46 protein-coding genes, 2 rRNA genes and 2 pseudogenes (2 of these 50 cut by a window edge) are annotated in these 57,227 nt (G+C 67.5%); 34 read left to right on the plus strand and 16 right to left on the minus strand.

The features are described from left to right. The 12 genes from U6958_RS05085 to U6958_RS05140 all read left to right on the plus strand — a co-directional run. Positions 1–1,368 (plus strand): 23S ribosomal RNA (locus tag U6958_RS05085) (it extends 1,508 nt beyond the left edge of the window). Positions 1,369–1,493: 125 nt separating this feature from the next. Continuing rightward, positions 1,494–1,606: ribosomal RNA gene (gene rrf, locus U6958_RS05090) — 5S ribosomal RNA — on the plus strand. A 297-nt stretch (positions 1,607–1,903) separates the two neighbouring features. After that, the gene (locus U6958_RS05095) at positions 1,904–2,305 is read left to right on the plus strand and encodes a MerR family DNA-binding transcriptional regulator (RefSeq protein ID WP_013800379.1); all 402 of its coding nucleotides are present in this window, start codon (positions 1,904–1,906) and stop codon (positions 2,303–2,305) included. 36 nt (positions 2,306–2,341) lie between these two features. Next, positions 2,342–2,800 carry a PaaI family thioesterase gene (locus U6958_RS05100; RefSeq protein WP_047475060.1) on the plus strand — a complete coding sequence of 153 codons (459 nt, stop codon included), beginning with the start codon at positions 2,342–2,344 and terminating at the stop codon, positions 2,798–2,800. Between the two features lie 43 nt (positions 2,801–2,843). Then, positions 2,844–4,031 carry an isovaleryl-CoA dehydrogenase gene (locus U6958_RS05105; protein WP_013800381.1) on the plus strand — a complete coding sequence of 396 codons (1,188 nt, stop codon included), beginning with the start codon at positions 2,844–2,846 and terminating at the stop codon, positions 4,029–4,031. A gap of 56 nt (positions 4,032–4,087) precedes the next feature. Beyond that, positions 4,088–4,750 (plus strand): carbonate dehydratase, encoded by a 663-nt coding sequence (gene can / locus U6958_RS05110; protein ID WP_016450015.1) that lies wholly within the window; start codon positions 4,088–4,090, stop codon positions 4,748–4,750. 33 nt (positions 4,751–4,783) lie between these two features. Then, positions 4,784–6,571, plus strand: coding sequence for a bifunctional isocitrate dehydrogenase kinase/phosphatase (gene aceK, locus U6958_RS05115; RefSeq protein WP_046240056.1), 1,788 nt, complete (start codon positions 4,784–4,786; stop codon positions 6,569–6,571). Positions 6,572–6,615: 44 nt separating this feature from the next. Next, a complete protein-coding gene (locus U6958_RS05120) occupies positions 6,616–7,803 on the plus strand; it encodes an acetyl-CoA C-acyltransferase (RefSeq protein ID WP_074922538.1) in 1,188 nt (395 codons plus the stop codon). Between the two features lie 181 nt (positions 7,804–7,984). Beyond that, positions 7,985–8,608 carry a pyridoxamine 5'-phosphate oxidase family protein gene (locus U6958_RS05125; RefSeq protein ID WP_016450018.1) on the plus strand — a complete coding sequence of 208 codons (624 nt, stop codon included), beginning with the start codon at positions 7,985–7,987 and terminating at the stop codon, positions 8,606–8,608. 28 nt (positions 8,609–8,636) lie between these two features. Beyond that, complete coding sequence (locus U6958_RS05130; protein WP_074922536.1) at positions 8,637–9,299, plus strand: SDR family oxidoreductase; 663 nt, start codon at positions 8,637–8,639, stop codon at positions 9,297–9,299. Between the two features lie 48 nt (positions 9,300–9,347). Continuing rightward, on the plus strand, positions 9,348–10,478 hold the full coding sequence (locus U6958_RS05135) for an acyl-CoA dehydrogenase family protein (RefSeq protein ID WP_074922535.1): 1,131 nt from the start codon (positions 9,348–9,350) through the stop codon (positions 10,476–10,478). A gap of 141 nt (positions 10,479–10,619) precedes the next feature. Beyond that, positions 10,620–11,411 carry an alpha/beta fold hydrolase gene (locus tag U6958_RS05140; RefSeq protein ID WP_016452796.1) on the plus strand — a complete coding sequence of 264 codons (792 nt, stop codon included), beginning with the start codon at positions 10,620–10,622 and terminating at the stop codon, positions 11,409–11,411. A gap of 2 nt (positions 11,412–11,413) precedes the next feature. On the opposite strand, the gene U6958_RS05145 is transcribed toward U6958_RS05140, so the two are convergent. Continuing rightward, on the minus strand, positions 11,414–11,911 hold the full coding sequence (locus U6958_RS05145) for a DUF421 domain-containing protein (protein WP_016450022.1): 498 nt from the start codon (positions 11,909–11,911) through the stop codon (positions 11,414–11,416). A 166-nt stretch (positions 11,912–12,077) separates the two neighbouring features. On the opposite strand from U6958_RS05145, the gene U6958_RS05150 reads away from it, so the two are divergent. Both U6958_RS05150 and U6958_RS05155 read left to right on the plus strand, forming a co-directional pair. After that, complete coding sequence (locus tag U6958_RS05150) at positions 12,078–12,491, plus strand: YchJ family protein (protein ID WP_016450023.1); 414 nt, start codon at positions 12,078–12,080, stop codon at positions 12,489–12,491. Continuing rightward, entirely contained in the window at positions 12,475–14,346 is a 1,872-nt protein-coding gene (locus tag U6958_RS05155; RefSeq protein ID WP_074922534.1) for a hybrid sensor histidine kinase/response regulator, read from the plus strand. The genes U6958_RS05150 and U6958_RS05155 overlap by 17 nt, the downstream gene beginning before the upstream one ends. Here the strand turns inward: U6958_RS05155 and U6958_RS05160 are convergent. Next, positions 14,316–15,053 carry a response regulator transcription factor gene (locus U6958_RS05160; RefSeq protein WP_016450025.1) on the minus strand — a complete coding sequence of 246 codons (738 nt, stop codon included), beginning with the start codon at positions 15,051–15,053 and terminating at the stop codon, positions 14,316–14,318. The two genes, U6958_RS05155 and U6958_RS05160, sit on opposite strands and share 31 nt — an antisense overlap. Before the next feature lie 187 nt (positions 15,054–15,240). Between U6958_RS05160 and U6958_RS05165 the strand changes: the two genes are divergently transcribed. Both U6958_RS05165 and U6958_RS05170 read left to right on the plus strand, forming a co-directional pair. After that, entirely contained in the window at positions 15,241–16,290 is a 1,050-nt protein-coding gene (locus tag U6958_RS05165; protein ID WP_074922533.1) for a hypothetical protein, read from the plus strand. A 99-nt stretch (positions 16,291–16,389) separates the two neighbouring features. Continuing rightward, positions 16,390–17,088: an HAD family phosphatase gene (locus U6958_RS05170; RefSeq protein WP_074922532.1), complete on the plus strand. Its 699-nt coding sequence runs from the start codon at positions 16,390–16,392 to the stop codon at positions 17,086–17,088. Positions 17,089–17,101: 13 nt separating this feature from the next. On the opposite strand, the gene U6958_RS05175 is transcribed toward U6958_RS05170, so the two are convergent. Beyond that, positions 17,102–17,767 carry a glutathione S-transferase family protein gene (locus U6958_RS05175; protein WP_017405399.1) on the minus strand — a complete coding sequence of 222 codons (666 nt, stop codon included), beginning with the start codon at positions 17,765–17,767 and terminating at the stop codon, positions 17,102–17,104. A gap of 75 nt (positions 17,768–17,842) precedes the next feature. Then, positions 17,843–18,919 (minus strand): AraC family transcriptional regulator, encoded by a 1,077-nt coding sequence (locus U6958_RS05180; protein ID WP_074922530.1) that lies wholly within the window; start codon positions 18,917–18,919, stop codon positions 17,843–17,845. Between the two features lie 136 nt (positions 18,920–19,055). Between U6958_RS05180 and U6958_RS05185 the strand changes: the two genes are divergently transcribed. After that, entirely contained in the window at positions 19,056–20,774 is a 1,719-nt protein-coding gene (locus U6958_RS05185) for an AMP-binding protein (protein ID WP_074922528.1), read from the plus strand. 44 nt (positions 20,775–20,818) lie between these two features. Here U6958_RS05185 and U6958_RS05190 read toward each other — a convergent pair whose 3' ends face one another. Next, complete coding sequence (locus U6958_RS05190; protein WP_016450031.1) at positions 20,819–22,552, minus strand: Na+/H+ antiporter; 1,734 nt, start codon at positions 22,550–22,552, stop codon at positions 20,819–20,821. A gap of 92 nt (positions 22,553–22,644) precedes the next feature. On the opposite strand from U6958_RS05190, the gene U6958_RS05195 reads away from it, so the two are divergent. From U6958_RS05195 to U6958_RS05215, 5 genes are all read left to right on the plus strand, one after another. Further along, positions 22,645–24,252, plus strand: coding sequence for a carboxyl transferase domain-containing protein (locus U6958_RS05195; RefSeq protein ID WP_047327945.1), 1,608 nt, complete (start codon positions 22,645–22,647; stop codon positions 24,250–24,252). A 34-nt stretch (positions 24,253–24,286) separates the two neighbouring features. Next, entirely contained in the window at positions 24,287–25,072 is a 786-nt protein-coding gene (locus U6958_RS05200) for an enoyl-CoA hydratase/isomerase family protein (RefSeq protein ID WP_034363212.1), read from the plus strand. A gap of 66 nt (positions 25,073–25,138) precedes the next feature. Continuing rightward, on the plus strand, positions 25,139–25,888 hold the full coding sequence (locus U6958_RS05205) for a DUF4126 domain-containing protein (RefSeq protein WP_043790440.1): 750 nt from the start codon (positions 25,139–25,141) through the stop codon (positions 25,886–25,888). A 51-nt stretch (positions 25,889–25,939) separates the two neighbouring features. Beyond that, positions 25,940–27,958, plus strand: a complete 2,019-nt coding sequence (locus U6958_RS05210; RefSeq protein ID WP_074922526.1) for an acetyl/propionyl/methylcrotonyl-CoA carboxylase subunit alpha — start codon at positions 25,940–25,942, stop codon at positions 27,956–27,958. 70 nt (positions 27,959–28,028) lie between these two features. After that, positions 28,029–28,949, plus strand: coding sequence for a glyoxylate/hydroxypyruvate reductase A (locus tag U6958_RS05215; protein ID WP_074922524.1), 921 nt, complete (start codon positions 28,029–28,031; stop codon positions 28,947–28,949). Between the two features lie 9 nt (positions 28,950–28,958). On the opposite strand, the gene U6958_RS05220 is transcribed toward U6958_RS05215, so the two are convergent. From U6958_RS05220 to U6958_RS05230, 3 genes and pseudogenes are all read right to left on the minus strand, one after another. Next, entirely contained in the window at positions 28,959–29,327 is a 369-nt protein-coding gene (locus U6958_RS05220; protein ID WP_074922559.1) for a tripartite tricarboxylate transporter substrate binding protein, read from the minus strand. Positions 29,328–29,338: 11 nt separating this feature from the next. Next, positions 29,339–29,473 (minus strand): annotated as a pseudogene (locus U6958_RS05225) (3-keto-5-aminohexanoate cleavage protein); the annotation flags it as partial. After that, entirely contained in the window at positions 29,470–30,432 is a 963-nt protein-coding gene (locus U6958_RS05230) for a 3-hydroxyacyl-CoA dehydrogenase family protein (protein WP_074922522.1), read from the minus strand. The pseudogene U6958_RS05225 and the gene U6958_RS05230, both read right to left, overlap by 4 nt. Before the next feature lie 91 nt (positions 30,433–30,523). On the opposite strand from U6958_RS05230, the gene U6958_RS05235 reads away from it, so the two are divergent. From U6958_RS05235 to U6958_RS05265, 7 genes are all read left to right on the plus strand, one after another. After that, positions 30,524–31,432, plus strand: coding sequence for a LysR family transcriptional regulator (locus tag U6958_RS05235; protein ID WP_074922520.1), 909 nt, complete (start codon positions 30,524–30,526; stop codon positions 31,430–31,432). Between the two features lie 109 nt (positions 31,433–31,541). Beyond that, positions 31,542–32,483: a hydroxymethylglutaryl-CoA lyase gene (locus U6958_RS05240; protein WP_016452781.1), complete on the plus strand. Its 942-nt coding sequence runs from the start codon at positions 31,542–31,544 to the stop codon at positions 32,481–32,483. Positions 32,484–32,485: 2 nt separating this feature from the next. Next, the gene (locus U6958_RS05245; protein ID WP_012207760.1) at positions 32,486–32,989 is read left to right on the plus strand and encodes a YbaK/EbsC family protein; all 504 of its coding nucleotides are present in this window, start codon (positions 32,486–32,488) and stop codon (positions 32,987–32,989) included. Further along, positions 32,986–33,231: a DUF1289 domain-containing protein gene (locus U6958_RS05250; RefSeq protein ID WP_016450040.1), complete on the plus strand. Its 246-nt coding sequence runs from the start codon at positions 32,986–32,988 to the stop codon at positions 33,229–33,231. The genes U6958_RS05245 and U6958_RS05250 overlap by 4 nt, the downstream gene beginning before the upstream one ends. A 34-nt stretch (positions 33,232–33,265) precedes the next feature. Then, complete coding sequence (locus U6958_RS05255; protein WP_074922517.1) at positions 33,266–33,901, plus strand: DsbA family protein; 636 nt, start codon at positions 33,266–33,268, stop codon at positions 33,899–33,901. Next, on the plus strand, positions 33,902–35,755 hold the full coding sequence (locus tag U6958_RS05260) for a putative nucleotidyltransferase substrate binding domain-containing protein (RefSeq protein WP_074922515.1): 1,854 nt from the start codon (positions 33,902–33,904) through the stop codon (positions 35,753–35,755). After that, on the plus strand, positions 35,752–36,441 hold the full coding sequence (locus U6958_RS05265) for a 3'-5' exonuclease (protein WP_074922513.1): 690 nt from the start codon (positions 35,752–35,754) through the stop codon (positions 36,439–36,441). Before U6958_RS05260 ends, U6958_RS05265 begins: the two co-directional genes overlap by 4 nt. On the opposite strand, the gene U6958_RS05270 is transcribed toward U6958_RS05265, so the two are convergent. The 4 genes from U6958_RS05270 to U6958_RS05285 form a co-directional block, all read right to left on the minus strand. Then, complete coding sequence (locus U6958_RS05270; RefSeq protein WP_017407741.1) at positions 36,417–37,265, minus strand: AraC family transcriptional regulator; 849 nt, start codon at positions 37,263–37,265, stop codon at positions 36,417–36,419. The two genes, U6958_RS05265 and U6958_RS05270, sit on opposite strands and share 25 nt — an antisense overlap. Continuing rightward, the gene (locus tag U6958_RS05275; RefSeq protein ID WP_016450045.1) at positions 37,262–37,897 is read right to left on the minus strand and encodes a YbhB/YbcL family Raf kinase inhibitor-like protein; all 636 of its coding nucleotides are present in this window, start codon (positions 37,895–37,897) and stop codon (positions 37,262–37,264) included. The genes U6958_RS05270 and U6958_RS05275 overlap by 4 nt, the downstream gene beginning before the upstream one ends. A gap of 210 nt (positions 37,898–38,107) precedes the next feature. Further along, positions 38,108–39,841: a cation acetate symporter gene (locus U6958_RS05280; RefSeq protein WP_074922511.1), complete on the minus strand. Its 1,734-nt coding sequence runs from the start codon at positions 39,839–39,841 to the stop codon at positions 38,108–38,110. After that, entirely contained in the window at positions 39,838–40,146 is a 309-nt protein-coding gene (locus tag U6958_RS05285) for a DUF485 domain-containing protein (RefSeq protein ID WP_012207753.1), read from the minus strand. The genes U6958_RS05280 and U6958_RS05285 overlap by 4 nt, the downstream gene beginning before the upstream one ends. A 303-nt stretch (positions 40,147–40,449) precedes the next feature. Between U6958_RS05285 and U6958_RS05290 the strand changes: the two genes are divergently transcribed. The 3 genes from U6958_RS05290 (at position 40,450) to uvrA (ending at position 49,923) form a co-directional block, all read left to right on the plus strand. Next, positions 40,450–42,132 carry an MFS transporter gene (locus U6958_RS05290; RefSeq protein ID WP_047218436.1) on the plus strand — a complete coding sequence of 561 codons (1,683 nt, stop codon included), beginning with the start codon at positions 40,450–40,452 and terminating at the stop codon, positions 42,130–42,132. Between the two features lie 412 nt (positions 42,133–42,544). After that, the gene (locus U6958_RS05295; protein ID WP_016450048.1) at positions 42,545–43,534 is read left to right on the plus strand and encodes a porin; all 990 of its coding nucleotides are present in this window, start codon (positions 42,545–42,547) and stop codon (positions 43,532–43,534) included. A 431-nt stretch (positions 43,535–43,965) separates the two neighbouring features. Then, positions 43,966–49,923 (plus strand): excinuclease ABC subunit UvrA, encoded by a 5,958-nt coding sequence (gene uvrA, locus U6958_RS05300; protein WP_074922507.1) that lies wholly within the window; start codon positions 43,966–43,968, stop codon positions 49,921–49,923. A gap of 3 nt (positions 49,924–49,926) precedes the next feature. On the opposite strand, the pseudogene U6958_RS05305 reads toward uvrA, so the two are convergent. After that, positions 49,927–51,104 (minus strand): annotated as a pseudogene (locus U6958_RS05305) (MFS transporter). Between the two features lie 129 nt (positions 51,105–51,233). Between U6958_RS05305 and U6958_RS05310 the strand changes: the two are divergent. Next, positions 51,234–52,199, plus strand: a complete 966-nt coding sequence (locus U6958_RS05310; RefSeq protein WP_074922505.1) for a LysR family transcriptional regulator — start codon at positions 51,234–51,236, stop codon at positions 52,197–52,199. A gap of 21 nt (positions 52,200–52,220) precedes the next feature. Here U6958_RS05310 and U6958_RS05315 read toward each other — a convergent pair whose 3' ends face one another. The 3 genes from U6958_RS05315 to U6958_RS05325 all read right to left on the minus strand — a co-directional run bounded on the left by U6958_RS05315 (position 52,221) and on the right by U6958_RS05325 (position 56,291). Continuing rightward, positions 52,221–53,081 carry a hypothetical protein gene (locus U6958_RS05315; protein ID WP_074922503.1) on the minus strand — a complete coding sequence of 287 codons (861 nt, stop codon included), beginning with the start codon at positions 53,079–53,081 and terminating at the stop codon, positions 52,221–52,223. Between the two features lie 180 nt (positions 53,082–53,261). Further along, positions 53,262–54,590 carry an MFS transporter gene (locus U6958_RS05320; protein WP_016450054.1) on the minus strand — a complete coding sequence of 443 codons (1,329 nt, stop codon included), beginning with the start codon at positions 54,588–54,590 and terminating at the stop codon, positions 53,262–53,264. A gap of 48 nt (positions 54,591–54,638) precedes the next feature. Then, positions 54,639–56,291, minus strand: a complete 1,653-nt coding sequence (locus tag U6958_RS05325) for a GMC family oxidoreductase (RefSeq protein ID WP_074922502.1) — start codon at positions 56,289–56,291, stop codon at positions 54,639–54,641. A gap of 165 nt (positions 56,292–56,456) precedes the next feature. On the opposite strand from U6958_RS05325, the gene U6958_RS05330 reads away from it, so the two are divergent. Further along, positions 56,457–57,227 carry the 5' portion of an IclR family transcriptional regulator gene (locus tag U6958_RS05330; protein ID WP_012207743.1) on the plus strand. 30 nt of this gene lie beyond the right edge of the window, so only the first 771 of its 801 coding nucleotides appear in the window; its start codon is at positions 56,457–56,459; the stop codon falls past the right edge of the window.

The raw sequence follows: 57,227 nt of genomic DNA on the forward strand, positions 1-57,227 counted from the left end.
TAACGAGTCTGCTTGCAGACGAAGTGAGTGATACCCTGCTTCCAGGAAAAGCCACTAAGCTTCAGCTACACACGACCGTACCGCAAACCGACACTGGTGCGCGAGATGAGTATTCTAAGGCGCTTGAGAGAACTCTGGAGAAGGAACTCGGCAAATTGATACCGTAACTTCGGGAGAAGGTATGCCGCAAGTAGGTGAACTTGAACAAAGGGAGCCCAAAGCGGTTGCAAAAAATCGGTGGCTGCGACTGTTTAATAAAAACACAGCACTCTGCAAACACGAAAGTGGACGTATAGGGTGTGACGCCTGCCCGGTGCTGGAAGATTAAATGATGGGGTGCAAGCTCTTGATTGAAGTCCCAGTAAACGGCGGCCGTAACTATAACGGTCCTAAGGTAGCGAAATTCCTTGTCGGGTAAGTTCCGACCTGCACGAATGGCGTAACGATGGCCACACTGTCTCCTCCAGAGACTCAGCGAAGTTGAAATGTTTGTGATGATGCAATCTCCCCGCGGAAAGACGGAAAGACCCCATGAACCTTTACTGTAGCTTTGTATTGGATTTTGAACGGATCTGTGTAGGATAGGTGGGAGGCTTTGAAGTGAGGACGCTAGTTCTCATGGAGCCGACGTTGAAATACCACCCTGGTGCGTTTGAGGTTCTAACCCAGGTCCCTTATCGGGATCGGGGACAGTGCATGGTAGGCAGTTTGACTGGGGCGGTCTCCTCCCAAAGCGTAACGGAGGAGTTCGAAGGTACGCTAGTTACGGTCGGACATCGTGACGATAGTGCAATGGCATAAGCGTGCTTAACTGCGAGACTGACAAGTCGAGCAGATGCGAAAGCAGGACATAGTGATCCGGTGGTTCTGTATGGAAGGGCCATCGCTCAACGGATAAAAGGTACTCTGGGGATAACAGGCTGATACCGCCCAAGAGTTCATATCGACGGCGGTGTTTGGCACCTCGATGTCGGCTCATCTCATCCTGGGGCTGTAGTCGGTCCCAAGGGTATGGCTGTTCGCCATTTAAAGAGGTACGTGAGCTGGGTTTAAAACGTCGTGAGACAGTTTGGTCCCTATCTTCCGTGGGCGCTGCAGATTTGAGGAAGCCTGCTCCTAGTACGAGAGGACCGGAGTGGACACACCTCTGGTGTATCGGTTGTCACGCCAGTGGCATTGCCGAGTAGCTAAGTGTGGAAGAGATAACCGCTGAAAGCATCTAAGCGGGAAACTCGTTTCAAGATGAGATCTGCCGGGGCCTTGAGCCCCCTGAAGAGTCGTTCAAGACCAGGACGTTGATAGGCTGGGTGTGGAAGCGCAGTAATGCGTTAAGCTAACCAGTACTAATTGCTCGTGAGGCTTGACCCTATAACTTTGATGACGTGATCATCAAGGTGGTTATGCCAAGTAAGGCGCAGTCAAAATACAAAGCTGATTACAGACTCTATGAATTCGTTGTGTTGCTCGCAAGAGCAGCATGACAACAAGTTATGCCTGATGACCATAGCAAGTTGGTACCACTCCTTCCCATCCCGAACAGGACAGTGAAACGACTTTGCGCCGATGATAGTGCGGGTTCCCGTGTGAAAGTAGGTCATCGTCAGGCTCTTACAGCCCAAGAAACCCCGTAGCCCAAAGCTACGGGGTTTTTTGCATTGGGGTGCAGGAAACGGGGAAACAGGCTGAACCGCCAAAACGGACGGCTCAACGGAACATCCGAAAATGGACAACCCAAAAAAGAGAGCGCTGACGCGCTCTCTTTTTATTCCTGCCAGGCTTCTTCGTCGCACCCGGATGCAACATCCGGCGCAGTTTCCTGCGGACAATTCCGCTAGCATTGACGTTAACGTCAACGTCGCATTCCCATGGCCGCCGGCTGTGGATGCCGGCGGACTCTCCAGCCATGTCGACCACCTACACCATCAGCGATCTTGCCAAGGAGTTCGATCTCACGACCCGGGCCATCCGCTTCTATGAGGACATGGGCCTGCTTGAGCCCGAGCGTGCCGGGCCTGGCGGACGCAATCGCGTCTACAGCGCGCGTGATCGCACACGTCTTCGCCTGACCTTGCGGGCCAAGCGGCTGGGACTGTCTCTGAACGAAGCCAAGGAGATCATCGATCTCTACGACAGCCCCCGTGACACGGGCGTGCAACTGCGCAAATTCCTGGAGGTGCTGGCTGTGCACCGCCGCCAGCTCGAAGACCGCCTGGCCGATCTGCAGGCCAACCTGGCCGAGGTGCGAGAGCAGGAATCCGAGGCCCGCACTTTGTTGAAACACCTGGATGGGAAAAATGCTTCATAATTGACGTTTACGTAAACGTAATTTGTGAGGCTTGCCTTGACCGTGCCCCGCCTGGAACCTGCCAACAGCGACTTTGCCCGCCGTGTGCAAGACAGTTTTGCACGCCAGGGCGCGATGCACACCCTGGGCGCCGAGCTGTCCTTGCTGGAGCCCGGTGCCGTCGATGTCTGCCTGGACTGGGCGCCCGGGCTGACGCAGCAGCATGGCTTTTTGCATGCCGGCATGGTTTCCGCGGCGCTGGATTCCGCCTGCGGCTACGCAGGGCTGACCCTGATGCCGGCCGATGCTGCCGTGCTCACCATTGAATTCAAGATCAACTTGCTGGCCCCTGCCAAGGGCCAGCGCTTTCGCATGGAAGGCCGTGTGCTCAAGCCGGGCCGCACCATCACCGTGACCGAAGGGCGCGCCTACGCCATCGACGAAGGCCGCGAGAAACTGATTGCCACCATGGGCTGCACGCTGATGTGCGTGCAGGGCCGCGATCTGGCCGATTGAGCCGGGCGGCGTTCTTTCCCCCAATTTCCACAGGAGACATGAGATGAGCCTTTCCAACCTGCCGGGCCTGAACTTCCAACTGGGCGAGGACATCGACGCGCTGCGCGATGCCGTGCGCGAGTTCGCACAGGCCGAGATTGCACCGCGCGCCGGCGAGATCGACCGCGACGACCAGTTCCCCATGGACCTGTGGCGCAAGTTCGGCGACCTGGGCGTGCTGGGCATCACAGTGTCCGAGCAGTACGGCGGTGCCGACATGGGCTACCTGGCCCACATGGTGGCGATGGAGGAAATCTCGCGTGCCAGCGCATCGGTGGGCCTGTCCTACGGCGCGCACAGCAATCTCTGCGTGAACCAGATCAACCGCAACGGCAATGAAGCGCAAAAGGCCAAGTACCTGCCCAAGCTGATCAGCGGCGAGCATGTGGGCGCGCTGGCCATGAGCGAGCCCGGCGCCGGCTCGGACGTGATCAGCATGAAGCTCAAGGCCGAGGACAAGGGCGGCTACTTCCTGCTCAACGGCACCAAGATGTGGATCACCAATGGTCCCGATGCCGACACCCTGGTGGTCTACGCCAAGACCGAGCCCGAGCTGAACGCCCGCGGCGTGACTGCCTTCCTGATCGAGAAGGGCATGAAGGGCTTTTCCATTGCCCAGAAGCTGGACAAGCTGGGCATGCGTGGCAGCCACACGGGCGAGCTGGTGTTCGAGAACGTCGAGGTGCCGGCCGAGAACGTGCTGGGCGGCTTGAACAACGGCGCCAAGGTGCTGATGAGCGGCCTGGACTATGAGCGCGCCGTGCTGACCGGCGGGCCGCTGGGCATCATGCAGTCGGTGATGGACAACGTCGTGCCCTACATCCATGACCGCAAGCAGTTCGGCCAGAGCATCGGCGAGTTCCAGCTCATCCAGGGCAAGGTGGCCGACATGTACACCGTGCTGCAAGCGGGCCGCTCCTTTGCCTATACGGTCGCCAAAAACCTCGATCTGCTGGGAACCGAGCATGTTCGCCAAGTTCGCAAGGATTGCGCCAGCGTCATCCTGTGGTGCGCCGAGAAGGCGACATGGATGGCCGGCGAAGGCGTTCAAATCTATGGGGGTAATGGGTATATCAACGAATACCCACTGGGTCGCCTCTGGCGGGATGCGAAACTCTATGAGATCGGCGCCGGCACCAGCGAGATCCGTCGCATGCTGATCGGCCGCGAGCTGTTCGCAGAGACCTGCTGATCTTTCGCCTGCCTGCTGCGCCGTTCTTGAGTTTGACCCCAACAAAAGGATTGTTTATGAGCACAACCTCCATCGAAGAGCTGTTTGTCCACAACCGCGAATGGGCCCAGCAGGTGGAGCGTGACCGGCCCGGTTTCTTCACTGGGCTGATGGCGCAGCAAAAACCCCGCTACATGTGGATCGGCTGTTCCGACAGCCGCGTGCCCGCGAACCAGATCACGGGCCTGGAGCCCGGCGAGGTGTTCGTGCACCGCAACGTGGCCAACGTGGTCGTGCCCAGCGACCTGAACTGCCTGTCCACCATCCAGTACGCGGTGGACCAGCTCAAGGTCGAGCACCTGATGGTCGTCGGCCACTATGGCTGCGGCGGCGTGCTGGCGGCACTGGAGGATGTGCGCGTGGGCCTGGCCGACAACTGGATCCGCCACGTGAAGGACGTGCGCGACAAGCACCAGGCGCTGCTGGCCAGCCTGTCGCCGCAATGGCGCCATGACGCGCTGTGCGAGCTCAATGCCATCGAGCAAGTGATCAATGTGGCGCAGAGCACGGTGATGCAGGATGCCTGGGCGCGCGGCCAGAAGGTCACGCTGCACGGCTGGTGCTATGGCCTGAAGGACGGCCTGATCACCAATCTGCAGATGACCGTGCCCGGTGTCGGCGGCATCGCCAACATCCATGCCGAGGCTGTCGAGCTGGTCGCCAGCCGCCAGCGCGACTGAGCGGCCATGGCAGGCGGGACCCCGGGAGACTTCATGCCGATGCCTGCCCAGGACACCCTGCTTGCCCATGACATCGCGCGGGCGATGATGGATGGCTTCAACCGCCATTACCGCCTGTTCCGCGCCGAATCGGCCCGCGCCAAGCACCGCTTCGAGACGGCCGACTGGCTGGGCCAGCAGCGCGCGCAGCGCGAGCGCATCGAGTTCTACGACCTGCGCGTGCGCGAATGCGTGCGCCGGCTTGAAAAGGAATTTGCGGCCGGCGCCCAGCCCATGCCGGTCTGGCAGCAGATCAAGCGCCACTACATCGGGCTCATGGTCAACCACCTGCAGCCGGAGCTGGCCGAGACCTTCTTCAACTCGGTCACCACCAAGATCCTGCACCGTACGCACTTCCACAACGACTTCATCTTCGTGCGGCCGGCCGTCAGTACGGAATACATAGAGAACCAGGAGCCGGCCGCACGCCCGGCCTACCTGGCCTTCTATCCCACGCGCGAGACACTGTCGCAGACGCTGCGCGAAGTCGTGGAGCAGTTCGCGCTGCAGCGCCCCTTTGAAGACCTGGAGCGCGACATCGCCCGCCTGGCCGAGCGCCTGGAGCCCCAGCTGCAGGCCATGCGCCTGTACGCCAACTTCCAGATCCAGGTGCTGTCCAGCCTGTTTTTCCGCAACAAGGGCGCCTACATCGTCGGCAAGATCATCAACGGCTTTGCCGAGCTGTCCTGGGCCGTGCCCATCCTGCATGGGGACAACGGCCGGCTGGTGCTGCATGCGGCCCTGTTCGGCGAGAAGGACCTGCACGGCCTCTTCAGCTTTGCGCGTGCCTATTTCATGGTCGACACCGACGTGCCCAGCGCCTACGTGCAGTTCCTGCGCAGCCTCATGCCGCGCAAGCCGCGCGCCGAGCTGTACAACGCCCTGGGCCTGGCCAAGCAGGGCAAGACGCTGTTCTACCGCGACTTCCTGCACCACCTGCGCCATTCGCGCGACCAGTTCCGCATCGCGCCCGGCATCAAGGGCATGGTCATGCTGGTGTTCGACCTGCCCAGCTTTCCCTATGTGTTCAAGCTCATCAAGGACCGGTTCGCCGCGCCCAAGGAGATCACCCGCGAGCAGGTCAAGGCCAAGTACCGCCTGGTCAAGCAGCACGACCGCGTGGGGCGCATGGCCGACACGCTGGAGTACAGCCTGGTGGCCTTCCCGCGCGAGCGCTTCTCGGAGGCGCTGATCGCCGAGATCCTGGAGCACGCGCCCAGCCAGGTCGAGATCAGCGACCGCGACGGCGATGGCCGGCAGGAGGTCATCATCTCCCACCTCTACATAGAGCGGCGCATGGTGCCGCTGAACCTGCTGCTGCAGGAGTGCTTCGATGACGGGCTGGACCTGCCGGGACCGCGGCAGCGGCTGGAGAGCGCCGTGATCGAATACGGAAATGCCATCAAGGACCTGGTGGCCGCCAACATCTTCCCGGGCGACATGCTGTGGAAGAACTTCGGCATCACGCGCGGCGGCAAGGTGGTGTTCTACGACTACGACGAGATCGAATACCTGACCGACTGCCATTTCCGCCAGGTGCCTGCGCCGCGCAACGAGGAAGACGAGCTCAGCGGCGAGGTCTGGTATCCCGTGGGCCCGCGCGATGTGTTCCCGGAAACCTTCGCGCCCTTTTTGCTGGGCAATCCGGCCGTGCGCGAAGTTTTCATGCGCCACCATGCCGACCTGCTCGATCCCGCCTTCTGGCAGGGGCACCAGCAGCGCATCCGCGAAGGCCACGTGCACGACGTCTATCCCTACGAGCGCAGCCGCTGGCTGGCCTGACCCGTTTGTTTTCCCCTCACCATCACCACATCCAGGAGATAAGCATGCAAGACCCCATCGTCATCGTCGGCGCAGCCCGCACCCCCATGGGCGCATTCCAGGGCGACTTCGCCGATCTCGCGGCCCACGATCTGGGCGGCGCCGCCATCAAGGCCGCCGTGCAGCGTGCCGGCGTGGCGCCGGAGAAGGTGGACGAAGTGCTGTTCGGCAACTGCCTGATGGCGGGCCAGGGACAGGCGCCTGCGCGCCAGGCAGGCTTCAAGGGTGGCCTGCCGCGCAGCACGGGCGCCGTGACCCTGTCCAAGATGTGCGGCGCCGGCATGGAGGCCACCATCCTGGCCCATGACCAGCTGGTGGCGGGCAGCCGCGATGTGGTGGTCTCCGGCGGCATGGAGAGCATGACCAATGCGCCCTACCTGCTCAAGAAGGGCCGTGGCGGCTACCGCATGGGCCACGACAAGGTCTATGACCACATGATGCTCGACGGTCTGGAGGACGCCTACGAGCCGGGCCGCTCCATGGGCACCTTTGGCGAGGACTGCGCCGCCAAATACCACTTCACGCGCGAGCAGCAGGACGCCTACGCCATCGAAAGCGTCAAGCGCGCCCAGGCGGCCACTGAAAGCGGCGCCTTCGCGGCCGAGATCACGCCCGTGACCGTCCCCACGCGCAAGGGCGATGTCACGGTCAGCATCGACGAAGGCCCGGCCACGGCCAAGCTGGACAAGATCGCCAGCCTCAAGCCCGCCTTCAAGAAGGACGGCACGATCACGGCGGCATCGAGCTCCAGCATCAACGACGGCGCCGCCGCCCTGGTGCTGATGCGCGAGTCCACGGCCAAGGAGCTGGGCTGCAAGCCGCTGGCGCGCATCGTCGCCCATGCCACGCATGCCCAGGAGCCCGAATGGTTCACCACGGCCCCCGTGGGCGCCACGCAGAAGGCCCTCAAGAAGGCCGGCTGGACGGCGGCGGATGTGGACCTGTGGGAAGTCAACGAAGCCTTTGCCGTCGTGCCCATGGCCCTGATGGCCGAGCTGGGCGTGCCGCGCGACAAGGTCAACGTCAACGGCGGCGCCTGCGCGCTGGGCCACCCCATCGGCGCCAGCGGTGCGCGCATCCTGGTCACGCTGCTGCACGCCCTGCAGGCGCGTGGCGGCAAGCGCGGCCTGGCCACGCTGTGCATAGGCGGCGGCGAAGGAACAGCCATGGCGATAGAAATGGTCACCCCCTGAGGCGCTGCGCGCCCTCCCCCCTGAAAGGGGGACAACACCCTCGGTGCGGGGCGGCGCGGCCGGCGTAGGCCCTTCCTCGGTGTCTCTGATTTGCATTGCGCCAGTTTTATGGGCAGCGCCACAGACGTCCAGAGAGCTAGACTTGGATCGGCCGATCCGCTATTACTTTGACCTCTCGACCATGATCACCAGCGAAGAACAGTTGCGCAGCCTGTATGCCATGCCGGCCGAAAGGGCCTTGCTCAAGCAGCAGGTGGACCTGGACCGGCATTGCCTGCGCTTCATCGCGCTGTCGCCGCTGTGCATCGTGGCCACGGGGGGCGCGGCGGGCTCGCTGATGGATGCCTCGCCGCGCGGCGGAAAGCCGGGCTTCATCAAGGCGCCCGACAACCAGACACTGCTGATCCCCGACTCGGGCGGCAACAACCGCCTGGACAGCTTCAGCAACCTGATCGCCGATCCGCGCATCGGCCTGCTGTTCATGGTGCCGGGCTTCGACGAGACGCTGCGCGTCAACGGCGTGGCCAGGCTGCGTGACGAGGCCCACTACACGGCGCTGTTCGCCAACGAAGGCTTCCGGCCCAAGATCGTTCTGGAGATCCAGGTGCAGGAGGCCTATCTGCACTGCGCCAAGGCCCTCATGCGCGCCCGGCTCTGGAAGCCCGAGTCCCAGGTGCCGCGCAACGTCATGCCGTCGGTGAACCAGATGGTCCACCAGCAGATCGGCCTGCCTGCGCCCACCGAGACGCAGGAGGCCATGGTCGAGCGCTACGAAAAACAGATCGCGGGCGAGCAGGGCCGCTGACCGCATTCCATTTGAAAGGTCGAAAGACATGGCAGTCACTCTGGTGTTGGGAACCTCGCGCGGGCTCGGTTTTGCCTTGGTAGAGGCCTATGCGGCCCAGGGCCGCAGCGTGGTCGCCACGGTGCGCAGCGAGGCCGATCGCGAGCGCGTCGAAGCCACGGGCGCCAAGGTGCTGCTGGTGGATGTGGCCGATCCGGCCAGCGTCAGCGGCCTGGCCTGGCAGCTCGATGGCGAGAAGATCGAGCTGGCGCTGTACGTGGCCGGAGTGTGGGATGCCCACAGCTCGGCCACGCCGCCCACGCGCGAGCAGTTCGACCGCGTCATGCACACCAATGTGCTGGGCGCCATGCAGGTGCTGCCCCAGGTGGCGCCGATGGTCGAGGCGGCGGGCGGCGTGTTCGGCCTGTTCTCCAGCGAGATGTCGCTGCTGGCCGGCGCCGAATCCGACGCCTGGCTCTACCGCGTCAGCAAGGCCGCTCTCAACATGGTCGTGGCCAGCGCCCAGCCGCAATGGCCCGGCGCCACCGTGGTCGCGCTGGACCCGGGCTGGGTGCAGACCGACATGGGCGGCGAGTCCGCCACCTTCACCGTGGAGCAAAGCGTGCAGGGTCTGGTCCGCACCCTGGCCGGCGTCACGCCGGCTGATCGGGGCCGCATGCTGCGCCACGACGGGCAGCGCATCGCCTGGTAGCTGCGGCCGGGACAACGAACAACGAAACAAGGAATCAGGAGACAAGACATGCTGCTCAACGCAGACCAGGAAATGATCCGTGACGCGGTGCGCGACTTCGTGCGCACTGAAATCACGCCCCATGCCGCACGCTGGGACAAGGAGCACCACTTTCCCAAGAACGTGCACCAGGGCCTGGCGGCGCTGGGTGCCTACGGCATCTGCGTGCCCGAGGAATACGGCGGCGCCGGCCTTGACTACCTGAGCCTGGCCCTGGTGCTGGAGGAAATCGCAGCCGGCGACGGCGGCACCAGCACGGTGATCAGCGTCACCAACTGCCCCGTCAACGCCATCCTCATGCGCTACGGCAGCGAGGCGCAAAAGCAGCAATGGCTGGCGCCGCTGGCGCGCGGCGAGATGCTGGGCGCCTTCTGCCTGACCGAGCCGCATGTGGGCTCGGACGCCTCGGCGCTGCGCACCATGGCCACCCGCGACGGCAACGACTACGTGATCAACGGCGTCAAGCAGTTCATCACCAGCGGCAAGAACGGCGACGTGGCCATCGTCATCGCCGTCACCGACAAGGCGGCCGGCAAGCGCGGCATGAGCGCCTTCATCGTGCCCACCTCCGCGCCCGGCTACCAGGTGCTGCGGCTGGAGGACAAGCTGGGCCAGCACAGCTCGGACACGGCCCAGATCCAGTTCGAGGGCTGCCGCATCCCCGCCGCCAACCTCATCGGTGCCGAGGGCGAGGGCTACAAGATCGCGCTGTCGGCGCTGGAGGGCGGGCGCATCGGCATTGCCGCGCAAAGCGTGGGCATGGCGCGTGCGGCCTTTGAATGCGCGCTGCAGTACTCCAAGGAGCGCGAGAGCTTCGGCCAGCCCATCTTCAACCACCAGGCCGTGGGCTTTCGCCTGGCCGACTGCGCCACGCAGATCGAGGCTGCGCGCCAGCTGATCTGGCATGCGGCCAGCCTGCGCGATGCCGGCCTGCCCTGCCTGAAGGAAGCGGCCATGGCCAAGCTGTTCGCCAGCGAAATGGCCGAGCGCGTGTGCAGCGCAGCCATCCAGACCCTGGGCGGCTATGGCGTGGTCAACGATTTTCCCGTCGAGCGCATCTACCGCGACGTGCGCGTGTGCCAGATCTACGAGGGAACGAGCGACGTGCAGAAAATTCTCATCCAGCGCGCCCTGGCCTGAGGCCCATCACTATGCTGCGGGTCGGGCCGGATGGCCCCGTCACCCGCAGGGCTTAGCATGGAGCGTCGCCGGGACGGCGCCCGGGAGAGGCGGGCACCGGACTCCGGCAGGTTTGTGACCACCTTCGCAGGAGATCCCGACATGCCCATTGCTTCCGTCAACGGCCAGAACCTTTACTACGAGGACACGGGCGGGCGCGGCCCGGTCCTGGTGTTTTCGCATGGACTGCTCATGGACCACACCATGTTCGCTCCCCAGGTCCAGGCGCTGCAGGATCGCTATCGCTGCATCAGCTGGGACGAGCGTGGCCATGGCCAGACGGCGGACCCCGCGCATTGCGCTCCCTTTGACTACTACGACTCGGCCGACGACCTGGCCGCCCTGCTGGCGCACCTGGGCGTGGAGCGCGCGGTGCTGGTGGGCATGTCGCAGGGCGGCTATCTGTCGCTGCGCTGTGCGCTCATCCATCCCGAGGTCGTGCGTGCGCTGGTGCTGATCGACACCCAGGCCATGCTGGAAGACCCCGAGCAGATGCCCCACCACGAGGCGTTGCTGCGCGCCTGGATGGAGCATGGCCTCAGCGACGACATGGCGGCCACGGTGGAGCGCACCATCCTGGGCCAGGGCTGGAGCGGCGCGGCCGCCTGGCGCGCCAAATGGAAGAAGGCCACGCCCATCAACCTGGGGCAGAGCTTTCTGGCGCTGGCCCAGCGCGATGACATCAGCCCGCGACTGCCCGACATCCACGTACCGGCACTGGTCATCCATGGCACGGACGACATCGCCATCACGCTCGACCGTGCACGCGCCATGGCCAAGGCCTTGCCCAGGGCGCAGTGGGTGGAGGTGCCGGGGGCCGGCCATGCGGCCAACCTCACGCATCCGCAGCCCGTGAACCTGGCCATCGAGCGCTTCCTGGAGCAGCTCGACTAGGCTCAGACCGGCGGATCGCCGTCGTTCTCGCTGTCGCGGCGGCGCAGGACGACGGTGATGCTGCCGTCGGTCTCCAGCGTGGCGCGCTCCACCTCTCTGAGGTGCAGGCAGCCGCCCGCACGCAGCGCGGCCTCGATATCGTCGCGCGTGATGCGTTCCTCGCGCATCAGATCCTTGTTCAGGTGGCCGTCCGTGATCAGGGCCTGGGCCTTGCCGTCGATGAGCCGCTCCAGCGCGGGAAAACGGAAAGTCAGCCAGGACAGCAGCAGATGGCACAGGATCAGCGTGGAGGCCGAGATCATGCCGCCGATCAGCGAGTTGTCCCCGGCATTCATGGAGTTCTGCACCGCATTCGACAGGATGAGCAGCAGCACCAGGTCAAAGGGCGCGTACTGCCCCGTCTGGCGCCGCCCCGTCAGCCGAAGGAACACCAGCAAGAACAGGTAGACGGCCACGCCGCGCACCACGAACTCCCACCACGGGACCGACATTGAAAACATGGGCTCTCCTTACAGGCCCGAGGGCCCGCGGTCAGTATCATGGCCCGCCTGTCCTCCATCAAGAACCCGGTCGCAGCAAGGCGGCCGTGACTGACATGCATTCCTGCTCCCCCGCCGTCCTCTCCCAGGTTCCGCAAGTTCCGCAAGTTCCGCAGGGCCAGCCGCTATGAGCGCGGCCGCCACCTCCCCGGCCTGTCCCTGTGGCCAGCACGATGCCAAGGGCCGGTCCCTGGCCTTCGATGCCTGCTGCGGCCGCTACCTGGACCATTTCGACGACTGCCCTGCGCCCGATGCCCAGGCCTTGATGCGCTCGCGCTACAGCGCCTTCGTGCGTGAGGACGCCGCCTACCTGCTGGCCACCTGGCACGCCAGCCAGCGGCCCGCCACGCTGGACTTCGAGCCCTCGGCGCGCTGGCTGGGGCTGGCGGTCAAGGACTTCCGAAGCACCGGCGAGGACCGCGCCGAGGTGGAATTCGTCGCGCGCTACCGCGTGGCGGGCCGCGCCGTGCGCCTGCATGAGCGCAGCCGCTTCGTGCGCGAAGGCGGGCGCTGGTTCTACGTGGATGGCGACCAGTTCTGAACACGACGGCGGCCCTGCGGAGCCGCTGTGGAAGCTGCAGCAGCGCCAGCGGCTGCTGCTGTCCATCGCATCGCGGGGCTCGTCCGAGGCGGCGGCCCTCATCATCCCCGGCATCGTGGTCTGGCTGCAGCGGCACGAAACGGGTGCCTTCCAGGCGCCGCTGCTGCTGTGGTGGCTGGGCATGGCGCTCATGGCCTGCGTCTTCGTTGGTTTGCGGCGCCAGTTGCGTCGGGACCTGGGCGCTGCCGTGCCCTCGGCCGAGTTGCCAGCGCGGCTGCAGCGCTGGGAGCGCGTGATGGGCCGCATGGCCTTGCTCAACGCCGGTTCCTGGGCGCTGGCCATACCGCTGACCCATGGCAGCGGCCATGAATTCCGGCTTTTCATCTACCTGGTGCTGTGCGGCGTCGTGGCCTCGGCCGCCACCTTCCTGGCGCCGGCGGCTGCCGTGTTCAAGCGCTTTTTCGGCGTGCTGTACGGCGCCATGCTGCTGGCCGTGGTCTGGTACTTCCCGAACAGGGGCCTGTACCTGCTGCCGCTGCTCATGCTGTATGGCGCCACCATCGCGCGCCATGCCTGGGGGACGCGCCAGCTCATGCAGCAGCAATGGGCGCAGGAGCGTGACCGCCAGCTGTTGGCCGAGCGCTACCTGGCGGCCAAGGAGCAGGCCGAACAGGCGCTGGAGGCCAAGAGCCGCTTCCTGTCGGCTGCCAGCCATGACCTGCGCCAGCCCCTGCATGCCCTGGGCCTGCTGGTGGAGACCGCCCGCCAGCGCAATGCCGACGGCGCGCTGGCGGGCGTGCTTGACGATGCCCAGGCCTGTGCCCAGTCGCTGGGCACCATGTGCAACGACCTGCTGGACCTGTCGCGGCTGGAGAACGGCACCTGGGAGCTGCGCGCCCAGGTGATGGACCTGCGCATTCTGCTGGGCGATGCCACGCGCCTGTTCGCGGCCGAGGCGCGGCAGCGCGGGCTGGTGCTGCGCTGGCGCGTGGCGCGCGGCATGGATAGCCTGGTGCGTGCCGACGAGGCCCTGCTGCGCCAGATGGTGTTCAACCTGCTGCACAACGCCCTGCGCTACACCCAGCGCGGCGGCGTGCTGCTGGCCGCCCGCGTGCACGGCGGGGGCTGGCGCATCGAGGTCTGGGATACCGGCCTGGGCATTGCGGCCGAAGACCGGCCCCATGTCTTCGCACCGCACTTTCGCGCGCGTTCCGGCCAGGCGGCCCGGCGCGCGGCCCAGCCTGCGGCCGAGCACCTGCCCGGCGTGAGCAGCCAGGGCCTGGGCCTGGCCGTGGTGGCCGCAGCGGCGCGCCGCATGGGCGTGGAGCATGGTCTGCTGTCCACGCCGGGACGGGGTTCGTGCTTTTGGCTGCAGCTGTCGCCCAGCCTGAGCGTGCAAGCGGACCTGCCTCTGGGGCACGCGCAGGCGCAGGCAGGGGCAGGGGCCGAGGCTGCCGCGAATCCGCCAGGCCGCCCCCTGCTGCAGGGCCGGTGCTGGGTGGTCGATGACGATGTGCAGGTGGCACAGGCCCTGGCCGGCCTGCTGCGCGGCTGGGGGCTGACCGTGGACGTGGCGGCTGCGGGCCGCGAGGCGCAGGCCTGGCTGGCGGCGGGGCAGCATCCCGATTTCGTGCTGTGCGACCACCAGCTGGCCCAGGGCGAGAACGGCTTTGCGCTGCTGCAGAACGTGCTGGCGCAATCGCCGCAGGCGGCGGGCGCCCTGCTCAGCGGCGACCCTTCCGCTGCGCTGGAGCAGCAGGCGCAGGAACTGGGCTATCTGCTGCTGCGCAAGCCCGTGGATCCGCTGGCGCTGCGGGCCCTGCTTCAGCGCAGGCTGGCCGTGGCCGGCGCCTGAACCGTATCGGTCGGCGGTACGGAGGGCGGCAGCTCCAGCGCAATGCCCTGCATGCGCGTGATGGCGTCAATGCGGCTGTGCACGCCCAGGCGCTGCAGGGCGCCTGCCACATGCTCCTTGACCGTGTGCGGCGACAGGTGCAGCAACCGGGCAATGCTGGGATTGGGCAGGCCGCGCAGCACCAGGTCCAGAACCTGGGCCTGGCGCGGGGTGAGGCCCAGCTCGGCCGCCGTCATGCGGATGGCATGGGCGCCGCCCGGCGGCTGCGGCGCCAGCGGGGCGGCGGGGAACCAGGTCTCGCCGCGCAGCAGGGCCGCCACGGCCTGCTGCAGCACCTGCGGCGGCTGCGACTTGAGCACAAAGCCATGGGCCCCGGCCGCGCGTGCCTTCAGGGCAATCGCGCCATGCGTGTCGCCGCTGGTCATGAGCACGCGGCAGGCGGGCGCCAGCGTGCGGATTTCGCGCACCACGTCCGTGCCTGCGCTGGCACCCAGCCAGAAATCCACGATGGCCAGATGCGGCGATCCCCTGGCGGCCATGCACTGCAGGCCTTCGCCCGCATCGGCCACGGCATGGACTTCGGACAGGCCGAATTGTTTCAGGAACTCGGACACGCCCATGGCCGTCAGCGGGTGGTCGTCGATCACCAGGGCATAGCGCCCCGATTGGAGACAGGAGGAATCGGTCAGGAGGGAATGGCTGTGCATGGTCCGCGCGAAGGCATGTCGAAAGGGCTGGAGCGCCAGGGCGCGCCCGGATACACCTTGCGCACATCGTAACGATTACCCCCCGGCCGGGGGGTGACCGGATGTCGGCCAACTCCCCAAAATCGCCGCCGATGCCCTGAGATTCCGCATGGAACGGGCATGTATTCAACGAGAAGGGGAGATAGTCATGAAGATGGTACAGCTCACGCGCCGCAGCGCGGCATTGATGCTTCTGGGAACCCTGGCCGCCTGTGGCGGCGGCGGTGGTGGTGGATCGGGAGAGCCGGGCGGCGGAGATCCCGGCAATGGCGGAAATCCTGGCAACCCCGGTACGCCCGGCAACCCCGGCGGCACGCCCACGCCGGTGACCGGCCAGTACCGCATGGAGACCGGTGCGGAGAACTTCGACGCGGCCCTGTCCGCCATGAACGCGCTGGGGGCGCAGGGCTATGCCTTCACCTACAGCCTGGCCTCGGGCGGTACCGCCTTCCCCGTTCCCATCGGTGACTTCTACGTCACCGACACGGCCCACACCGGCACGCGCCTGGACTACCGCATGGTGCCCGACGTGGCGGGCGTCTCGGCCCTGGTGGCCCAGCTCAACGCACAGGGTGCGCAAGGCTACCTGTACAAGTCGGGCATGGCGTTCCCCAGCAGCACGCAGGACCTGCGCAACCTCTATGTGCGCAGCAGCAGCGCCGCAGCCACCTACAGCTACGAGACGCGCCCCGCCGTGGGTGCGCTGGACACGTCGGGCTTCACGCAGCAACTGGCCGAGATGAGCGGCCGGGGTTTCCGCTACATGGGCCCGCTGATCTCGGGCAACGAGATGTTCAACCTCTACGTCAAGGACTCCAAGGCGCCGGCCTTCGAGTACGCGGTGTTCGCATTGGCCGCGCCCTTCGGCATGGCCAACGGCACGGCGCTGAAGCAGCGCCTGGACGAGATGGGGGCCAAGGGCCACCTGCTGCGCGGCGCCCTGGTGCTGCGGGGCAATACCGAAGGCGTGCAGCTGTACGAAAAGAGCGGCGACCAGCAGGGCGCCATCGAGTACCGCGTCGAACCGGTGTCCCAAAGCGCCAGCCTCGCGCAGCGCCTGGAGCAGTTCAACCGCAATGCGGTCGAAGGCTTCTTCGCCTTCGGCGACGTGGTCACCGACGATGGCCGGTTCCATTCCATCTCGGTGCGCAACGTCCGCCGCATGGTGCATCCGCTGGCCGGTGCCTCCTTCCCCTGAGCAGGGCACAGGCATGCGCGGCCGGCGCATAATCCGGCCATTTTCCGCAGCAAGGGCGCCCCAGGGCGCCCTTGCTCAGTTTGTTTCGAGAATCCATCCATGACTGCTTTCGAGGCCGTGCTCTTCGACTGTGACGGCGTGCTCGTCGACAGTGAATCCATCACCAACCGCGTGCTGTGCACCATGCTCAATGAATCGGGCTGGCCCATCAGCACCGAGGAATGCCTGCGCGAATTCATCGGCAAGACCGTGCGCAGCCAGGCCGCGCTGATCGAGGCGCGCACCGGCAAGCCGCTGACCGACGCATGGATGGCCGCCTTCTACGAGCGCCGCAACGCCGCGCTGCGCGCCGAGCTGGTGGCCATTGACGGCGCGCTGTCCGCCGTCAGCCAATCCCATGCGCTGTGCGCTGGCCGCATCGCCTGCGCCTCGGGCGCGGACCGCGCCAAGGTGGAGATGCAGCTGGCCCAGGTCGGCATGGCCCCGTATTTCGAGGGCCGCGTCTTCAGCGGCCATGAGCTGCCGCGCAGCAAGCCCTTTCCCGATGTGTACCTGGCCGCCGCCGCCGCACTGGGCGTGGAGCCGGCGCGCTGCCTGGTCATCGAGGACACGGTGACCGGCGTCACCGCCGGCGTGGCCGCAGGCGCCACGGTCTGGGGCTACTTCCCGGCCGACCAGGGCCACGCATCGGCCGAGCAACTGCTCGAGGCCGGCGCCAGCTGCGTATTCGGCGACATGGGCGAGCTGCCGGCCATGCTGCGCGCCATCGGGCAGGCCAGCGCCAGCGCCAGCGCTTGAGCCTGAGCCGGCCCTAGCGCAGCCGCGGCGAAGGCGTCTCGTCCACGGCCTGCGCACGCGCGGCCTGCTGCTCGGCCTGCAGTGCCCGCTGGAAGGCGGGCCGCTGCTGCAGGCGCTGCCAGTAGGCCTGTGTGGCAGGCCCCCATTGCGGCTCCATCTCCAGGTGCGCCGACAGCATCAGCGCATAGCCCACGGCCACGTCGGCAGCGGTGAAGCGGTCTGCCGCGAGCCAGTGGCGCTGTTCCACGGCCTGCTCCACCGCGCGCAGCCGCGCAAGGAACCAGCGCTGGTAGTCCTGGGCCACCTGGGGCTGGCGCCGTTCGGCTGGCTCGAAGTGGGTGTAGCGCAGCACCAGGGTCTGCGGGAAGGTCAGCGTGGCATCGCTCATGTGCAGCCAGTTGAGGTAGGCGGCGAAGTCTGCCTCCTGCGGCTGCACGGACAGGCCCGCCCCGGGGTGCAGGGCGGCCAGGTATTCGCAGATGGCGGCTGACTCGGTCAGCCTGGCCTCGCCGTGGCGCAGCAGCGGCACCGTGCCCAGCGGGTTGAGTTCCAGGTAGCTGCGCTGCAGCACGCGCGGCGGAAACGGCAGCATGTGCAGCGTGTAGGGAAGCTGCAGTTCTTCGAGCATCCACAGCGCGCGGAAGGAGCGCGCGCTGACGCAATGGTGGAGATGGTGCATGCGCAAAGCCTAGGCCAGATGCGCGGACGGCGGCAGTCGCGCAGGATGCAAATCGCGCCAGGATGCGCGCGGCCCTCACTCGGGCCGGGCTCGTGCGCTCTTGCGGAATTCGGAAGGCGACAGCCCCGTCCACAGCCGGAAGGCGCGGATGAAGCTCTTGTCGTTGAGAAACCCGCAGGACTGGGCGATGCGCTTGATGGGCCGGCTGGTGCGCAGCAGCAGGGCCACGGCACGCTCGCGCCGCACCTCGTCCTTGAGCGCCTGCAGCGAGGCGCCTTCTTCCTTGAGCTGGCGGTGCAGGCTGCGCTGGGACAGGTGCAGCTGGCGCGCCAGCGTGTCGGCCGTCTGCAGGCATTCGGCGTCGGCCGCCAGCAGCTGGCGCACGCGCTGCACCAGCTGGCGCTCGCGCCGGTAGGGGCGCACCTGCAGCGGCAGGGCGCGCTGCAGCATGCGCTGCAGCGCGGGCTCGTCGCGCGTCAGCGGCATATCCAGAAAACGCGCGTCGAACTGGAGGCAGGCCCGGGCCGCGCCAAACTCCACCTCGCCCGGTGGGAACAGCAGCGCATACACGCCGGCATGTGGCGGGGGATCGAAGGGAAAGCAGGCGCGCCGCAGCGGCAGCGGCTCGTCGATGAACCAGCTGGCCAGGCCGTGGATATTGCGCAGCACCGACAGCAGGCAGAACTCGCGCATGGCGCCCAGCGTGGACAGCTCCTCGATGGCCAGCGTGGCCAAGCCGTCTTCCTGCGTCAGCGTGAGGCGGATGTCGTCGGCCAGCAGGCCATGGTGGCGGCACCAGCGCGCCAGTGCCAGGCCCAGCTGCTCGCTGCCCATGCTGGCGCGCGCCAGCATGCCGTAGCTGCCCCAGGGCAGGCGCCGGGAGAACCAGCCCAGGGCCTCGTCGTCGAGTTCGCGCATGGCGGCATCGGACAGTGCCTCCATCTGCAGCGCCGTGATGCACTCGTTGCGCTCTTTGACGGAGTCTGGCGCAATTTGTGCCTTCTCCAGGGCGGGCAGGGCGCTGATGCCCCGGCGTTCGTAGGCCAGCATAATGGCCTGCACAAAGGCCATGGGCGTGACTGCAGGGTGTGCGGAGGCCATGGTGGCGGCCGCCTGGGGCAGGGGGGTCTTGACCAGCGAGGGGGTGAACATGCTGGCAATTATTGCAACCTTCGTGGCCTGTTCTGCTCGGGGTTGGCCCTTATGCTGCCACGCAATAGCTGCCGTGACGGGGCAGGCCACTGCATTTGCCCGTCCCAGGCGCCGCCGACGACACAGGAGACAACGCATGCCCGCCCAGAACGCCCCGCTCGCTTCCAGCCATGCCCAAGGCCGCACCGATGTGCCGCTGATCGAGCAGACCATCGGCGATTTCTTTGCCGACATGGCGGCCCGGCAGCCCGATCGCGAGGCCCTGGTCAGCCGCCACCAGGGCCTGCGCTACAGCTATGCCGGCCTGCACACCGAGGCGCGCCGCCTGGCCAGCGCGCTGCTGGGCCTGGGGCTGGACAAGGGCGACCGCGTCGGCATCTGGTCGCACAACAACGCCGAATGGGTGCTGATGCAGCTGGCCACGGCCCAGGTCGGCCTGGTGCTGGTCAACATCAACCCGGCCTACCGCACCTCCGAGGTGGAGTACGCGCTCAACAAGGTCGGCTGCAAGGCCCTGGTGACCATGGCGCAGTTCAAGACCAGCGACTACCTGGGCATGCTGCGCGAACTGGCCCCCGAGCTGGCCACGGCCGAGCCCGGCCGCCTGCATTGCGCGCGCCTGCCCCAGCTGCGCAGCGTGGTCTGGATCGACGTGGCAGGGCAGGGCGAAGAGCAGCCCGGCATGCTGCGCTTTTCCAGCCTGCTGGCGCGCGGTGATGCGCAGGATGCGCGCATCGACGCCGTGGCCGCCACGCTCAAGAACACCGACCCCATCAACATCCAGTTCACCAGCGGCACCACGGGCTTTCCCAAGGGCGCCACGCTGACCCACCGCAACATCCTGAACAACGGCTTTTTCATCGGCGAGTGCATGCGGCTGACGCCCGAGGACCGGCTGTGCATTCCCGTGCCGCTGTACCACTGCTTCGGCATGGTGCTGGGCAACCTGGCCTGCTTCACGCATGGCTCGGCCATCGTCTACCCGAATGACGGATTCGATCCGCTGCTGGTGCTGGAGACCGTGCAGGCCGAGCGCTGCACGGGCCTGCACGGCGTGCCCACGATGTTCATCGCCGAGCTGGACCACCCGCGCTTCAAGGAGTTCGACCTGAGCACGCTGCGCACCGGCATCATGGCCGGCTCGCCCTGCCCCATCGAGGTGATGAAGCGCGTGGTCAGCGACATGCACCTGTCCGAGATCACCATCGCCTACGGCATGACCGAGACCAGCCCCGTCAGCTGCCAGAGCGATGCCGACACGCCGCTGGAGCGCCGCGTGTCCACCGTGGGCAAGGTGCAGCCGCACCTGGAGGTGAAGATCGTCGATCCGGCCACGGGCGAGGTCGTGGCGCCCGGCGTCTCGGGCGAGCTGTGCACGCGCGGCTACTCGGTCATGCACGGCTACTGGGGGGACGAGGCCCGCACGCGCGAGGCCATCGACGACGAGGCCTGGATGCACACCGGCGACCTGGCCACCATGGACGAGCAGGGCTACGTGAACATCGTCGGCCGCATCAAGGACATGGTGATCCGCGGCGGCGAGAACATCTACCCGCGCGAGATCGAGGAATTCCTCTACCGCCATCCGCAGGTGCAGGACGTGCAGGTCGTCGGCGTGCCCGACGTGCGCTATGGCGAGGAGCTGTGCGCCTGGATCATCGTCAAGCCCGGCCAGACGCTGGCCGAAGACGGCGTGCGCGACTTCTGCAAGGGCCAGATCGCCCACTACAAGGTGCCGCGCTACATCCGCTTCGTCGAGGCCTTCCCGATGACGGTGACCGGCAAGATCCAGAAATTCAAGATCCGCGACGAGATGATCGCCATGCTGGATCTGCGCCCGGCCAGGACCGCCTGAGGGCTGCTTTCATGCGCTGCCGCCAGCTGTCCACCGCGTGCCGCCTAGGGCGTGCCGCCCTCGGGCGCGGCCATGGCCGAGGCTGCAGCGCGGCGCGCCACGACCAGGCGCTTGCGCAGCGAGATCTCCTGCATGTCCAGCTCGCTGACCAGGCGGCGCAGCGACTCGTCGTTGATGCGGTGGGCCTGGCGCTCGGCGTAGAGCGCGTCGCGCTCCTGGTGGATGCAGCGCAGGCGCAGCTCGATCTCCAGCAGGTAGCGCAGCTTGCGCTGGCGCACGACTTCGGGCGCCTCGCGCTGGATCTCGATGCTGGAGGCCGTGCCGCTGCCGTCGTCCAGCAGCTGGACGCGGTTGCGGTACTCCTGCGTCAGGTGGCCCATGACCTCCTGGTGCATGGCCACCCATTCGGGCGTGTGGCCCTGGATCTCTTCCTCGCTCAGCGTCAGCCCGCCAATGGCGGACTGGCAGGCGGCCACGCGCGCCAGGCGCTCCTCGCGCACCGTGGGCGATTCGCCGGGCTGGGGCATGCGGCGCAGGATCAGCGGCAGGGCAATGCTGCCCAGCACCAGGGTGAACAAGATGGTGCCCGTGGCCAGGAAGACCAGCATCTCGCGGCCGGGGAAGGGCTGGCCGTTGTTCAGCAGCATGGGCACGGACAGCGCGCCGGCCAGCGTCACGGCGCCGCGTATGCCGGCCATGGTGGTGGCCAGGTTCAGCAGGTGCGAGGGGCGCTCTGCCATCTTTCCCTGGAAGTGGGCGCGAGCCAGGCTGCGCTGCACGCCCAGGGTCAGCCAGATCCAGCGCATCAGCAGCAGCGCGCTGGAGATGATCACCACATAGCCCACCAGCACCCACCATTCGCTGCCCGCATCGTGCAGCGTCACGCCGATGATGGAGGGCAGCTGCAGGCCCAGCAGCAGGAAGATGGCACCGTTGAACGAGGCTTCCACCATGCTCCAGGTGCCCTCGGTCTGCAGCCGCTCGCTGATGTAGCTGCTGCGCTCCAGGTCGGCGAAGTTGGTGGCAATGCCCGCGGCCACGGCCGACAGGATGCCCGACACGCCGATCTTCTCGCCCACGATGTAGGCGGCGAAGGGCAGCAGGATCAGCAGCAGCACCATCTGCGTGGCCGCCACGTCGCCCAGGCGGCGCGTGATGGTGCTGCGCGCATAGGAAAAGCCCCAGCCGATCAGCGTGCCCACGCCCAGGCCGCCCAGGGCCATCCACATGAAATCCTTGGCCACCTCGGTCCACGAGAACAGGCCGGTCAGCGTGGCCGCGATGGCGAATTTCAGCGCCACCAGGCCCGAGGCGTCGTTGAGCAGGGACTCGCCCTCGAGGATGTGCATGGTCTTCTCGGGCATGCCCAGGTTGCGCGTGATGGCCGAGACGGCCACGGCATCGGTGGGCGAGACCACGGCGGCCAGCGCAAAGGCCACGGTCAGCGGCATGCCGGGCACCAGCCAGTGGATCAGCCAGCCCAGCCCCACCACCGTGAACAGCACCAGGCCCAGCGCCAGGCGCAGGATGGGGCGGTACAGCGCAAAGAACTCGCGCTTGGGAATGCGCCATCCGTCGGCAAACAGCAGCGGCGGGATGAACAGCAGCAGGAACAGCTCGGGATCGAAGGCGATGTGCAGGCCCTTTTGCGGCCAGGCCATCAGCGCTCCCAGGGTGATCTGGATCAGCGGCAGCGGGATGGCGCGCACGTAGCGCGCGGCAATGCCCGTCAACGCTCCCAGCAGCAGGACGAGCAAGACGATTTCAACGGTGTGCATACGGCATTTTCCCCAGGCCGGACCGCCGTTCTTTGCAGGACATTCGGAAAAACCAAGCGCCCGCATCGGGCAAACACAAGAAGAGGCCACACATGAGCATTCTGGGCACCCAACTCAATCCGCGTTCGGCGGACTTCCTGGCCAATGCCGCGGCCATGCGCGCCGTGGTCGAGGACCTGCAGGCCCAGGTGGCCAAGGTCGCCGAGGGCGGCGGCGAGGCCGCGCGCGCCAAGCACGTGGCGCGCGGCAAGCTGCTGCCGCGCGACCGCGTGGCCATGCTGCTGGACCCGGGCACGCCCTTCCTGGAGATCGCCCCGCTGGCTGCGCTCAACATGTACCGCAACGATGCACCCGGCGCGGGCCTGATCGCCGGCATCGGGCGCGTCAGCGGCGTGGACTGCATGATCGTCTGCAACGACGCCACGGTGAAGGGCGGCACCTACTACCCGATGACGGTGAAGAAGCACCTGCGCGCCCAGGAGATCGCCGCGCAGAACCGCCTGCCCTGCATCTACCTGGTGGACTCGGGCGGCGCCAACCTGCCCAACCAGGACGATGTGTTCCCCGACCGCGAGCACTTCGGCCGCATCTTCTTCAACCAGGCCAACATGAGCGCCGAGGGCATTGCCCAGATCGCCGTGGTCATGGGCTCGTGCACGGCCGGCGGCGCCTATGTGCCGGCCATGAGCGACGAGTCCATCATCGTCAAGAACCAGGGCACCATCTTCCTGGGCGGCCCGCCGCTGGTGAAGGCCGCCACGGGCGAGGTGGTCAGCGCCGAGGACCTGGGCGGCGGCGACGTGCACACGCGCCTGTCGGGCGTGGCCGACCACCTGGCCCACAACGACACCCACGCGCTGGCGCTGGCGCGCCAGGCCGTGGCCAACCTCAACCATGCCAAGCAGCCTTCGGCTGGCGACCTGCCGCCCGAGGCGCCGCTGTTCGACGGCGGCGAGCTGTACGGCGTGATCCCCGTGGACACGCGCAAGCCCTTCGACGTGCGCGAGATCATCGCCCGCGTGGTGGACGGCAGCCGCTTCGACGAGTTCAAGGCGCGCTTCGGCGCCACCCTGGTCTGCGGCTTTGCGCGCATCGAGGGCATGCAGGTGGGCATCATCGCCAACAACGGCATCCTGTTCAGCGAATCGGCGGTCAAGGGCGCGCACTTCATCGAGCTGTGCTGCCAGCGCAAGATCCCGCTGGTCTTCCTGCAGAACATCACGGGCTTCATGGTGGGCCGCAAGTACGAGAACGAAGGCATTGCCCGCCACGGCGCCAAGCTGGTCACGGCCGTGGCCACGGCGGCCGTGCCGAAGTTCACCATCATCATCGGCGGCTCCTTCGGCGCGGGCAACTACGGCATGTGCGGCCGCGCCTATTCGCCGCGCTTCCTGTGGATGTGGCCCAACGCGCGCATCTCGGTCATGGGCGGCGAGCAGGCGGCCAGCGTGCTGGCCACCGTCAAGCGCGACGGCATCGAGGCCAAGGGCGGCCAGTGGACGGCCGAGGAGGAAGAGGCCTTCAAGGCCCCCATCCGCCAGCAGTACGAGGATCAGGGCCACCCCTATTACGCGACGGCGCGCCTGTGGGACGATGGCGTCATCGACCCTGCCGACACGCGCCGCGTGCTGGCGCTGGGCCTGGCGGCCACGCGCAACGCTCCCATAGAGGACACGCGCTTCGGCGTGTTCCGCATGTGACGGCGGCCCCTCTTTCCTTGCAGCGAGGTACTTCATGAAAACCACCGCACTGACCCTCGAATTCCAGGGCCCCCTGGCCACCATCACGCTGACCCAGCCCGAAGTGCGCAATGCCTTCAGCGACGAGGTCATCGCCGACATCACCCACGCCTTCCACGCCGTGGGCAAGCGCAGCGACGTGCGCGCCGTGGTGCTGGCCGCCGAGGGCCCGGCCTTTTGCGCAGGCGCCAACCTCAACTGGATGCGCCGCATGGCCGACTACTCGCGCGACGAGAACCGCGAGGACGCCGGCCTGCTGGCCGAAATGCTGCGCGTGATCTACGAATGCCCGCAGCCCACCATCGCGCGCGTGCAGGGCGATGTCTATGCGGGCGGCATGGGCCTGGTCGCTGCCTGCGACATGGCCGTGGCCGCCGAGGGCGCGGGCTTTTGCCTGTCCGAGGTGAAGATCGGCCTGATCCCCGCCACCATCAGCCCCTACGTGATCCGCGCCATGGGCGCGCGCGCCGCCCACCGCTACTTCCTGACCGGTGAGCGCTTCGACGCGGCCGAGGCGCTGCGCATCGGCTTCGTGCACCGCGTCGTGCCCGCCGAAGAGCTGGACAACGCCGTGGACGGCCTGCTCAAGCACCTGGTCAGCGCCGGTCCCGCCGCCGCCCGCGCCTGCAAGCGCCTGGTGATCGACGTGGCCGAGCGCGAGATCAACGAGCAGCTGATCGCCGCCACCGTCGAAGGCATCGCCGACATCCGGGCCAGCGCCGAGGGCAAGGAGGGCGTGCAGGCCTTCCTCCAAAAGCGCAAGCCGGCCTGGCTGGCCTGACACGCGCAGGCTGCCCATTCATCGCGCCACCACCGAGCAACGCCGAGCCAACGCCGAGCCAACACCATGAGCACCCTGACCGACTCCCTCGTCCAGTGGCTGCAGTCCGTGGGCCTGTACCCGGGCCCGGCCGTGCACCACACGGTCAGCGAGGCGGCTGGCGAAGTGGCCGAGCGCGTGGGCCAGGCCACCAGCGGCATGGACATGGCCGGCCTGCTGGCGCTGGCCGCCGCACTGGGCTGGGCCAGCGGCTTTAGGCTCTACGCCGTGGTGTTCGTGACCGGGCTGCTGGGGGCGCTGGGCTGGGTGGCGCTGCCGGGCGGGCTGCATGTGCTGGAGCATCCGGCCCTGCTGTTCGCCAGCGGAGCGCTGCTGTTCGTGGAGTTCTTCGCCGACAAGATCCCCGGGGTGGACTCGGTCTGGGACCTGCTGCAAAGCGTGATCCGCATCCCGGCGGGCGCGGCGCTGGCGGCCGGCGTCTTCGGCGCCGACAGCGCGACCATGGCCACCATGGCGGCCCTGATGGGCGGCTCGCTGGCCCTGTCCAGCCAGGTGGCCAAAAGCACGACGCGCGCGGCCATCAACACCTCGCCCGAGCCGTTTTCCAACGTGGGCGCGAGCCTGGTGGAGGACGGCGCCTCGGTGGGCGCGATCTGGCTGGCGCTCACGCACCCGCTGGCCTTCGCCGCCGTGCTGCTGGTCGTGGTCATCGCGCTGTGGCTGCTGACCTGGGCGCTGTGGCGCTTTCTCAAGGCCGTGGTGCAGCGCCTGCGCGCGCTGTTCGGCGGGTCTCCCGCGATGAATCAAAAACCATAGCCGCCGGTCGCCGAATGACCGGGGCTGCAGAGAAAACACTGGAGATAACGCATGTTCAAGAAGATCCTGATCGCCAACCGCGGTGAAATCGCCTGCCGCGTCGCGGCTTCCGCCCGCCGCATGGGCGTGCGCACCGTGGCCGTGTACTCGGACGCCGATGCCCGCGCCAAGCATGTGCAGGCCTGCGACGAGGCCGTGCACATCGGCGGCAGCGCCCCCAAGGACAGCTATCTGCGCTGGGAACGCATCCTGGAGGCCGCCAAGGCCACGGGCGCCCAGGCCATCCACCCCGGCTACGGTTTTCTCAGCGAGAACGAGGAATTCGCCCAGGCCTGCGCCGATGCCGGCCTGGTCTTCATCGGCCCGCCGCCCTCGGCCATCCGCGCCATGGGCCTGAAGGCGGCCTCCAAGCAGCTCATGGAAAAGGCCGGCGTGCCCCTAGTGCCCGGCTACCACGGGGCCGACCAGGACCCGCAGCTGCTGCAGCGCGAGGCCGACCGCATCGGCTACCCGGTGCTGATCAAGGCCAGCGCGGGCGGCGGCGGCAAGGGCATGCGCCTGGTCGAGCGCAGCGAGGACTTCGCAGCCGCCCTGGCCAGCTGCCAGCGCGAGGCCATCAACAGCTTCGGCGACGACGCCGTGCTGGTCGAGAAATACGTGCTGCGCCCGCGCCACATCGAAATCCAGGTCTTTGGCGACACCCAGGGCAACTGCGTCTACCTGTTCGAGCGCGACTGCTCGGTGCAGCGCCGCCACCAGAAGGTGCTGGAGGAGTCTCCCGCGCCCGGCATGACGCCTGCGCTGCGCCAGAAGATGGGCGAGGCCGCCGTGGCCGCCGCCCAGGCCGTGAACTACGTGGGCGCGGGCACGGTGGAATTCATCGTCGAGCAGCCCGGCGGCTACGACCAGCCCGAGGCCATGAAGTTCTACTTCATGGAAATGAACACCCGCCTGCAGGTCGAGCACCCGGTGACCGAGGCCATCACGGGCGAGGACCTGGTGGACTGGCAGCTGCGCGTGGCCAGCGGCCTGCCCCTGCCCAAGCGCCAGGACGAGCTGCGCATCACCGGCCACGCCATCGAGGCGCGCATCTGCGCAGAGAACCCCGACAACGGCTTCCTGCCAGCCACCGGCACCCTGCATGTCTACCGCAAGCCCGACTGCGCCAGCTTCCATGTCGGCGACGTGCGCGTGGACGATGGCGTGCGCGAGGGCGATGCCATCAGCCCCTTCTACGACTCCATGATCGCCAAGCTCATTGTGCATGGCGACACGCGCGAACAGGCGCTGGCGCGGCTTGATGCCGCCCTGGCCGAGACACGCATCGTGGGCCTGGCCACCAATGTGCAGTTCCTGCGCCTGGTCATCGCCAGCGATGCCTTTGCAACCGCCAAGCTGGACACGGCGCTGATCGAGCGCGAGAAGCAGCATCTGTTCCACCAGCAGCGCCTGCCGCAGGCCCAGGCCGTGGCCGCCGCCGTGGCCCAGGTGCTGCAGGCCGAGCGCGCGCAGGAAACCGCCGACCCCTTCAGCCGCCGCGACGGCTGGCGCTCGCACGGCGTGGCCGAGCGGCGCTGGGACTTCCGCCAGGGCGAGGCCGCCGTGCCCGCGCGCCTGCGCTACCTGCATGACGGCGCGCTGCAACTGGCCGTGGGCGAGGGCGAGTCCCTCGCCGAGGGCCTGCTGTCCTGGCAACAGGCCGGGGACGGCGCCTTCGACGTGCAATTCGCGGGCCAGCGCCTGCGCGCCCAGGTCCATGTGCTGGGCGAGCAATGCCATGTGTTCGCTCCCCAGGGCGCGGCCGTGCTGGGCCTGGCCGATCCGCTGGCCCATGCGGGCGATGTGCATTCGGAAGGCGGTCGCCTGACGGCGCCCATGCCGGGCAAGGTGGTCTCCTTTGCCGTCAAGGCCGGCGACAAGGTCAGCAAGGGCCAGCCGCTGGCCGTGATGGAGGCCATGAAGATGGAGCACACCATCGCCGCGCCCGGCGACGGCGTGGTGGCCGAGCTGCTGTATGCGCCCGGCGACCAGGTGACCGAAGGCTCCGAGCTGCTGCGCCTGGAAAGCTGAGCCCGCAGACAAGACAGTTTTGCGCAAAAGTCGCGCGTGGGCGTCGCCAGGCCGTTAGGCTTGGCCACCTATGCGAGTGACTTTCTGCTGCGAAGACACCAGGCCCGACGCCTGGCTGCAAGGACTGCGCGCGGCCCTGCCGGGCGCCGAGGTGGACATCTGGTCGCCGGGCGCGCCGCAGGCCGACTACGCCCTGGTCTGGGCGCCACCCCAGCGCTTCATCGACGAGCAGCCGGGCCTCAAGGCCCTGTTCAACATCGGTGCCGGCGTCGATGCGCTGCTGCCGCTGCACCTGCCGGCCGACCTTCCCGTCTACCGTCTCGAGGACGCCGGCATGGCCGTGCAGATGGCCGAATATGTCTGCCAGGCCGTGATCCGCTTCTTCCGCGGCCTGGACGGCTACGAGGCCGACATGGCCGCCGGCCTGTGGCAGCACCGGCCCAATCCCCGGCGTGCCGACTACCCCGTGGGCGTCATGGGACTGGGCCGCATGGGCGAGCGCGTGGCGCGCGCGTTGGCGGTGTTCGATTTCCCCGTCAACGGCTGGAGCCGTACGCCGCATGCCATCGACGGCGTGCGTGGCTTCTGCGGCCCGCAGGACTTCGACGCCTTTCTGCGCGCCACCCGCATCCTCGTCAACCTGCTGCCGCTGACACCCGAGACCGACAGCATCATCGACGCGCGCAGCCTCGCCCTGCTGCAGCCGGGCGCCTATGTCATCAACGTGGGACGCGGCGGCCATGTGGCGGACGAGGACCTCATCGCCGCCATCGACGGGGGCCATGTGTCCGGCGCGTTGCTCGACGTGTTCCGCACCGAGCCGCTGCCCGACGGCCATGCCTTCTGGCGGCATCCGCGCATCACGCTCACGCCCCACACCTCGGCGCGCACCCTGGCGCGCGACAGCGTGGAGCAGATCGTGGGCAAGGTCGCGGCGCTGAGCCGGGGCGAGGCCGTGAGCGGCCGCGTGGACCTGCGGCGCGGCTACTGACGGGCGCGCTCAGTCCAGCGTCACGCCGGTGCTGCGCACCAGCGCGCCCAGGCGCTGGGAGTCGCTCTTGATCAAGGCGCCGAATTCGGCGGCCGTGCCGCCCACGGCCGGAGTGCCGATGGCCTCCCAGCGCGTGCGAAAGGCCGGGTCCTTGAAGATGGCGTTGACCGTGGCATTGAGTTTGTCGATGGCGGCGGGCGGCGTGCCCGCGCGCACGGCAATGCCATGCCAGCCCGTGATCTGGTAGCCGGGCACGCCGGCCTGGGCCATGGTGGGCACATCGGGCAGCACCTTGCTGCGCTCGGCCGAGGTGACGGCCAGCGGGATCAGGCGGCCGCCCTGGATGTGTTGCAACGAGCTGCCCACGATGTCGAACATCACGCCCACCTGGCGGCCAGCGCCTGCGGAGTGACCGGCAGGGCTCGGTGGTCGGCCGGCTGCTTGTAGGCGCCGTTGGGGGCCACGGTGATGATCGGCGGGTCGCTCCACTGCGAGGTGGGTGACGTGGGGACCGGCGTGCTCATGGCGTGTCCTGTGCCTGCTCCGGCACCGGCAGCTCGCTGGCCAGCAAGGCCAGGCCCTGGCGCAGCAGCGCGTCGTAGCGGGCCCGCTCGACCAGACGGCGCTCCTCGGGCCAGTCGAAGAAGCCCTTGCCGGTCTTCATGCCCAGATCGCCACGCGCCACGCGATCGCGCAGGGCCTGGGCCGGCACATCGGTGTTGGACAGCGTGGGGTACATGGTGGCGGCCGCTGCGCAATGCACCTCGATGCCCGCATGGTCGCGCTGCAGCACGGGGCCGGCCGCCAGGAAGCGGAAGCCGAAGCCGAAGCGCACGGCGGCATCCACATCCTCGGGCGAGGCAATGCCCTCGTCGATGAGGGCGAAGGCCTCGCGCGACAGCGCATGCTGCATGCGGTTGGCCAGAAAGCCGGGCTGGTCCTTCTTCACCAGCACCGGCACGCTGCCGCAGCCGCGCATGAAGGCGTGCAGCCACTGGCCCAGGGCCGGGTCGCTGCGCTCGCCCAGCACCACCTCCACCAGTGGCACCAAGTGGGCGGGCATGAAGAAGTGCAGGCCCAGCATGCGCTGCGCCGTGGGCAGGCCGCTGGCGATGGCGCTGATGGGAAAGCCCGAGCTGTTGCTGGCCAGCACGGCGTCGGCCGGCGCATGCGCCTCAAGTTCGGCGAACAGCGCCTGCTTGGCATCCAGCCGCTCGGTGATGCATTCCACCACCAGGGCCACGCCGTCCCAGGCCACATCCTCCAGCGCCGCGCAGACCGAGACCTGGGACGCGCACCGGGCAAAGCCGGCCGTGGCCAGCTCGATGGCAATGTGCTGCAGCAGCAGCTCGCGCCGTGCCGCGCCGGGGTCGACCACGGTCACCAGGGCGCCGCCCCGGGCCAGGACCACGGCCACATCGGCACCCATGGTGCCTCCCCCGACGACCACCGTGCGCGCGTGGCGCGGCGAACTGCTGTGCATGCTGTCTCCTGCTGATTTCATGGATTTGAGGCGCAGTCTAGGCAGACGTCATTGAACGGTAAAGACGCATTTTTCGATAAACTGATCGGCCATGAAGATCAATTGGTCGGCCCGCGAGGTCGATGTCTTTCTGGCGCTGGCCGATTCGCTGAGCTTTCGGCGCACGGCGCTGCAGATGCACCTGTCGCAGTCGGCCGTCTCGGGCACGCTGGCGCGGCTGGAAGAGATGCTGGGCGCGCGCCTGTTCGAGCGCACCACGCGCGCCGTGGAACTGACCCAGGCCGGCGAGGTCTTCGCCGAGCAGGCGCGCATCCTGCGCCACCAGATGGACGAGACCGTGCGCCGCGTGCAGGAGGTGGCCCAGGTGCAGGTGGGCCGGCTGGCGCTGGCGGCCCTGCCTTCGCTGGCCGCGGGCCTGCTGCCCCGCGTGCTGGCGCGCTTTGCGGCCGAGCATCCGGGCGTGCACCTGGAGCTGTTCGACAGCCTGGCCGGGCCGGCCTTCGACATGGTGCGCGCGGGCCGCGTGGACTTTGAGCTCACGGCGGCCAACCCCGCCTATGCCGACCTGGACTACCTGCCCCTGGCCTCCGACCGCTTCGTGCTGCTGCTGGGCCGCGGCCATGCGCTGGCGCGCGGGCGCGGCGATCTGGGCTGGGCCGACGTGGCCCATCTGCCCCACATCTCCATGCCGGCCGGCACCAGCGTGCGGCAGTACGCCGACGAGGCCCTGCTGGCCCACGGCATACGCTTTGCGCCCCAGTACGCCGTGGAGCACCTGGCCACCATCGCGGCCATGGTGGCTGCCGATCTGGGCGTGAGCGCGCTGCCGCTGCTGGCCGCGCAGGTGGTGCAGCGGCCGGAGGTGGTGGCGCGCCCGCTGGCACGGCCGGTGCTGCGCCGCCCCATCGGCCTGGTGCGCCTGAGCGGCCGCCGCCTGTCGCCGGCTGCCGCGCGCATGGTGGAGATGCTGCGCGATGAAATGGCGGCCCTGCCGGGCTGAACGGGGCGCTGGCAGCCGTTGTGCATGGCCCGGCAGGATATGGGGTGGTGCCCGGGCCTGCAAGCCTGGACAATAGGGGCCGTACCCGTCATCCCGGTGAGAACACCCCATGAGCATTCCTTCCCGCGTCAAACTCGTCGATGTAGGCCCCCGCGACGGCCTGCAGAATGAAAAACAGCCCGTGCCCGCCGCCGTCAAGATCGAGCTGGTGCACCGCCTGCAGGAAGCCGGCCTCAAGGAAATCGAGGTCACCAGCTACGTCAGCCCCAAATGGGTGCCGCAGATGGCCGACAACGCCGAAGTCATGGCCGGCATCGTCCGCCGCCCCGGCGTGCGCTACAGCGTGCTCACGCCCAACATGAAGGGCCTGGAGGCCGCGCTGTCGGCGCCGCGCGAACTGTGGCCCGACGAGATCGTGGTCTTCGGCGCAGCCAGCGAGGCCTTCAGCCAGAAGAACATCAACTGCTCCATTGCCGAAAGCATCGAGCGCTTCGCCCCCGTGGCCGAGGCCGCACGCGCCCAGGGCATCTACGTGCGCGGCGCCATGAGCTGCACCGTGGGCTGCCCCTATGAAGGCGAGATCGCCCCCGAGCGCGTGGCCTACCTGGCCGGCCTCATGAAGGGCATCGGCGTGCAGCATGTGGGCGTGGCCGACACCATCGGCGTGGGCACGCCCGTCAAGGTGCGCAAGGCCATCGAGGCCACGCTGCAGCACTTCGCCATCGACGATGTCTCGGGCCACTTCCACGACACCTACGGCCAGGCCGTGTCCAACACGCTGGCCGCGCTGTCGCTGGGCGTGTGGCAGTTCGACACCTCGGTGGCGGGCCTGGGCGGCTGCCCCTACGCCAAGGGCGCCACGGGCAATGTGGCCACCGAGGACGTGGTCTACATGCTGCAGGGCATGGGCATAGAGACCGGCATCGACCTGGACAAGCTGATTGACGCTGGCCAGTTCATCAGCGACCACCTGGGCCGCCCCACGCAGTCGCGCGTGGCCAAGGCACTGCTCACCAAGCGCGCCAGCGCGTCTGCATGCGAGGCGGTGTGAGCATGTGCGGATCTGAACTCCACCATCTTCCCGAAGGCGTGCAGCGCGTGGCGGCCTTCCTGCAGCAGGCCGGCCATGGCGAGGGGCCGCGCATGCTGGACGGCGCGGCGCGCACGGCCCAGGAAGCGGCCGACCAGCTGGGCATCCTCGTGGGCCAGGTGGCCAAGAGCATCATCTTCCGCCGCCGCAGCGACGGCGTGGCCGTGCTGGTCGTGGCCTCGGGCGACCGCCGCGTGGACGAGAAGAAGGTCGCTGCCCTGGTCGGCCCCGTGGGCCGTGCCGACGCCGATTTCGTCAAGGCGCAGACGGGTTTTTCCATCGGCGGCGTCAGCCCCGTGGCCCATGCCAACACGCCCGTGACCCTGGTGGACCGGGAGCTGCAGCGTTTCGACACGGTCTGGGCTGCCGCCGGCCATCCGCATGCGGTGTTCGCGGCCACGCCGGCCGCGCTGCAACTGCTGGCCGGCGCGCCCTGGGCCGACGTGGTGCAGGAGGTGGCGGCATGATGGGCCCCAAGGAAATGCTGGCCCACAAGGCCGGCGCAGCCTTCGCTGCGCGTGCTGACGACGAGCCCGTGCCATCGCCCTGCATCTCGGTCTGCCGCATGACGCCGGACCGCAGCCATTGCGAAGGGTGCTTTCGCACCATTGACGAGATCCGTGCCTGGTCCAAGTCCGATGCGTCGCAGCGCCTGGTCATCTGGAACGCGCTGCTCGAGCGTGCGGGCATCACGGTCGCCGTCCCCTAGACCCCCCTGGACTGCACTGCAGGAGCCTGCCGCCATGAAGCAGATCACCTTCCATCTCGACTTCGTCTCGCCCTATGCCTGGCTGGCCTTCGAGCAACTGCCTCAGGCCCTGCAGGGCATCAGCCACCACATGCAGTACCGCCCCGTGCTGCTGGGCGCGCTGCTGCAGCGTCATGCCAACCCGGGGCCGGCCGGCATTGCGGGCAAGCGCGAGTGGACCTACCGCCATGTGAGCTGGCTGGGCCATGCCACGGGCGTGGGGCTGGACATGCCGGCCCGCCATCCGTTCAACCCGCTGCCGCTGCTGCGTCTGGCACTGGAATGCAGCGACGACGGCACGGTCAACCGCTTTGTCGCGAGCACGGTGCTGCGCCATGTCTGGCAGGGCGGCGCCGACGCGCTGGACCCGGCGCGGCTCGACGCACTGCGCGCCACGCTGGCGCCACAGCTGCGCACGGATGCGGCGGACAACGCCAAGCGCCTGCTGCGCGAGAACACCGACGCCGCGGCCGCGCAAGGCCTGTTCGGCGTGCCGGCCTGGGAAGTCGACGGCCGCCTCTTCTGGGGCCTGGACAGCCTGCCCATGCTGCGCGCCTACCTGGAAGGCGACAGCTGGTTCGACAGCGGCTGGGACGCGGCTGCAAGCGTGGAGCAAGGCCTGAAGGTTTGAATGGCGGGGCTGGAACAACGGCCCCGCCCCATGCCCAACGCCTTCAACTTCGCCGCCTCGCCCTTCGACTGCCTCACGCCCGACGAACAGGCGCTGGTGCGCGATGGCGTGGACATCGCCTACTTCCCCGAAGGCGCCGTGGTGCTGGACGCCGGCTCGGCGCCCACCCACCTCTTCGTCATCATCAAGGGCCATGTGGTGCAGACCGAGGGCGACGAGGTGCTGGCCAGCTACGGCCCCGATGACAGCTTCGACGGCCGCGCCCTGGTGGCCGGCCGCACGGGCAGCCGCTTCACCGTGGCCGAGGAGCTCATCGCCTACCAGCTTGCGCGCGAAACCGTGGGCGAGCTGATCGCGCGCAACACGGCCTTTGGCGCCCTGCTGTTCTCCGACCTGGGCCACAAGCTGGGCACATTGGCCCAGCGCGCCGACCGGCACGAATTGCAGTCGCTGACGCTGGCGCGCGTGGACCAGGCCTATCTGCGCGCCGCCCATGTGGTGGATGCGGCCACCGACATCGTCTCCGTGGTGCGCCTGTTCCATGCAGAGCGCACGACCAGCGTGCTGGTCTCGGGACTGCCGCAGGGCGGCCTGGGCATCTTCACGGGCACCACGCTGCAGCGCGCCATCCTTGACGGCCGCCCGCTGGAGCGACTGGCCGTGGGCGAGTTCGCCAGCCAGCCCGTGTTCACCGTGCGCGCCGACGACCAGCTGGGCGATGCCCTGGTCGTGCTGCTGCGTGCACGCGTGCACCGGCTGGCCGTGCTGGATGCACAGGGCCAGGTGCTGGGCATCCTGGAGGCGCTGGACCTGTTCAGCTTCCTGGCCAACCACTCCCACCTGATCACCGTGCAGATCGAGCAGGCTGCCGACCTGCAGGCGCTGGAGCAGGCGGCTGCCCAGATCACGCGCCTGGTGGCCGCCCTGCACCGGGGCGGCACGCGCATTGCCCTCATGGCGCGCCTGGTGCAGCAGCTCAACGCCCGTTTGTTCGAGCGTGCCTGGCAGATGCTGGCGTCGCCGGACCTGGTGGCCCACAGCTGCCTCTTCGTCATGGGCAGCGAGGGGCGCGGCGAGCAATTGCTCAAGACCGACCAGGACAACGGCCTGCTGCTGCGCGACGGCTATGTGCCGCCCCAGGACCTCGATGCCATCTGCGCGCGCTTTTCCGCGCAGCTGCAGCGCTTCGGCTACCCCGAGTGCCCGGGCGGCATCATGCTCAGCAATCCGCTGTGGCGCGGCACGGTGGCCGACTTTGGCCGTCGTGTGCGCGAATGGCTGATCCTGCCCAGCCCGCAAGGGCTGATGCACCTGGCCATCTTTCTGGACGCCCACGCCGTGGCAGGCGATGCAGCCTTGCTCGCGCAGGTTCGGCGGGACCTGATGGCGCTGGCCCTGGACAGCGACGCCCAGGTGGCGCGCTTTGCCTCGGCCGTCGACGCCTTCGCGCACGAGCCGGGCAGCTGGTGGGAGCGGCTGCTGGGCCGTGGTGACGAGGGGGCGCCCGTGCACCTCAAGAAGGCCGGCATCTTTCCCATCGTCCACGGCGTGCGCAGCCTGGCGCTGGCCCACCACATCGCCGCCACGGGAACGGCCGAGCGCCTGGCGGCCCTGGTGGCCGAAGGCGTGCTCGATCAAGTCCAGGGCCGCGAACTGCTTGAAGGACTGCACTTTCTCATGGGCCTGCGCCTGCAGGCGGGCCTGGCCGAGATCGACCTGGGCCGGACCGTCACCGGCCATGTGGACCCGGCGCGCCTGAGCAGCCTGGAGCGTGATCTGCTCAAGGACACGCTGGCCGTGGTGCGGCGCTTTAGGGAACTGCTGCGCCAGCGCCTGCGGCTGGACGCGGTATGAGCGCGGCACCCCTGTCGAAATGGGTGGCGGGCCTGCGGCGCAACTGGCAGCGGCGCAGGCTGGCGGACCCCGCCTATGCCTTTCTCTTCGACGCGCCGCCGCCCGGCGAATGGGTGGCGCTGGACTGCGAGACCACGGGCCTGGATGTGCGCTGCGACCAGATCGTCTCCATCGGCGCCGTGCGCATCGTGGGAGAGCGCATCCTGTCCAGCGAGCGCCTGGAGCTGCTGGTGCGCCCCTCGCGCAGCGTGCCAGCGGACAGCGTGCGCATCCACCGCCTGCGCGAGCGCGACCTGGCCCGGGGCCTGGCCATCGAGGACGCGCTCGCGCAGCTGCTGCGCTTCATCGGCAGCCGCCCGCTGGTCGGCTACTACCTGGAATTCGACGTGGCCATGATCGAGCGCGTGCTGCGCCCCTGGCTGGGCACGGGCCTGCCCAACGAGCGCATCGAGGTCTCGGCCCTGTACTACGACCACCGCTTCCGGCAGCTGCTGCCCTGGCAGCAGCAGGCGCCCGAGATCGACCTGCGCTTTGCCACGCTGATGGCCGATCTGGGCCTGCCCCGGCGCGAGGCCCACGACGCGCTCAACGACGCCGTGATGGCGGCGCTGGCCTTCATCAAGCTGCGCAGGCTGGCTGGCGGGACGCCGGCCGCGCTGCATCAGCGCAAGGCGGACGGCGAATAGCCGAAGCGCGCACGGAAGCGCTCCGAAAAGCGCGCACGCGACTGGTAGCCACATGCCTGGGCGATGTGTTGCAGGCTCCAGCCGGTGGTCTGCACCAGCAGCATGGCGTGGTGCATGCGCGTGTCCACCAGCAGTTCCTCGAAGCGGACGCCCTCGCCGGCCAAGCGCCGGCGCAGCGTGGCCTCGCTCATGGCCAGCGCGCTGCCGGCGCTGTGCGCTGTCCAGTGCTGCTGGGGCGCCTGGGCAATGAGGGTGCGCAGGCGCGAGGCCGTGCCGGGCGGGCCCGCGCGGCGCAGGATGTGGCCGCGCTCCGCGAGCGCGGCGAGCAGGTCCATCAGCCGGTAGCGCAGCCGTTCGTCGCTGAGAGTCGGCGACGGCACGCTGGCCAGCACCTGCCGCAGAGCGTCTTGCAGGTCGTCGTCCAGCGGCAGTTGCCGAAAGGCCTGCTCGTCCAGCGGCAGCGCTGCGGGCTGGGCGCGTGTGCGGTGGAACGCCTCCAGCAGCTCGGGCGACAGTGCCAGCAGCACGGAGCGAAAGGGCTGTCCGCCGCTGCCCGGTGTCTTCATCAGATCGGCGCTGGTATGCGCCTGCACCAGCAGCAGGCAAGAGGGCGTGTCCACCGTGGTCTGGTGGCTGCCGTCGTGCAGGTCCAGCCTGCCTGCCGCCACCAGCAGCAGGCAGGCTTCATGGAACAGGAAGCGCGGCGTATGCCGGGCCTGGCGCAGGCTGGGCTGCGCCAGGCTGCACAGGCCGGCCCGCACCACAGGGGCGGCAGAAGGCAGCAGCCAGTGGCTGCCGGGCACCGGGTCGCCGTTCAGGTTCAAGCGGCGCAGACCGCAGGGTTCAGGCTGTACAGGCCGGTGATGCTGGCCTTGCCCAGCACCTGGCCGGCTTGCAGCGCCGCGCGCACATTGGCGCCGGTCAGTTCGCCGGAGACCGCCAGCGTGGGCGTGGCCAGCGCATAGACGGTGAAGACGTAGTGGTGGACGATGCTGTCGTTCCACGGGGGGCAGGGGCCGTCGTAGCCGTAGTAGTCGCCCTTCATCTGCTCGTCGCCCGCGAACCAGCCCGTGTAGTCGTTGATGCCGTGGCGCAGGCCGCCGGGGGCGGCCGGGCCGCTCTTGCCGCGCGGCGTGACGCCGTCGGACTGGGCACCTGCCGCGATCTCGGTGGTGGCGGCCGGAATGTCCAGCAGCAGCCAGTGGAAGAAGTCCACGCGCGGCAGGCTGGCCGGCACTTCCCGGCCTTCCTGGTTCACATCGTCGCCGCGGCTGGGCACGTCGGGATCGTGGCAGACCACGACGAAGGACTGCGTGCCCGCCGGTGCGCCGCTCCAGGCAAGGTGCGGATTGCGGTTGGACGACAGCGCCACGTGGGATGCCGCATCGGGCACGGCGAACGCGAATTCGCCGGGGATGGCCTGGCCGTCCTGGAAGCTTTGGCTGGTGAGTTGCATGTCGGATGGATCCTGTGCGTTGAAGAGAGAAGTCATGCTGCACGAAGCGCTCGGCAGACCCCCGAGTCTAGGGGCGGGGAAAACGCAGGACATCGCCCATCCGCTCAAAAGGCTTCTCCAGCCGATCAAACTGAGTGTCTCTGGTGTGGCGAGGGATGAAAAAAAGCCGGGCGCATGGCCCGGCTTGTGCGTGGTTGCCGCTTCGGCAGCTCAGTGGCCGGAGGCGCCCGAAGCTCCCAGACCCGTTTCCGAACGCACCTGCTGCGCGGGGAACACGGCGCGTTCCCTGGCGGCCTGGGCACTCTTGTCGAGCACCGAGAACAGCCACACGCCCACGAAGCCGATGGTCATGGAGAACAGCGCGGGCGATGCATAGGGGAACCAGGCCGAGCCTGCAGGGTTGCCCAGCGTGGCTTCCCAGACCGGGGGCGAGACGATGGTCAGGCCCACCGAGGACGCCAGGCCCATGAAGCCGCCGATCACGGCGCCCTTGGTCGTGCAGTCCTTCCACAGCACCGACAGCAGCAGCGGGGGGAAGTTGGCCGAGGCCGCGACCGCGAAGGCCAGCGACACCATGAAGGCGATGTTCTGCTTCTCGAACACGATGCCCAGCAGCACGGCGATGGCGCCCAACGTCAGCGTGGTGATGCGCGAGACGCGCAGCTCGGCGGCGCTGTCGGCCTTGCCCTTCTTGATCACGGTGGCGTACAGGTCATGCGACACGGCCGAGGCGCCCGACAGCGTCAGGCCCGCGACCACGGCCAGGATGGTGGCGAAGGCCACGGCCGAGATGAAGCCGTAGAACACGTCGCCGCCCACGCTCTTGGCCACCAGCACGGCCGCCATGTTGGCCGTGCCCGCGCCGCCGTGGATCACGCCCTTGACCGTGTCGGCCATCTCGGGGTTGGTCAGCACCAGGGTGATGGCGCCGAAGCCGATGATGAAGATCAGCACGTAGAAGTAGCCGATCCAGGTCGTGGCCCAGAACACGCTCTTGCGCGCTTCCTTGGCGTCGGGCACGGTGAAGAAGCGCATCAGGATGTGGGGCAGGCCCAGCGTGCCGAACATCAGCGCCATGCCGAAGCTGATGGCCGAGATCGGGTCCTTGATGAAGCCGCCCGGGCCCATGATGGCCAGGCCCGCCTTGGCGGCGGCCGAGGGGTCGGCGCCGTTGTTGGCAGCGATCTCGGAGCGCACGCGCACGCCTTCGGCGAACAGCGCCTCGGGGCTGAAGCCGTACTTGGCCAGCACCATGAAGCCCATGAAGGTCACGCCGGCCAGCAGCATGCAGGCCTTGATGATCTGCACCCAGGTCGTGGCCGTCATGCCGCCGAACAGCACGTAGATCATCATCAGGCCGCCCACCAGCACCACGGCGATCCAGTAGTCCAGGCCGAACAGCAGCTTGATCAGCTGGCCCGCGCCCACCATCTGCGCGATCAGGTAGAAGGCCACCACCACCAGCGTGCCGCTGGCCGCGAAGGCGCGGAACGGCGTCTGGGAGAAGCGGTAGCCGGCCACGTCGGCGAAGGTGAACTTGCCCAGGTTGCGCAGGCGCTCGGCCAGCAGGAAGGTCAGGATGGGCCAGCCCACCAGGAAGCCGATGGAGTAGATGAGGCCGTCATAGCCGCTGGCCATGACCGAGGCCGAGATGCCCAGGAAGGAGGCGGCCGACATGTAGTCGCCCGCAATCGCCAGGCCGTTCTGGAAGCCCGTGATGCCGCCGCCGGCCGTGTAGAAATCGGCCGCCGACTTGGTGCGGCCCGCGGCCCACTTGGTGATCCACAGCGTGGCCACGACGAAGGCCGTGAAGAGAATGATGGCGGTCCAGTTGGTGGCCTGCTTGGCGGCCACACCGACATCGCCGCCGGCGGCCAGCACGGGCCCCGTCAGGGCCAGCGCCACGGCGGGCGCCAGCAGCATGCGTTGTGCGCAATTCTTCATTTCGTGGCGTCCTTCAGGATGTCCTGGGTGAGCTTGTCGTACTCGCCATTGGCACGGCGCACGTAGAGGCCGGTGACGATCACCGAGAACACGATCACGCCCATGGCGATAGGAATGCCCAGCGAGGTCACGCCCGCGCCAATGGGCTGGGCCAGAAAGGATTTGTCGAAGGCAATCAGCGCGATATAGCCGTAATAAACGACCAGCATCAGCAGCGTCAGAAAAAGGCCCAGGCGATTGCGTCTGGACCGCAGCTCCTGGTATTTGGGATGGCGCTGTATCTTGTCTACCACCGGATCGGTCATGGTTTGTCTCCTGAAGTTGGAATCGCGGCGGCAGCCCCATGGATCTGCAGCCTTGCGGCGCATTCTGGAAAGCGCTTCTGACCGAGTGCTTACGCAGTGCAGCATGGTTTGCCAGGGTTTTTACGGTGCTTTTCACATGGAAAAAGACGGCATCAGGGTTGCTGCTGAGTTAGTAAGAAATCGTTCAGTTCGCCGTCAATTTCTGTAAGAGGTGAGTCAGATTCGCGTCAGCAGGCAGGCGGATAGTGAATCGGCGGGCCTATGGCAAGCCCGCTAAATATTCAATAAATCAAGGAGACAGACATGGCTATCAACGCATCGCAAGGCGCGGGGGTCAAGGCGACCCCGCGGCCCATGACTCCGGAAGAACGCAAGGTGATCTTTGCCTCGTCGCTAGGCACGGTATTCGAGTGGTACGACTTCTATCTCTACGGATCGCTGGCGGCCATCATCGCCAAGCAATTCTTCAGCGGGCTCGATGCGGGATCGGCCTTCATCTTCGCGCTGCTGGCCTTCGCGGCCGGCTTCATCGTGCGGCCCTTCGGCGCACTGGTGTTCGGGCGGCTGGGCGACATGATCGGGCGCAAGTACACCTTCCTCGTGACCATCCTGATCATGGGCCTGTCGACCTTCATCGTCGGCATCCTGCCCACCTACGCCAGCATCGGCGTGGCGGCGCCGGTGATCCTCATCGGCCTGCGCATGCTGCAGGGCCTGGCCCTGGGCGGCGAGTACGGCGGTGCGGCCACCTATGTGGCCGAGCACGCGCCGCACGGCAAGCGCGGCGCCTACACCTCGTGGATACAGACCACGGCAACGCTGGGCCTGTTCCTGTCGCTGCTGGTGATCCTGGGCGTGCGCACCTCCATCGGCGAGCAGGCCTTCGCGGACTGGGGCTGGCGCATTCCCTTCCTGCTGTCCATCGTGCTGCTGGGCATCTCGGTGTGGATCCGCATGACGCTGTCCGAGTCGCCAGCCTTCCAGAAGATGAAGGCCGAGGGCAAGGTCTCCAAGGCTCCGCTGTCCGAGTCCTTCGGCCAGTGGCGCAACCTCAAGATCGTGATCCTGGCGCTGATCGGCCTGACCGCCGGCCAGGCTGTCGTCTGGTACACGGGCCAGTTCTATGCGCTGTTCTTCCTGACCCAGCAGCTCAAGGTCGATGCGGTGACGGCCAACCTGCTGATCGCGGCGGCACTGATCATCGGCACGCCGTTCTTCGTGATCTTCGGTTCGCTGTCCGACAAGATAGGCCGCAAGCCCATCATCATGCTGGGCTGCGTGCTGGCCGTGGTGACCTACTTCCCCGTGTTCAAGGCGCTGACCGAAGCGGCCAACCCCGACCTGGCCGCGGCCCAGGCCAAGAGCAAGGTGGTGATCGTTGCCGATCCCAAGGAATGCTCGTTCCAGTTCAATCCCACGGGCACTTCCAAGTTCACCAGTTCCTGCGACGTGGCCAAGCAGCTGCTGGCCGCCGGCTCGGTCAGCTATGACTCCGAGGACGCAGCGCCCGGCAAGACGGCCTTCATCCGCATCGGCAGCACCGAGATCCCCTCGTTCTCCGTCAAGGGCCTGAGCCCCGAGGAAGCCAAGGCCAAGGACGCCGAGTTCAAGAAGACCGTGGCCAAGGTGCTGGCCGAGGACGGCTATCCCACCAAGGCCGACCCCACGAAGATGAACAAGGTGATGATGGTCGCCATCCTGACCTACCTGGTCATCCTCGTGACCATGGTCTACGGCCCCATCGCCGCCATGCTGGTGGAGCTGTTCCCCACCCGCATCCGCTATACCTCCATGAGCCTGCCGTACCACATCGGCAATGGCTGGTTCGGCGGCCTGCTGCCCACCATGTCGTTCGCCATCGTGGCCCAGACCGGCAACATGTACAGCGGCCTCTGGTATCCCATCGTCATCGCGGGCGCCACGGCCATCATCGGCACGCTGTTCCTGCGCGAGACCAAGGATGTGGATATCTACGCGAATGATTGAGGGCTCCCCCTGAGGCGCTGACGCGCCTTCCCCCGTATGCACGGCGCCCTCTCTCGCTTCGCGGGAGGGGGACGACGCCCTCGCCGCGAGGCGGCTCTTGCTCGGCGTCTCTGAGTTGGGCCGCGCCGGTTGCATGCGGTGTGCGCAGTATCCGACTGTGTTTTGTGGCGCTGCATTGACGAAAGCCCATGGCGGTTTGCCATGGGCTTTTTTCGTATGGCGCTTCTACTGGTTTTCCATGTCATGCCTGTGGCAGCAAAGCATCAGATCGCGCATTTTCAGAGGCGGCCGTACATTTTTTGACATGCCCGCACCTAGAATTCGCAGCAGCCGCAAATGGCACTGATCTAGAGCCGGAGTCGGCCCTGAGATTTCAAGAATACCCACTCAACAATCCCAAGGAGATGCCGAGATGATCAAGATGAACCGCGTTGCCCTGGCCGTGCTGGCCGTGCTGGGTTCCACCACCGTGATGGCGCAAAGCAGCGTCACGATCTATGGCCGTATCAACACCACGATCGAGCGCCAGAAGATCGGTGACGAAAGCGTCAGCAAGATGGAGAACAACTCCTCGCGTTGGGGCATGCGCGGTGTCGAAGATCTGGGCGGCGGCCTGAAGGCCGGCTTCGTGCTGGAAAGCGGCTTCGCTTCCGACACCGGCATGGGCTCCTCCTCCACCGGCGCGCTGACCTTCGGCCGCCAGAGCGAAGTGAACCTGTCGGGCAACTTCGGTATGCTGCGCCTGGGCAACTTCTTCCCCGGCTCGTACTTCGCCACGGCCGACTACGTGAGCATGCACAACCATGACACGGGTTCGTCTTCCGACGCGCTGTACTTCGATCCCGTCTGGTTCGCCAGCGGCCTGGGCACCGCCAACAAGATCTCCTACACCACGCCCAACTTCGGCGGCCTGACGGTGGAAGGCTCGGTCTCCATGCACGAGAAGGCCACCGCCCTGGCCAAGAAGAAGAACGGCTACGACCTGGCCGCCAACTACAACGTGGGCCCCCTGGCCCTGGGCGCCGGCTACAGCCAGTTCGACGAAGACAAGCAGCTGGCCTTCCGCGCTGCCTACACTCTCGGCCAGTTCGTGCTGGGCGGCTACTACCAGCGCAACGACGAAGAAATCCGCGGCACGCGCAACAACTTCCGTCTGTCGGGCATGTACACCCTGGGCGCTTCCGAGTTCCACGTGAACCTGGGCCACGCCAACAAGTGGAGCAACATTGCCGACTCCGGCGCCAACCAGTGGACCCTGGGCTACAACTACAACCTGAGCAAGCGCACCAAGGTCTACGGCTACTACACCAAGGTGGACAACAAGGCCGGCGCCAACTACATGACCGGCGTGAAGGGCGCGGACTTCTCGTCCTTCGCCGTCGGTGTGCGCCACGCATTCTGATCGCCGCGCGGCGTAAGCCGCGAGCAAAGCAGGTCTGTTCCAATCAGCACCTGCCTGCCATCAGGCCTCGTACCGAAAGGTGCGGGGCCTTTTTGTCTGGGCCCGTCTTTTCACAGCCTGATCAAGGAAATACCCATGAGGATCATCGCGGCCGGTTGCCTGGCCTTTGTTGTCGTGTCGCTGCTGGCCATCACCCAGGTGAAGGGCGTGCCGGACGGGCAGGCCATGCCTGCCTCCGTGCAGATGGCCAAGTAAGGCCTTGAAAGAGGCACGAGCCCCGGACTGGTTCCGGGGTTTTTTTATGGTCGCGCGGATTTGTTGAGGAGGCGTTTTGTGTTTAACCTGTATGAAAATACAGGTATTGAGAAGCGTCCGATGCCTGACGCATGGACTGCCTAGAATGTTTGGCTCCCACTGACCACACAACATCCATGACGCACGGTCTGATTCGAATTCGCGGCGCACGCCAGCACAATCTCCAGAACCTGGATCTCGACATCCGTACCGGCGAGCTGACCGTGGTCACGGGGCCCAGCGGCTCGGGCAAGTCCAGTCTGGTGTTCGATACCCTGTATGCCGAAGGCCAGCGCCGCTATGTCGAGACCTTCTCGGCCTATGCGCGGCAGTTCCTGGACCGCATGGACAAGCCGGCCGTGGACCGTGTGGAAGGTGTGCCGCCGGCCATCGCCATCGACCAGACCAATCCCGTCCGCAACTCGCGCTCCACCGTGGGCACGATGACCGAGCTCAACGACCACCTGAAGCTGCTGTTCGCGCGTGCGGCGCAGCTGTTCGACCGCGACACCGCCGTGCCCGTGCGCCACGACACGCCCGACAGCGTGCTGGAGGAGCTGGCCGAGCGTTGCCGGCAGGCCGGTGATCCGCGCATCGCCATCACCTTCCCCGTCGAGCTGCCCGCCAACACCACGGCCGCCGAGGTGGAGCAATGGCTGTCGGCCAGCGGCTTCACCAAGGTCCAGGCCGAGCGCGAGGCCGAGAAGGCCGGCGCCGTGGAGCCTGCCGCAGACGCCAAGGGCAAGAAGGCCAAGGCGGCGGCGCCGCTCAAGGTCAAGATGCTGGACGTGGTGGCCGACCGCTTCCGCCTGGGCAACGTCGAGCGTGCCCGCGCCTACGAGGCCATCGAGGTGGCACTCAAGCGCGGCAGCGGCCACATGACGGTCTATGTGCTGCCTGAATCCGCCGTGGAAGCCGCAGGTGCCCAGCCCACCGAGCCCCAGCTGTGGAAGTTCTCGCTGGGCCTGCACTGCCCCGAAAGCGGCCTGAGCTACCAGGAGCCGATTCCCTCGCTGTTCTCCTTCAACTCCGCCGTGGGCGCCTGCGAGGCCTGCCGGGGCTTTGGCCGCGTGATCGGCGTGGACTGGGGGCTGGTCATCCCCAACGACAAGCTCACCCTGCGCACGGGTGCCATCAAGCCCGTGCAGACACCGGCCTGGAAGGAGATCCAGGACGACATGATGCGCCACGCCGAGGCCGAAGGCATTCCGCGCGACACGGCCTGGGCCAAGCTCACCGACGCGCAGAAAAGCTGGGTGCTGGACGGCTCGCCCAACTGGAATGGCAAGTGGACCCAGACCTGGTACGGCATCAAGCGCTTCTTCGAATACCTGGAGAGCAAGGCCTACAAGATGCACATCCGGGTGCTGCTGTCCAAGTACCGCAGCTATACCGAATGCCCCACCTGCGGCGGCGCGCGGCTGAAGACCGAAAGCCTGCTGTGGCGCCTGGGCGGCAAGCAGGCCGCCGATGCCGTGCTGCCGCCCGGCGACGAAGGCCGCTACCGCCGCTTCATGCCGAAGGGCGTGGCCTGGAGCCGCGAGCAGCTGGACGCGCTGCCGGGCCTGTGCCTGCACGACCTGATGCAGCTGCCCCTGGTGCGGCTGCGTGATTTCTTCCAGCAGCTGGCGCCGGCTGCCGATGCCCCGCTGCATGACGGCGAGGCCCAGGCCCTCAAGATGCTGCACGCCGAAATCATGGCGCGCGTGCAGTACCTGTGCGACGTGGGCATCGGCTACCTCACGCTGGACCGCCAGAGCCGTACGCTGTCGGGCGGCGAGGTGCAGCGCATCAACCTGACCACGGCCCTGGGCACCTCGCTGGTCAACACCCTGTTCGTGCTCGACGAGCCCAGCATCGGCCTGCACCCGCGCGACATGGAACGCATCACCGAGGCCATGCAGCGCCTGCGCGATGCAGGCAACACCCTGGTCGTGGTCGAGCATGACCCGGCCGTGATGTTCGCGGCCGACCGCATGATCGACATGGGCCCCGGCCCCGGCGCGCGCGGCGGCCAGATCGTCTTCGACGGCACGCCCGACGACCTGCGCCATGCCGACACGCTGACCGGCGCCTACCTGGGCGGCCGCAAGCAGGTGGGCTTCGGCCTCAAGCGCATGGTGACCGAGTCCACGCCGCGCCTCATCCTCGAAGGCGCGCGCGAGCACAACCTGCGCAGCATCGACGTGGACTTTCCGCTGCAGCGCCTGGTCACCATCACCGGCGTCAGCGGCTCGGGCAAGTCCACGCTGATCCAGGACGTGCTGGTGCCCGCGCTGATGCGCCACTTCGGCAAGCCCACGGATGCGGCCGGCGCCTTCGAGCGCCTGCTGGGCGCCGACCACCTGAGCGACGTGATGTTCGTGGACCAGTCGCCCATCGGCAAGACGGCGCGCTCCAACCCGGCCAGCTACGTGGGCGCCTGGGACTCCATCCGCGAGCTGTTCGCCATTGCGCCGCTGTCGCGCCAGCGCGGCTACACGGCCGCCAAGTTCAGCTTCAACAGCGGCGACGGCCGTTGCCCCACCTGCGGCGGCTCGGGCTTCGAGCATGTGGAGATGCAGTTCCTCTCCGATGTCTACCTGCGCTGCCCCGACTGCAACGGCACGCGCTACCGCCCCGAGATCCTGGAAGTCACGATCGAGCGCCACGCGGCCGGCGAGTTGCAGCCGCGCAAGCTCAACGTGGCCGATGTGCTGGAGCTCACCGTGGCCGAGGCGGCCCTGCTGTTCGCCCAGGACCGCGAGGTCATCCGCGCCCTGCAGCCCATCGTCGATGTGGGCCTTGAATACGTGAAGCTGGGCCAGCCCGTGCCCACGCTGTCGGGCGGCGAGGCCCAGCGCCTCAAGCTCGCGGGCTTTCTGGCCGAGGCGGCCAAGTCCCAGGCCAAGTCGAAGCAGGCGCTGGCCAAGAAGGGCACATTGTTCCTGTTCGACGAGCCCACCACGGGCCTGCACTTCGACGACATCGCCAAGCTCATGCGCGCGCTGCGCAAGCTGCTGGAGGCCGGCCATTCGCTGATCGTCATCGAGCACAACCTGGACGTGATCCGTGCCAGCGACTGGCTGATCGACCTCGGTCCCGAAGGCGGCGACGGCGGCGGCGCCATCGTGGCCCAGGGCACGCCCGAGGAGGTGCGCCAGGTGCCTGGCTCGCACACGGCCCAGGCCCTGCGCGAGTACGACCTGGCCATGGGCGTGGGCGGCGAGGCCGTGCGCGAGGTCGCCCCCATGCTCTACAAGAGCCAGCGCAAGGCGCATGCCATGTCGGGGGCGGCCGCCAGGAATGCCATCGAGATCGTCAACGCCAAGGAGCACAACCTCAAGCAGCTGTCGGTGGAGATCCCGCGCGGCAAGTTCAACGTGGTGACGGGCGTCTCGGGCTCGGGCAAGTCCACGCTGGCCTTCGACATCCTGTTCAACGAAGGGCAGCGACGCTACCTGGAATCGCTCAACGCCTATGCGCGCTCCATCGTCCAGCCTGCGGGCCGGCCCGAGGTGGATGCCGTCTACGGCATTCCGCCCACCGTGGCCATCGAGCAGCGCCTGTCGCGCGGCGGGCGCAAGTCCACCGTGGGCACGACCACCGAGGTCTGGCACTTCCTGCGCCTGCTCTACGTCAAGCTGGGCACGCAGCACTGCATCCACGACGGCGCCGCCGTGCAGCCGCAGACGGAGGAAAGCATCGCGGCCCAGCTGCTCACGCAGTTCCGGGGCCAGACCATCGGCCTGCTGGCACCGCTGGTGGTCAACCGCAAGGGCGTCTATACCGAGCTGGCCGACTGGGCACGGCCGCGCGGCTACACCCATCTGCGCGTGGACGGCGAATTCCTGCCCACCACGGGATTCCCGCGCATCGACCGCTTCAAGGAACACACCATCGAGCTGCCCGTGGCCAGCGTCACCGTCACGGCGGCCAGCGAGCGCGAGCTGCGCGGCCACCTGGCGCAGGCGCTGGAAACAGGCAAGGGCGTGCTGCATGTGCTGTCCGGCCTGGACAACCTGGCCGATGCCATGGCCGGCGGCCGGAGCACGGCCGGCATCGGCAGCCTGCAGGTGTTCTCCACCCAGCGCGCCTGCCCGGTCTGTGCCACCAGCTATGCCGAGCTGGACCCGCGCCTGTTTTCCTACAACAGCAAGCACGGCTGGTGCCCTGACTGCGTGGGCACGGGCGTCAAGCTCACCAAGGACCAGCGCAAGGTCTATGACGACACCCTGCTGGTCGAGGACAACCGGGGCCGCGAAGTCAAGTTCGAAGGCCAGGAAATCGAAGACCTGGCCGAAGTGACCTGCCCCACCTGCCAGGGCACACGCCTGAACGCCACGGCGCGCGCCGTGCGCTTCCATGGCGTGGGCATTGCCGAGATCGCCCAGCTGTCGGTCAACGACGTGCGCCAATGGGTGCAGGCGCTGGCGATGTCGGGCCGCGAGGCCGATATTGCGCGCGACCTCATCCCCGAGATCCAGAGCCGCCTCGAATTCCTGGAGGAAGTGGGCCTGGGCTACCTGACGCTGGACCGTGGCGCGCCCACGCTGTCGGGCGGCGAGGCCCAGCGCATCCGCCTGGCCGCGCAACTGGGCAGCAACCTGCAGGGCGTCTGCTATGTGCTGGACGAGCCCACCATCGGCCTGCATGCGCGCGACAACCAGATCCTGCTCAACGCCCTGCACAAGCTGGGCGACAAGGGCAACACCCTGGTCGTGGTCGAGCATGACGAGGACACCATCCGCCGCGCCGACCACATCATCGACATCGGCCCCAGCGCCGGCATACGCGGCGGCCGCCTCGTGGCCCAGGGCACGGCGGCCGACATCATGGCGGCCGAGGACTCCATCACGGGCCGCTACCTGCTGCATGCCATGCGCCACCCGTTCCAGCCGCGCCGCTGGGTGGGCGAAGGCCAGCCGCCGCAGGCGGCCGCCGAGCTTGCCGCCGTGGCCGAACCGGTGCCGGAACCCGCGCCTGTCAAGGTATCCAAATCCAAAAAGAAGGCCGCGCCTGTCGTTGTCGAAGCCGAACCCGCCTCCGACGCGCTGGGCTGGCTGACCGTGCGCGGCGCCCATTTGCACAACCTGCAGAACGTGGATGCGCGCGTGCCGCTCAAGCGCCTGGTGGCCGTCACCGGCGTCAGCGGCTCGGGCAAGTCCACGCTGGCGCGCGACGTGATGCTGGCCAATGTGGCCGCCTGGGTGGGCCAGCGCGCCACCAAGGCCGGGCGCGATGCCATGGACGCGGGCAAGGCGCCTGCGCTGTCGGGCTGCAAGGGCCTGCAGGGCTTCGAAGGCATTGACCGCGTGCTGGAAGTGGACCAGACCCCCATCGGCAAGACCCCGCGCAGCTGCCCGGCCACCTACATCGGCTTCTGGGACACCATCCGCAAGCTCTATGCCGAAACGCTGGAGGCCAAGGCGCGCGGCTACGCGGCCGGCCGCTTCTCGTTCAACACCGGCGAAGGCCGCTGCCCGGCCTGCGAGGGCCAGGGCATGCGCACCATCGAGATGAGCTTCCTGCCCGACGTGAAGGTGCCCTGCGAGGTCTGCCACGGCGCGCGCTTCAACCCCGAGACCCTGGCCGTCTCCTGGCGCGGCAAGAGCATTGGCGATGTGCTGCAGATGGAGGTGGACGAGGCCGTCGAGTTCTTCGCCAGCATGCCCAGCATCGCCCACCCGCTGCAGTTGCTCAAGGACGTGGGCCTGGGCTATCTCACGCTGGGCCAGCCCTCGCCCACGCTGTCGGGCGGCGAAGCCCAGCGCATCAAGCTCGTCACCGAGCTGACCAAGGTGCGCGACGACGTGACCCGGCGCGGCAACAAGGCGCCGCACACGCTCTATGTGCTGGACGAACCCACGGTGGGCCTGCACATGGCCGACGTGGACAAGCTCATCCGCGTGCTGCACCGCCTGGTCGATGCGGGCCACAGCGTGGTCGTCATCGAGCATGACCTGGACGTGATCGCCGAGGCCGACTGGATCATCGACCTCGGCCCCGAAGGCGGAAAGGACGGCGGCCGCATCATTGCGGCCGGCACGCCCGAGGATCTGGTGGCTGCGGGCACGCATACGGGCAAGGCGCTCAAGCCCGTGCTGGCCCGTTGAGCCTCAGGCGCAGGCCACACCTGCGCTGCGTGCGGAGCCTGCGGGCAGGCGGCTGCTCCAGAAGACCAGCACCAGGCCCACGGCCGTCAGCGCGGCGGCGGCCCAGCCCAGGTTGACCAGGCCCAGGCCACCGGCCAGGGCCAGGCCGCCGACCCAGGCACCCAGGGCGTTGCCCAGGTTGAAGGCCGCAATGTTCAGGCTGGAGACCAGGTTGCGCCCTGGGGGCCGGCCTGGTCCAGCACGCGCATCTGCATGGGGGCCACCGTGGCGAAGGCCACGATGCCCAGCACGATCACATAGGCCATGGCCACGGCCTGGTTCCCGAAGGCCCAGCGGCCTGCCGCCAGCACCACCATCAGCGCCGCAATGCTCCACACCAGGGCGCGCATCACGCCCCGGTCGGCCAGCTTGCCGCCCAGCAGATTGCCTGCGGCCAGGCCCGCGCCGAACAGCAGCAGGGTCAGTGCCACCAGGCTGTCGCCCATGCGGGTCACCTGGGTCAGCAGCGGCTCCACATAGGTGTAGAGCGCAAACACACCCGCAAAGCCGAAGGCCGTGATGCCCAGGCCCAGCCAGACCTGGCCGTTGGCCAGCACGGCCAGCTCCTGTGCCAGCGGCGTGACCTCGGGGCGGCCCTGGTCGCGCGGCACGAAGGCGGCCAGGATGGCAAAGGCCAGCACGCCGATCGCGGCCACGGCCAGGAAGGCGCTGCGCCAGCCGAACATCTGGCCGATCCAGGCGCCGGCAGGCACGCCCAGCAGGGTGGCCAGGGTCAGGCCCGAGAACATCAGCGCAATCGCCGACGCCTTCTTGTCCACCGGCACCAGTCCCGTGGCCACCACGGCGCCCACGCCGAAGAAGGTGCCGTGGGTCAGCGAGGTCAGCACGCGCGCCGACATCAGCCATTCATAGCTGGGCGCGAACGCGGCGGCCAGGTTGCCGGCGATGAAGATCAGCATCAGCGCCAGCAGCAGGCGCTTGCGCGGCCATTGGCGCGTCAGCAGCGTGAGCACGGGCGCGCCTACGGCCACGCCGATGGCGTAGCCCGAAATCAGCGAGCCCGCCGTGGGAATGCTGATGTGAAGATCCTGGCTGACCTGTGTCAGCAGGCCCATGATGATGAATTCCGTGGTGCCGATGCCAAAGGCACCGGCCGCCAGGGCGAGTAGGGAAAGAGGCATGGACGGATTCCTTGTGATCCTTGGTGTGAGGTCCAGTAATGTCGCACTGCAACATACCTTTGTGTAGATGGAATAATGGAAACGGATCTGTTCCTGTGTGGAATAGATGATCCTTTTCTCGGAGACACCATGCCCGCACTTGTTCCTCTCGCCGCCGCCGACACGGGCAGCGCCGATGCCAAACGCTTTGCCGAGCTGGAAATGCTGATCCTGGTCGCCGAGCGCGGCAGCCTCTCGGCCGCTGCGCGCCACCTGGGCATCTCCCCCTCGGCCGTGAGCAAAAGCATGTCGCGGCTGGAGGCGCGCCTGGGCGTGCAGCTGCTGCAGCGCAGCACGCGGCGCCTGCATCTCACGCCCGAAGGCTGCCAGCTGTTCGAGCGCGGCAAGCGCGTGCTGGCCGACCTGGAGGAACTGGAGGCCTGCGTGGCCGTGCGCAGCGAGCCGCGCGGCCTGGTGCGCATCAACACCAGCTCATCGACCGGAAAAATGCTGCTCGTGCCCCTGGTGCCGCAATTGCTTCAGCGCCATCCCGGGCTGAGCCTGGAACTGAGCTTCACGGACCAGATCGTGGACCTGGTCGAGGCCGGCACCGACATCGCCGTGCGCTGGGGCCAGCTTCCGCCCTCGGACATGGTCGCGCGGCTGCTGGGCCACACGCGGCAGGTCATCCTGGCCTCACCGGAGTACCTGGCCCGCATGGGCAGGCCCCTGCATCCAGACGAGCTGGGCCACCATGTGCGCCTGGGCTGGAGCTACCAGCGCGCCATACCGCACTGGCCGTTTCTGGTGGACGGCCAGCGCGTGGCCGTCGATATCGGGGAGGTGGTGCGCGTCAACGACGGCGATGTGATGCGCGAGCTGGCGCTGCACGGCACGGGCCTGGCCCGCCTGTCGCTGTACCACGCCTGGGCCGACGTGCTCGCCGGCCGGCTGGTGCCTGTGCTGGAGGAATTCAACACGGGCGACCTGGAACCCATCCACGCCGTCTACCTGGGCAAGCCCGACCGCCTGCCCCCGCGCACGCGCGCCGTGCTCGACTTCCTGCAGGCGCATGTGGACCTGCGGCATGCGGAGCAGCTGCCGGCGCTGCCCTGAGGCGAGCCGGCTGCTTCTTCGTCATTCCTGCGTGGCGGCCAGCGGGGCGGCGTTGAAGGACAGGTTCTCGATGATGTCGTGCAGCACGGTGGGCACTGGGTCCACGGGTGCGTCGGCCGCGTAGACGATGCCTGTACCCACGCCCTTCGGGTCAAGCAGGCGTTTGACCACCAGCACCTGTTCGGGGCGGGTGCCATTGGTGCGGGAGCTGCCTTCACCCTCGTTCACGCTGTAGACGAAGTAGTAGGAGCGCAGCAATTGGCCGTAGTTGTTGACCTTAACGCACAGGACGCCGCCCGCCAGATTGCCCCGGATCTGGTGTTCGCAACCAAACAGCCTGTCCGCCGTTTCCATCAGGCCATTGCCGTTCGCGGTGGCAGGCGTTTGCAGCTGCATATTCACCACTTCGGAAGCAACGCCTTCGCTGCCGAACGAAGTCAGCGCCCAGAGTCCCCTCAGGCTGGATGCCACGGCGGGGTAACCGAAGTTGAAACGCGAAATCGCCACTTCCTGTTCGCCGGGCAGCGTGATGAAACCCGACACGCCGCTGGTGAAGCGCATGCTGACCTGGCCCATGTTCCGGTCTTCGGAGCCCGACATCGGGCCGCTGCCCAGAAAGCGGCCGCCCTTGTAGCGGATCAGCGGAGCGGCAAAGCGGTTATTGGTCAGCGCGCCCGAGGTCATGTAGAAGGTGGGCTGGCCGCTGGGCTCGTAGGCATACATCTGCATGACCAGCGTGCCGTTCTGTGCATCGATGGCCAGCCCGCGACCCGGCTTGCCGTTGAGTTCGGAAGTCACGACCCAGGTGCCATTGCTGGGCATGAATGCGTGCGCCAGGCCGCAGCCCAGCAAGATGGCTGCTGCCAATGCTTTCTTGAACATGGTCCCTCTCTGTCTGATTAAGAAAATGCATGGGCATTCTAGCCATCGTCTTTACAAATAGAAACAGTGCGATGGTTTTGAGTGGCTTTTGCTGGAGTCCCTGAAATGGGTTCGTACGCCGGCAATGTGTTTTCCAGCGTGCGTATTCAAACTTCTTGAAAGCGCCCGAGTTCCATCCATTCACAGGCCTGCCCTGGCATTGCCCACGGGCCGAAAGGCGCGGGCACCCTGTCCATCCCGCCCGATCGCCCAGGCACACCAGGCCGATACCGCTCCCGCAAACACCACATACAGGCACACCAGCCACGGGCTGCCACCGGCCGTCTTGACCAGCGCCGTCGCAATGATGGGCGTGATGCCGGACGCGAAGATCCCCGAGAACTGGTAGACGAAGGAAATGCCGGTGTAGCGCACCTTGGCGTCGAACAGGTCGCAGAAGAGGGCGGCTTCGGGACCGTAGACCGCCGCGTAGAGAATGCCGAAGGGCACGACGATGGCGATCCATATCAGCAGCACATTGCCGCCGCTGTGGGCCATGAGCCAGAAGGCCGGGAAGGCAGAGACCGCGGTGATCAGCGATCCCCACAGATACACGCGGCTGCGGCCCAGGCGGTCGGACAGGCGGCCGAACAGCGGAATCGTGAAGCACATCACCACGGCGGCGACCATCACGCCGATCAATGCGTCGGTGCGGCTGATCTGCAGGGTGGAGGTCAGGTAGCTGATCGAGAACACGCCGAAGACATTGAAGAAAACGCCGTCGATATAGCGTGCGCCCATGCCCTTGAGCACATTGCCCGGATAGCGCCGCATCATGTCCATGAAGGGAATCGCGGTCTCGGCATTGCGTGCCTTGACGGCCGCGAATTCGGGCGTCTCCTTCACATGCAGGCGGATGTACATGCCCACGGCCACCATCAGGCCCGAGATCAGGAACGCGACGCGCCAGCCCCAGGCCATGAATTGCTCTTCGGTACACAGCCAGGACAGCAGGGCCACCACGCCCGAGGCCATGAACAGGCCGATGGCCAGGCCCACCTGGGGCAGGGAGGCATAGAAGCCCCGCTTTTCCTTGGGCGCGTATTCGTAGGCCATGAGCACGGCGCCGCCCCATTCGCCGCCCAGGCCTATGCCCTGGGCCACGCGCAGCAGCAGCAGCAGGATGGGCGCGGCCACGCCGATCTGCGCATGCGTGGGCAGCAGGCCGATCAGGAAGGTGGACACGCCCATGATCATCAGCGTGACCACCAGGATGCTCTTGCGTCCCACGCGGTCGCCGAAGTGCCCGAAGATCACCCCGCCCAGCGGCCGTGTGACGAAGCCCACGGCAAAGGTGGTGTAGGCCAGCAGCGTGGAGATCAGCGGATCGTCGCTGGGAAAGTACAGCTTGCTGAACACGATGCCGGCGACCACGCCGTACAGGAAGAAGTCATACCACTCGATGGTTGCGCCGATGAGCGCGGAGGTCACCACCTTGCGGATGACCCTGGGATCGGTTGCCGTCGTCATGCTGTCTCCTGGTTGTCTGTCGCATTGCCGGGATGCAGGAACGGGCAGTCATGCGACCTTGAGCTGCCCTGTCTCTTCGTGCCTGTCTTCGCGAACCATGTCGGCGGCCTTCTCGGCCATCATCACCACGGGCGCGTTGGTGTTGCCCGAGACCAGGGTGGGCATGACCGAGCAATCGACCACGCGCAGCCCGGCCATGCCATGCACGCGCAGGCGCGCATCGACCACGGCCAGGGCATCGCTGCCCATGCGGCAGGTGCCGCTGGGGTGGAAGATGGTGGCGCCGTGGTTGCGGCAGAACTCCAGCAGCTCCGCATCGCTGTGCGCATCGGGGCCGGGCTTGACCTCCCGCTTCACAAAGGGGCGCATGGCCGGTGTGTCGGCAATGGCGCGTGCCGCGCGCACGGCCGCCACGTTGGTACGGCGGTCCAGGTCGGTGGCCAGGTAGTTGGGCTGGATGGAAGGCGGCTCGAAGGCATCGCGCGAGCGGATGCGCAAGCGCCCGCGCGATTCGGGCCGCAGCTGGCAGACCGACATGGTGAAGCCCGAGTACGGATGGACCTGGCCGCCTGCCATGTCGGCCGACAGCGTGGAGACGTGGAACTGGATGTCGGGCGTGGCGGCCACGGGCCGGCACTGCTCGTCCCTGAGCGCACGCATGAAGCAGCCGCCCTGGTTGATGCCCACGGCCAGCGCGCCCGAGCGGAACAGCAGCCACTCCAGCCCCAGCCTGGTCCTGCCCACCCAGGAATTGAGCTGGTCATTGGTGGTGATGGGCTGGCTGCATTCGTAGCCCAGGCGTATCTGAAGATGGTCCTGCAGGTTCTCGCCCACGCCCGGCAGATCGTGCACCACGGGAATCCCCAGGGACTGCGACAGCGCGGCCGGGCCTATGCCCGACAGTTGCAGCAGCTGCGGCGACTGGATGGCGCCTGCCGACAGAATCACTTCGGCCCGCGCCTCGGCCTGGCGCTCCTGCCCGCCTTGCCGGTAGCGGATGCCGGTGGCGCGCCGGCCACGCAGCACCAGCTGCGTGGCCATGGCGTCGGTCTCTATGCGCAGATTGGGGCGGCGCCGGGCCTCGCCCAGATAGGCCTTGGCCGTACTGCAGCGCAGGCCCTTGTGGGTGGTGAGCTGGTAGTAGCCCGCGCCCTCCTGGTCGCGGCCGTTGAAATCCTCGGTGCGGGGCACGCCGACCTGGCCTGCACCGGCGATGAAGGCCTCGATCAGCGGATGCCGGGCGCCGATGTCCGAGACCTTGAGCGGCCCGTCCGCGCCATGGCCCGGGAAGGCGCCGCGCGCATTGCCTTCGGACTTCACAAAGTAGGGCAGCACCTCCTCATACGACCAGCCCGCATTGCCCAGCGCCGCCCAGTGGTCGTAGTCCTCGCGCTGGCCGCGCACGTAGATCAGGCCGTTGATCGAACTGCTGCCGCCCAGCGTGCGGCCGCGCGGCCAGTAGATGCGCCGGCCGTTCATGTTGGGGTCCGGGTCGGTCTCGAACTTCCAGTTGTAGACGGGGCTCCACATGGTCTTGCCGTAGCCGATGGGCAGGTGGATCCAGGGCGAGCGGTCCGGCGGGCCGGCCTCCAGCAGCAGCACCCGCGTGGCCGGGTCCTCGGACAGGCGCGCGGCCAGCACGCAGCCGGCAGAGCCTGCTCCCACGATCACGTAGTCATAGCTGTCGATGGGGTCCGGCATGCAGTGGCTCCTTTTTAGTTTCTTTTGAAGGAACTATTTGTTCCTTTGGGTGAAACTTATTCGTTTCCGCCGTGGACTGCAACCCCGCGCAAACCCTTGCCGCCTCCTGGCGATCAGGCATGATCGAAAGCGTTTCCGGCCTTCCACACGACACGACACCGCCCCATGCCGCCATCCCTTGCCAGCGCTGCCCCGGACCCCACCCCTGCACGGCAGGACGAAGCGAACTCGGTCTCCGATCGCTCCCTGGCCGTGCTCGATTTCGTGACCCAGGCCGAGGCCCCGCCGGGCCTCATGGACATCGCAGCCGCGCTCAACCTGCCCAAGGCCACGGCCTCGCGCCTGTGCTCCCACCTGGAGGCGCGGCAATGGCTGCTGCGCCACGAGGGTGACCGCAGCTTCTCCCCGGGCCCCAAGCTGCTGAGCCTGGCGGTGCGCGCCCTGCAAGCCGACCCACGCCAGGCCCTGCGCCATGAGCTGCTGTCCCAGCTGGTGGCCCGTCTGGGCGAGACCTGCAACCTCACCGTGCTGGACGGCACGCGCGTGCGCTACCTGGACCGTGTCGAGACCCACTGGCCGCTGCGCATCCAGCTGGAGGCCGGATCGATGGTGCCCATCCACGCCACGGCCAGCGGCAAGCTGTTCCTGGCCCATATGCCTGCGGCCCGGCGCGCCGCCATTCTGGACAGCGTGGAACTCACCGCCTGCACGGCCAACACGCTGACCACGCCCGAGGCGCTGGCACAGGAGTGCGCGCGCATCGTGCGCGAAGGCCACTCCTGCGACCGCGAGGAATTCATGCGCGGCATGATCGCCGTGGCCGTGCCCGTGCGCGATGCCAAGGGCCAGTGCCGCGCCACGCTGGCCGTGCATGCGCCCGAGGCGCGCATGCCGCTGGCGCAGGCGCTGGAGGGCCTGCCGCACCTGAAGGAAACG

Origin of the sequence: Delftia lacustris (assembly GCF_040267515.1) — a bacterium.
GTDB lineage: Bacteria > Pseudomonadota > Gammaproteobacteria > Burkholderiales > Burkholderiaceae_C > Comamonas > Comamonas tsuruhatensis.

Bases quoted from the DNA above. Each gene is read 5' to 3' on its own strand.
- U6958_RS05290 (WP_047218436.1), top strand. From the start codon at position 40,450: ATGGCTATCAACGCATCGCAAGGCGCGGGGGTCAAGGCGACCCCGCGG.
- U6958_RS05230 (WP_074922522.1), bottom strand. From the start codon at position 30,432: ATGCACAGCAGTTCGCCGCGCCACGCGCGCACGGTGGTCGTCGGGGGA.
- U6958_RS05320 (WP_016450054.1), bottom strand. From the start codon at position 54,590: ATGACGACGGCAACCGATCCCAGGGTCATCCGCAAGGTGGTGACCTCC.
- U6958_RS05145 (WP_016450022.1), bottom strand. From the start codon at position 11,911: ATGTTTTCAATGTCGGTCCCGTGGTGGGAGTTCGTGGTGCGCGGCGTG.
- U6958_RS05220 (WP_074922559.1), bottom strand. From the start codon at position 29,327: ATGTTCGACATCGTGGGCAGCTCGTTGCAACACATCCAGGGCGGCCGC.
- U6958_RS05295 (WP_016450048.1), top strand. From the start codon at position 42,545: ATGATCAAGATGAACCGCGTTGCCCTGGCCGTGCTGGCCGTGCTGGGT.
- U6958_RS05190 (WP_016450031.1), bottom strand. From the start codon at position 22,552: ATGCACACCGTTGAAATCGTCTTGCTCGTCCTGCTGCTGGGAGCGTTG.
- U6958_RS05170 (WP_074922532.1), top strand. From the start codon at position 16,390: ATGACTGCTTTCGAGGCCGTGCTCTTCGACTGTGACGGCGTGCTCGTC.
- U6958_RS05310 (WP_074922505.1), top strand. From the start codon at position 51,234: ATGCCCGCACTTGTTCCTCTCGCCGCCGCCGACACGGGCAGCGCCGAT.
- U6958_RS05185 (WP_074922528.1), top strand. From the start codon at position 19,056: ATGCCCGCCCAGAACGCCCCGCTCGCTTCCAGCCATGCCCAAGGCCGC.
- aceK (WP_046240056.1), top strand. From the start codon at position 4,784: ATGCCGATGCCTGCCCAGGACACCCTGCTTGCCCATGACATCGCGCGG.
- U6958_RS05140 (WP_016452796.1), top strand. From the start codon at position 10,620: ATGCCCATTGCTTCCGTCAACGGCCAGAACCTTTACTACGAGGACACG.
- U6958_RS05240 (WP_016452781.1), top strand. From the start codon at position 31,542: ATGAGCATTCCTTCCCGCGTCAAACTCGTCGATGTAGGCCCCCGCGAC.
- U6958_RS05250 (WP_016450040.1), top strand. From the start codon at position 32,986: ATGATGGGCCCCAAGGAAATGCTGGCCCACAAGGCCGGCGCAGCCTTC.
- U6958_RS05160 (WP_016450025.1), bottom strand. From the start codon at position 15,053: ATGCACAGCCATTCCCTCCTGACCGATTCCTCCTGTCTCCAATCGGGG.
- U6958_RS05165 (WP_074922533.1), top strand. From the start codon at position 15,241: ATGAAGATGGTACAGCTCACGCGCCGCAGCGCGGCATTGATGCTTCTG.
- U6958_RS05215 (WP_074922524.1), top strand. From the start codon at position 28,029: ATGCGAGTGACTTTCTGCTGCGAAGACACCAGGCCCGACGCCTGGCTG.
- U6958_RS05315 (WP_074922503.1), bottom strand. From the start codon at position 53,081: ATGTTCAAGAAAGCATTGGCAGCAGCCATCTTGCTGGGCTGCGGCCTG.
- U6958_RS05285 (WP_012207753.1), bottom strand. From the start codon at position 40,146: ATGACCGATCCGGTGGTAGACAAGATACAGCGCCATCCCAAATACCAG.
- can (WP_016450015.1), top strand. From the start codon at position 4,088: ATGAGCACAACCTCCATCGAAGAGCTGTTTGTCCACAACCGCGAATGG.
- U6958_RS05180 (WP_074922530.1), bottom strand. From the start codon at position 18,919: ATGTTCACCCCCTCGCTGGTCAAGACCCCCCTGCCCCAGGCGGCCGCC.
- U6958_RS05195 (WP_047327945.1), top strand. From the start codon at position 22,645: ATGAGCATTCTGGGCACCCAACTCAATCCGCGTTCGGCGGACTTCCTG.
- U6958_RS05280 (WP_074922511.1), bottom strand. From the start codon at position 39,841: ATGAAGAATTGCGCACAACGCATGCTGCTGGCGCCCGCCGTGGCGCTG.
- U6958_RS05275 (WP_016450045.1), bottom strand. From the start codon at position 37,897: ATGCAACTCACCAGCCAAAGCTTCCAGGACGGCCAGGCCATCCCCGGC.
- U6958_RS05255 (WP_074922517.1), top strand. From the start codon at position 33,266: ATGAAGCAGATCACCTTCCATCTCGACTTCGTCTCGCCCTATGCCTGG.
- U6958_RS05155 (WP_074922534.1), top strand. From the start codon at position 12,475: ATGGCGACCAGTTCTGAACACGACGGCGGCCCTGCGGAGCCGCTGTGG.
- U6958_RS05200 (WP_034363212.1), top strand. From the start codon at position 24,287: ATGAAAACCACCGCACTGACCCTCGAATTCCAGGGCCCCCTGGCCACC.
- U6958_RS05235 (WP_074922520.1), top strand. From the start codon at position 30,524: ATGAAGATCAATTGGTCGGCCCGCGAGGTCGATGTCTTTCTGGCGCTG.
- U6958_RS05245 (WP_012207760.1), top strand. From the start codon at position 32,486: ATGTGCGGATCTGAACTCCACCATCTTCCCGAAGGCGTGCAGCGCGTG.
- U6958_RS05135 (WP_074922535.1), top strand. From the start codon at position 9,348: ATGCTGCTCAACGCAGACCAGGAAATGATCCGTGACGCGGTGCGCGAC.
- U6958_RS05205 (WP_043790440.1), top strand. From the start codon at position 25,139: ATGAGCACCCTGACCGACTCCCTCGTCCAGTGGCTGCAGTCCGTGGGC.
- U6958_RS05125 (WP_016450018.1), top strand. From the start codon at position 7,985: ATGATCACCAGCGAAGAACAGTTGCGCAGCCTGTATGCCATGCCGGCC.
- U6958_RS05210 (WP_074922526.1), top strand. From the start codon at position 25,940: ATGTTCAAGAAGATCCTGATCGCCAACCGCGGTGAAATCGCCTGCCGC.
- U6958_RS05175 (WP_017405399.1), bottom strand. From the start codon at position 17,767: ATGCACCATCTCCACCATTGCGTCAGCGCGCGCTCCTTCCGCGCGCTG.
- uvrA (WP_074922507.1), top strand. From the start codon at position 43,966: ATGACGCACGGTCTGATTCGAATTCGCGGCGCACGCCAGCACAATCTC.
- U6958_RS05095 (WP_013800379.1), top strand. From the start codon at position 1,904: ATGTCGACCACCTACACCATCAGCGATCTTGCCAAGGAGTTCGATCTC.
- U6958_RS05265 (WP_074922513.1), top strand. From the start codon at position 35,752: ATGAGCGCGGCACCCCTGTCGAAATGGGTGGCGGGCCTGCGGCGCAAC.
- U6958_RS05105 (WP_013800381.1), top strand. From the start codon at position 2,844: ATGAGCCTTTCCAACCTGCCGGGCCTGAACTTCCAACTGGGCGAGGAC.
- U6958_RS05150 (WP_016450023.1), top strand. From the start codon at position 12,078: ATGAGCGCGGCCGCCACCTCCCCGGCCTGTCCCTGTGGCCAGCACGAT.
- U6958_RS05260 (WP_074922515.1), top strand. From the start codon at position 33,902: ATGGCGGGGCTGGAACAACGGCCCCGCCCCATGCCCAACGCCTTCAAC.
- U6958_RS05325 (WP_074922502.1), bottom strand. From the start codon at position 56,291: ATGCCGGACCCCATCGACAGCTATGACTACGTGATCGTGGGAGCAGGC.
- U6958_RS05120 (WP_074922538.1), top strand. From the start codon at position 6,616: ATGCAAGACCCCATCGTCATCGTCGGCGCAGCCCGCACCCCCATGGGC.
- U6958_RS05130 (WP_074922536.1), top strand. From the start codon at position 8,637: ATGGCAGTCACTCTGGTGTTGGGAACCTCGCGCGGGCTCGGTTTTGCC.